The sequence below is a fragment of the Planomonospora corallina genome, assembly GCF_042650625.1.
GTDB classification, from domain to species: domain Bacteria; phylum Actinomycetota; class Actinomycetes; order Streptosporangiales; family Streptosporangiaceae; genus Planomonospora_B; species Planomonospora_B corallina.
In genome coordinates this window covers 184,699-226,251 of record NZ_JBHSBM010000016.1, presented here as the reverse complement: position 1 = coordinate 226,251, position 41,553 = coordinate 184,699, and the positions used below count along the sequence as shown (strand labels likewise).

Here is a 41,553-nt window from a genome sequence, read left to right as displayed (position 1 = left end):
CGTCCGGAGCGCGCAGCGTGCGCACCAGCCCCTGCACCTCCTCCAGCGCCCTGCGCGCGTCCGTCTCCACCTCCGACAACGTCTCGCGCAGCTCCTCCTCCCGGGCGTCCGGCAGGCTGAGGACCACTCCCGACCGCGCGAGGATCCCGCCGAGGGCGTGCCCGACCACGTCGTGGACGTCCCGCGCCACCTCCAGTTGCACCCGCATCCGCTCGGCCTCCCGCGCGGCCGCGATCCGCCTGCCGGTGGCGGTGCCGAGCAGCCAGGCCACGCCCAGCGCGGCCACCGCGAACACCACCCGCCGCCCCAGCCCGGCCGCGTCCTCCTCCGGCACGGCGGTGACCGTCGCCAGCGCCGCGGACATCCCGGCCAGCGCCCCGGCGACGCCACCAGCGGCCACGGCCCGGCGCCGGCCGTCGGCCCCGCCCAGAACACCGCCACGGCGCCGGCCGCCGCGCCGCCGTCCGCCCACGGCCGTGTCATCGCCCGCACGCTGTCATCCTCCGCGTGCCGGGCACCGTAGGCGAACCGGCCCCGGGCCGGCCGCGACGCGCTTGCTCCGGACGGGGGCCGGGGCGGGCCGGCGCCACCGCGCCCGACCGGCCGGGTGGGCGGGTGGGCGGATCACCGGGGCAGGCGGCGCATCAGATAGGTGTCCATGACCCAGCCCGACGCGTTCCTGGTCTCGGCGCGAACCCGGAGGATCTCGTCGAGGACGCGGTCGAGGCGGCCGGCGGCCAGCGACTCGTGCGGGGAGCCCAGGTTGGCGCCCCACCAGATCCACCAGGAGGAGGGAGAGGGGAGGGCGGCGCAGCGGAGGGCGCCGTCGAGCATGACGACCAGGTTGTCCGCGCCCGCCGCGGCCTCGGCGGGCAGGCGGCGGCCGGTGGCGACCGTCAGGGAGGTGCCGATGTCGTTGAGGACGAGACGGTGGCGGGCCGCCAGGAGGTGGAGGCTGCTCACCCCGGGGACGACGTCGTAGTCGAAGGCGAGCCTGCCCCGGGCCAGGACGCGTTCGACGACGCGGATGGTGGAGTCGTACAGGGACGGGTCCCCCCAGACCAGGAAGCCCACATCGCCCGGGTGGGCGGCCATCGCCTGCTCGAAGGCCGCGGCCCGGGCCTCGTGCCAGTCCTCGACGGCCTTCCGGTAGTCGGCGGGGTCGTCGCGGTCGCGCTCGGGGTCGGGGACGGTCACGATGGGGCGGGGGGACGAGAGGTGGCGGCGGCAGATCTCCTCGCGGGCGCGCAGCAGCTCGCCGGTGCCCGCGTGGCCGTCCGTCTTGTCGGGGACGAGGAAGTAGTCGACCTCGTTCATCGCCCGGACGGCCTCGACCGTCACCTGGTCGGGGTGGCCGGGGCCTATGCCGATGATGCGGACGCGTCTCACCGGCCGTCCTCCTCCAGGTCGCCCTCGACCTCGAGGTACACCCGGCGCAGCTCCTCCAGCAGCCGGGGGTCGGGAGACTCCCACAGCCCGCGCTCGGCGGCCTCGTCGAGCCTCTCGATCATGCCGCGCAGCGCCCACGGGTTGGCGCGGCGCAGGAAGCCCTGCACCTCCTCGTCCAGGACGTAGCTCTCGGCGAGGGCCTCGTACATCCAGTCGTGCACGACCCCGGCGGTCGCGTCGTAGCCGAAGAGGTAGTCGACGGTGGCGGCCAGTTCGAACGCGCCCTTGTAGCCGTGGCGGCGCATGGCCGAGATCCAGCGCGGGTTGACCACCCGGGAGCGGAACACCCGGGCGGTCTCCTCGGCCAGGGAGCGGGTCCGCACCGCGTCGGGGGCCGTGGAGTCGCCGATGTAGGCGGCGGGAGACGAACCGGTCAGCGCCCGCACGGTGGCGATCATGCCTCCGTGGTACTGGAAGTAGTCGTCGGAGTCGGCGATGTCGTGTTCCCGGGTGTCGACGTTCTTGGCCGCGACCGCGATCCGGCGGTAGTTGGCGCGCAGGTCCTCCTCGGCGGGGACGCCGTCGAGGTCCCGGCCGTAGGCGAAGCCGCCCCAGGCGGTGTAGACCTTCGCGAGGTCCCCGTCGTCGCGCCAGGTGCCGGCCTCGATCACCTGGAGGATGCCCGCGCCGTAGGAGCCCGGCCTGGAGCCGAAGATCCGGGTGGTCGCCCTCCTGGGGTCGCCGTGGCGGTCCAGGTCGAGCCGGGTGTGGGCGCGGACGTAGTTCAGCTCGTCCGGCTCGTCCAGCTCGGCGACCATCCTGATGGCGTCGTCGAGCATCGCGATGACGTGCGGGAAGGCGTCCCGGAAGAACCCCGAGATGCGGACGGTGACGTCGACGCGCGGGCGGCCCAGCTCCTCGAGCGGGACGACGGCCAGCCCGTTCACCCTGCGGGACGCCTCGTCCCAGGCGGGCCGTACGCCGATCAGGGCGAGGACCTCCGCGATGTCGTCACCGGAGGTGCGCATGGCGGAGGTGCCCCACACCGACAGGCCGACCGACCTCGGGTACTCCCCGGTGTCGGCCAGGTGCCGGGCCAGGAGGGAGTCCGCGATGCTCCGGCCCGTCTCGTAGGCCAGCGGGGAGGGCACCGCCTTCGGGTCGACGGTGTAGAAGTTCCGCCCGGTCGGCAGGACGTTCACCAGTCCCCGCAGCGGCGATCCGGACGGCCCGGCGGGGATGAATCCGCCGTCGAGCGCGTGCAGGACGGCGTCGATCTCCCCGGCGGTGGCGGCCAGGCGCGGGACGACCTGCGCGGCGGCGAACTCCAGCACCCGGGCGACCGCCTCGTCGTCCCCGCCGAGGTGCTCCCGGACGACCTCGGGGACGCGCGCGGGGTCCCAGCCGTTCTCCTCCATCCCGGCGACCAGGGCCCGCGCCGTCCGCTCGGCGGCGTCGACCTCGGCGGCCGGGGCGTCGGCCTTGAGGCCCAGCGCCGTACGGAGTCCCGGCAGCGCCCGGGTGTCGCCGCCCCAGATCTGGGTGGCGCGCAGGACGGCGAGCACCAGGTCCACCCGGGCCTGTCCCTGCGGCGCCTGGCCCAGCACGTGCAGCCCGTCGCGGATCTGCACGTCCTTGATCTCGCAGAGCCAGCCGTCGACGTGCAGCAGGAAGTCGTCGAACTCCTCGTCGCCGGGGCGCTCCTCCAGCCCCAGGTCCCGGTGGATCTGGGCGTTGCGCAGCAGGGTCCAGATCCGGGCGCGGATCGCCGGCAGCTTGGCCGGGTCCATGGACGCGATGTTGGCGTGCTCGTCCAGCAGCTGCTCCAGCTTGGCGATGTCGCCGTAGGTCTCGGCCCTGGCCATCGGCGGGATCAGGTGGTCGACGATCGTGGCGTGCGCGCGCCGTTTGGCCTGGGCGCCCTCCCCCGGGTCGTTGATGAGGAAGGGGTAGACGAGCGGCAGGTTCCCCAGGACCGCGTCGGTGGCGCACGCCGCCGACAGGGCGGCGTTCTTGCCGGGCAGCCACTCCAGGGAGCCGTGCTTGCCCAGGTGGACGACGGCGTGCGCGCCGAACCCGTGCTCCAGCCAGCGGTAGGCCGCCAGGTAGTGGTGCGAGGGCGGCAGGTCGGGGTCGTGGTAGATGGCCACCGGGTTCTCGCCGAACCCGCGCGGCGGCTGGATCATGATGACGACGTTCCCGGCCCGGAGCGTGGCCAGGACGATCTCGGAGTCGTCGTTGACGAACAGCGTGCCGGGGGCCGGTCCCCACGCCTCGGCCATCGCGGCGGCGAGCTCCGGGTGCAGGTCCGAGATCCACTCGCGGTACCGGGCCGCCGGGATGCGGACCGCGCCCTCGGCGAGCTGGGCGTCGGTCAGCCACTCCTCGTCCTGGCCGCCGGCGTCGATGAGCGCGTGGATGAGGGCGTTGCCCGCGGTGGTGTCGGGGTCCTCCCCCGCCACGGGCGGCAGCGGGTCCAGGCCGGGGATCTCCCCCGGCGCGCCGAGGTCGTAGCCGCGCTCGCGCATCGCGCGCAGGAGGCGGACGGCCGAGACCGGCGTGTCCAGGCCGACCGCGTTGCCGATCCTGCTGTGCTTGGTCGGGTAGGCCGACAGCACGACGGCCACGCGGCGCTCCCCCGGGGGGACGCGCCGCAGCCGGGCGTGGGCGACGGCGACGCGGGCGAGCCGGTCGCACCGTTCCGGGTCGGGCACGTAGCGGGGAAGGCCGTCCTCGTCGAGCTCCTTGAACGAGAAGGGCACCGTGATGATGCGCCCGTCGAACTCGGGGATGGCGATCTGGGTGGCGGAGTCCAGGGGCGAGACGCCGTCGTCGGAGGACTCCCACGCCTCGCGGGAGGAGGTCAGGCACAGGCCCTGGAGGACGGGGACGTCCAGGGCCCGCATGCGCTCGACGTCCCACGCCTCGTCGTCGCCTCCCGCGCTCGCGGTGGCCGGGGCGGTGCCGCCCGCGGCCAGCACCGTGACGATCAGCGCGTCGAAGGCGGCCAGCTCGGCGTAGAGGTCGTCGGAGGCGGCGCGGAGCGAGGAGACGTAGAGCGGGATCCCGGCGGCCTCGCCCGTCGCGTCGATCGCGTCGGCCAGGGCGTGCGCGAACGCGTTGTTGCCGCTCGTCTCGTGGGCCCGGTAGTACAGGACGCCGATCCGCGGCAGGTCGCCCGGCGGGGAGGTCCGCTCCGGGCGGCCCCAGTCGGGGATGACGGCCGGGGGCTCGAAGCCGACGCCGGTGAGCAGCACCGTGTCCGTCAGGAAGGCGTGCAGGTTCGCCAGGTTCGCCGGACCGCCCTGGGCCAGGTAGCGGTGGGCCTCGGCGGGGGCGCCGAGGCGCTCGGCCGACAGGCTCATCAGCGCGGCGTCCGGGGTCTGCTCGCCGCCGAGCACGACGAACGGCACGCCCCGGGCGGCGACCGCGTCGAGCCCGTCCTGCCAGGAGCGCGCCGTGCCGAGGATGCGCACGACCACGATCTCCGCGCCGTCGAGCAGCCCGGGCAGGTCCGCGCCGACGTCGAGGCGGGAGGGGTTGCCGAGGGCGTAGTCGGCGCCGGACGCGCGGGCCGAGAGCAGGTCGGTGTCGGACGTGGACAGCAGGGCGATGCGCGTCATGATTCTCCTCGGGGGCGAGGCGGGAGCGGGGAGCGTTCGAGCCGGTGGCGGGCGGGCGGGCGCCCGTCCAGGAGGTGACCTGTGACGATCTCGCGTACGGCCCCGGCGTCGACGCGGCCGTACCAGACGTCGCCGGGCTGCACGCTCACGACCGGCGCGTGGTTGCACGGGAACTGGCAGCCGGTGTGGGTCACCAGGACGTCGTCGTCGGTGAGGCCCGCGCCCATCAGGCCCAGGACCAGCGCCTCGGCCGTGGCGTCCGCGCCCTTGGCGGTGCAGCGCGGGCCCCGGCAGACGAACACCTGGTGGCGGTGGCCGGGGACGCGGTCCCAGGCCGCGCTCTCCAGCCCGGCCTCACCGCCGGTGACCGGTGAGGCGGAGTCCAGTGCCTCGGCCAGGATCCCCGCCGCGCGGTCCGGGTCCGGCGACCGCAGCAGGTCCGGGCCCGGCAGCAGGGACGGCGCGCCGTCCCGGCGCTGCCGCAGCCAGTGCCCGGCGATCCGCCGCAGCCACGACCCGCCCGGAGCCAGCCGATCGAAGGAGACGCCGATCATGACGATCCTGGCGCAGCCCAGGTCGGCCAGGCGGGTGAGCTCCCGGCTCAGCGAGGGGTCGGCAAGTTGCAGGAAGGCGACCGAGGCCTCCGGCAGCCCGGCCGCCAGCCGGAGCAGCTCGCTCCTGCGGGCGGCCTCCGCCGCGGACATCCCCACCAGCACGGTGGCGGTACGGCCGGCGTGGCCGCGGGACTCCCCGGTCAGCACGTGCGCCACGGCACGGCGCCCCGTCCCGGTGCGGGGACGGACCGGGCGGTGCCGGGCAGGGACGGTCGACTGCGCATTCTCACTTCCAGACCCTCGTGGAAACATGCCACGCCCCGGCCGGTCTCCTGGCTCACGCGTCGGCGCCGCACGACCGGCCTTCCCGGACCTGCTGTCCAGTGGCCCCGATGAGCGGGGCTCATCGGCGCGGGTCGTACGACTCGGCGTTCACAGTGGCGAGGGCCGCGCCGGATTCGCACCGGCTTCCCGATCACCAAGGCGGTGGCCACCCTACCAGTGCCCATTACGTCCCTTCGGCGGAGTATCTACGTCTTTGTGGCACCATGACGCCCGTGATTCGCGACCGTGCCGATCGTTGCCCCGGAGTGCTGAGACCCTGGATCGCCGAAGACGGAGCCCTCGTCAGGCTGCGTCTCGTCGGCGGCCGCGTCGACGCCGGCGCGCTGCGACGGCTCGCCCGGATCGCCGAGGAGTCCGGCGACGGCGTCCTGTACCTGACCAGCCGGGCCAACGTGCAGATCCGCGGGCTGGCGCACACCGGCGGCCGCCTCGCTCCCGAGGTGGCCGAGGCCGTGCGCGCCACCGGGCTGCTCCCCAGCCCCTCCCACGACCGCGTGCGCAACATCATGGTCTCGCCGCTGACCGGCCTGGCCGGGGGGCGCGCGGACCTGCGGCCGGTCGCCGCCGAGCTCGACCGGCTGCTCTGCGCCGACCCCGCGCTCGCCGGCCTGCCCGGCAAGTTCCTGTTCTGCCTCGACGACGGCCGGGGGGACGTGTCCTCCCGCCGTCTCGACGCCGGGCTGGTCGCGCTGGACGCCTCACACGTCCAGCTGAGGGCGGGCACCGGCCTGTGGGGACCGGTCGTCGGCCCGGACGAGGCCCCGGCGGCCCTGACGGAGCTGGCCCGGAGGTTCCTCGGCGTCCGGGGGCACGGGCCCCGGGCCGCCTGGCACGTGGACGAGCTGCCCGGGGCCGGGCGGGAGCTGCTCGGCCCCGGGCGGCCCCGCGATCCGCGGACCCGTGCCGTCACCCCGGCCCCGCCCTTCGGCTGCATCCCCCAGGACGACGGGCGCCGGGCCGAGCACCTGGCCGTCCCCGGCGGCGCGCTGTCCGCGAAGAAGGCGGCCGAGCTGGCCTCGCGCGCCTCCTGGATCACCGTCACGCCCTGGCGCAGCGTCATCCTTCCCGATCTGGAGTGATCATGAAACCGATTCGCCCGCCGAGGCGGTTCGACTACGTCACGGACGGGGCCGCGATCTACGCGGACTCGTTCGCGACCATCCGCGCCGAGAGCGACTTCTCCCACCTGCCCGCCGACGCCGAGAAGGTCGCCGTCCGCATGGTGCACGCCGCCGGGCAGGTCGATCTCGCCGCCGACCTCGTCGTGCACGACCGGCTGGTCCCGGCGGCCCGCGCCGCCCTGGAGGCGGGAGCGCCGATCATCACCGACGCGCACATGGTCGCCTCCGGGGTGACCCGCGCCCGGCTGCCCAAGGGCAACGAGGTGCTCTGCCTCCTGCGCGACCCGCGGGTCCCCGATCTCGCCCGGGAGTGGGGCACCACCCGCTCGGCCGCGGCGGTGTCCCTGTGGGCCGACCGGCTGGCGGGAGCCGTGGTCGCGATCGGGAACGCCCCGACGGCCCTGTTCCACCTGCTGGAGATGCTCCTGGACGGAGCCCCCAGGCCGGCCGCCGTCATCGGCGTGCCGGTCGGTTTCATCGGCGCCGCCGAGTCCAAGCAGGCCCTGGTCGAGCACGCCGGACCGGCCCCCGGCCTGGACCTGCCGTTCCTGACCGTCCGCGGCAGGCGGGGCGGTTCGGCCCTGGCCTCCGCCGCCCTCAACGCGCTCGCCAGGGAAGCGGAATGACGGGGAAGACGACCGGGAAGCTGTACGGGGTCGGGGTCGGGCCCGGGGACCCGGAGCTCGTCACGGTCAAGGCCGCGCGGCTGATCGCGGAGGCCGACGTCGTCGCCTACCACGCCAAGGCCGACGGGAGCTCCAACGCCCGGCGCACCGCGGCCGCCCTCATCCCGCCGGGAGCCGTCGAGGAGCAGCTCGTCTACCCGGTGACGACGGGCACGACCGGCCATCCGGGCGGTTACGCCGGGGCGATGGCCGAGTTCTACGAGCAGTGCGCGCGGCGGCTCGGCGCCCACCTGGAGGCGGGCCGCACGGTCGTCCTCCTCGCCGAGGGGGACCCGCTGTTCTACGGCTCGTACATGTACATGCACGACCGGCTCTCCCCCGAGTTCCCCACCGAGATCGTGCCCGGTGTCACCTCGCTGTCGGCCGCGACCGCGGCGGTCGCCTCCCCGCTGGTCCGCCACACCGACGTGCTGACGGTCCTGCCCGGGACGCTGCCCGTGCCCGAGCTGGCGCGCAGGCTCGCCGACACCCAGGGCGCGATCATCATGAAGCTCGGACGGACCTTCGCCGGGGTGCGCCGGGCGCTCGCCGAGGCGGGGCGGCTCGACGACGCGCTGTACGTCGAGCGGGCCTCCATGCCGCGGGAACGCTGGTGCCCGGTGCGCGACGTCGATCCGGAGTCCGTGCCGTACTTCTCGCTCATCGTGGTGCCGGGCGACAGCGTGAGCGGCGTCCGGGGCTCCAGCGCGCCCGCCGCCCACCTCGCCGGACCGGCGGGCCGGACGGACCCGGCGGGCCCGGCGCATCCGGCGGGCTCGGCGCATCCGGCGGGCTCGGCGCATCCGGCGGGCCCGGCGGACCGGGCCGCCCCGGCGGAGCCGCGGCCCGGACGCCCCGGCGGCGCCCGTCCCGCGGAGCTGCTCGTCGTCGGGCTGGGGCCCGGCCCCGAGGAGTGGCTCACCCCGGAGGCCGCCGAGGCGCTGGCGGAGGTGGAGCACGTCGTGGGGTACGCCCCCTACGTCAACCGGGTGCCGCAGCGCGCCGGGCTGCGCCGCCACGCCAGCGGCAACACCGTGGAGGTGGACCGGGCGGCGCACGCGCTGCGGCTGGCCGCCGAGGGAGAACGGGTCGCCGTGGTGTCCGGAGGCGACGCGGGCGTGTTCGGCATGGCCTCGGCGGTCTTCGAGGCCGCCGAGCGGACCGGCCTCGAAGACGTGCCCGTCCGGGTCGTGCCCGGCATGACGGCCATCCAGGCGGTCGCGGCGCGCGCGGGCGCGCCGATCGGCGGCGACTTCGCGGTGCTCAGCCTGTCGGACCGGCTCAAGCCCTGGGAGGTGATCGAACGGCGGCTGCGGGCCGTCGCCGAGGCCGATCTGGTGCTCGGCGTCTACAACCCCGCCTCCCGCTCGCGGACCACCCAGGTCGCCCGGGCCCGGCAGATCCTGCTCGAGCACCGGGACCCCGGGACGGTCGTCGTCGTGGGACGCGACGTCGGGCGCGCCGGGGAGACGCTGACCGTGACGACGCTCGGCGAGCTCCAGCCGGACTCCATCGACATGAGGTGCCTGGTCATCGTCGGCGCGCGGGCGACCCGGCGCACCCCTTCCGGGCGGGTGTGGACCGCCCGCTCAGTCCCGGCCGGCTGAGCCCTTCCGCGGCCGCCGGGGGTCGTACAGGTACGACTCCCGGCCCCGCCGCAGGTCGGCGTCCAGCGCGGGACCGACCAGGATGACGGCCGCCTGCCGCAGCCCGTGCGCCTCGACCTGGTCGGCGATGTCGGCCAGGGTCCCGGTGAGGACCAGCTCGGAGGGCTGGGAGGCGTTGGCCACCACGGCGACCGGGCAGCCGGGACCGTACTCGCCGGTCAGCTCCCGCGCCAGCTCCCGGACGCGGGTGACGGCCAGGTGCAGCACGAGGGTGGCCCGGGTCGCGGCGAACGCCGCCAGCGACTCGCTCTCCGGCATCACGCTCGACCGGGCCCGCGTGCGGGTGAGCACGACGGACTGGGCGAGCGTCGGCACCGTCAGCTCCCTGCCCAGCAGCGCGGCGGCCGCGGCGTAGGCGGGCACTCCCGGGGTCACGTCCCAGGGCACGCCGTGCTCGTCCAGGCGGCTGGTCTGCTCGGCGAGGGCCGAGTAGATCGACGGGTCCCCCGAGCAGAGCCGGACGACGTCGCGCCCGGCCTCGTGGGCCTCGACGAGGCGGCCGACGATCCGGTCGAGGTCGAGGTCCCGGGTGTCGACCAGCACGGCGTCCTCGCGGCAGTGCGAGAGCACGTGCTCGTCGATGTAGGTGCCGGGGTAGAGGCAGACGTCCGCCCGCCGCAGCATCGTCACGGCGCGCAGCGTGAGCAGGTCGGCGGCTCCGGGGCCGGCCCCGACGAAGTGAACGGTCAACTTCCATCCTTCCGCAGCGACCACTGGGTGACGGCCCGGGCCGGTCTCCATCCGTCGAACGTCCCGAGCGGCGCGGCCCGCTCCACGCTGAGCCGTACCAGCTCGCCGCCGAGCGTGCCGTACCGGGCCGCCAGCAGGGACTCCGTCTGCAGGGTGACGCCGTGCACGACCAGGCGCCCGCCGGGCCTCAGCGCCTGCCAGCACAGGTCGAGCACGCCCTCACCGGTGGCGCCGCCGCCGACGAAGACCGCGTCGGGGGCCTCCAGCCCGTGCAGCGCTCCGGGAGCGCTGCCGTGCACGACCCGCAGGCCGGGGACGCCGAGCGCCGCGGCGTTCGCCGAGATGCGCCGGGCCCGGTCCGGGTGGGACTCGATCGCGACGGCCCGGCAGGAGGCGTCGGTCCGCATCCACTCGATGGCGACCGAGCCGGCGCCCGCGCCCACGTCCCACAGCAACTGGCCGGGCGCAGGGGCGAGCCGGGCCAGCGCCGAGGCCCGCGCGTCGCGCTTGGTGAGCTGGCCGTCGTGCTCGAAGACCTCGTCGGGCAGGCCCGCCACGAGGGAGAGGCCCGCGGGAGTCCCGGCGCACTCGACCGCCACGATGTTCAGGGGCGGGAACCCGGCGGGCACCCCGTCGGCGGCCGTCGCCCGGAACGCCGCCTCCCGTTCGGTGCCCAGGTCGGACAGGACCGTCAGCTCGCTGGTGCCGAAACCCGCGGCCAGCAGGAGCTCCGCGACCCGGCGGGGGGTGGTGCCGTCTCCGGACAGGATCAATACGCGCCGGTCCGGGGCCAGCAGCCGCAGCAGCGTCCGCGGGTCCCGGCCGACGAGGCTGAGCACGCTCGCGGTCTCGGCGGGCCAGCGCATCCTGGCCCGGGCCAGCGCGACCGACGACACCGCCGGGATGATCTCCACGCGGTCCCTGCCCAGCACGTCGATCAGCGTGCTCCCCACGCCGGAGACCAGGGGGTCCCCCGAGGCCAGGGCCACGATCTCGCCCGAGCAGGAGGACAGCAGGGCGCCGAGGCCGGCGCGCAGCGGGGACGGCCAGGTCAGCCGGCGCTGCCCGGCCACGGGGGGCGCCAGCGCCAGGTGCCGGGCGCCGCCGATCAGGGTCCCGGCCCGTTCGACGAGCCTGCGGGGTCTGTCCTGGAGCGACGCCCAGCCGTCGGCTCCGATCCCGACAACGGTCACGAGGGCGGTCATGCCGCATGACCCTAGTGCCCCGCCGCCCCTGAACCCCCGCCGGTCCCGGCACCTCTCCTCCCGGCGCCTCTCCCGGTCCCGGTCCTCCCCCGGTCCCGGCACCTCTCCTCCCGGCGCCTCTCCCGGTCCCGATCCTCCCCCGGTCCCGGCGCCCCCGCGCTTCCACCGGATCAGGCGGAGGGGTAACCTTGGCGGGCACATCAGCACGAGGTGCCCCTCACGGGGAGAATCTGGGAAGCCGGTGAGAATCCGGCACAGGCCCGCTGCGGTGACTCAGGCACGACGACCTGGGAAGTCCGAAGACCGGCCTCGTGCTCTCGGACGGCGGACGAGCGGGAGCCTCACATGCCACCCCCTTTCCCTTTCAGCGCGGTCATCGGCTCCGACGACATGGCGCTCGCCCTCACCCTCACCGCGGTCTCCCCCGCCATCGGCGGCGTCCTCATCCGGGGCGAGAAGGGCACGGCCAAGTCGACCATGGTCCGGGCGCTGGCCCGGGTGCTGCCGCCCATCGAGGTGATCGCCGGGGACCGGTTCTCCAGCGACCCCCGGGAGCGCGACCCGCTCTCCCCTGACGGCCCCTTCCCGGCGGACGCCGCCGTCGAGACCAGGCCGGTCCGCCTCGTCGAGCTGCCCGTCGGCGCGACCGAGGACCGGGTGCTCGGCTCGCTGCACCTGGAGCGGGCCCTGTCCGAGGGCGTCACGGCCTACGAGCCCGGCCTGCTCGCCCGCGCCCACCGCGGCATCCTCTACGTCGACGAGGTGAACCTGCTCCACGACCACCTGGTCGACCTGCTGCTTGACGCCGCCGCGATGGGGCGGTCCACCGTCGAGCGCGACGGGGTCTCGGTCGTCCACGCCGCCCGGTTCGTCCTGGTCGGCACGATGAACCCGGAGGAGGGGGAGCTCCGGCCCCAGCTGCTCGACCGGTTCGGCCTGACCGTGGAGGCCCGCGCGCCCCGGGATCCGCGCACCCGGGTCGAGGTGGTCAGGCGCCGCCTGGCCTACGAGGAGGACCCGGAGGGCTTCGCCGCCCGCTTCGCCGGCGCGGAGGCGGACCTGACCCGCCGGATCGGCCGGGCGCGGGAGCTGCTCGGCCGGGTCGAGCTCGATGACGCGTCCCTGCTCAAGATCGCGGAGATCTGCGCGGCCTTCGAGGTCGAGGGCATGCGGGCCGACCTCGTCACGGCCCGGGCGGCGGCCGCCCACGCGGCCTGGCACGGGCGCGCCTCCGTCACCCGCGAGGACATCCGGGCCGCCGCCCGGCTGGCCCTCCCGCACCGCCGCCGCCGCAACCCGTTCGACGCCCCCGGGCTCGACGAGGAGCTGCTCGACGAGCTCCTCGGGCGGGGAGACCTCCCTCCCGACCCGCCTCCGCCCTCTGCTCCCCCGTCCGGTCCGTCCTCCCCCGGCGCGCCCGGGGAGCCGCCGGCCGACGGGCCGGGGACTGAGGCGGCCGACGGGCCGGGACCGGAGCCGGAGCAGCGTGACGGGAACGGGAACGGGAACGGGACGCCGCAGGACCGGCGGCGGGAGCGGAACGCCGACCCGCCCGGCGCCGGCGACGGATCCGGGGAAGGCGCCGCCGGCGGCGCGCCCGGGCAGGACTCCGACGGCGGCGGGCCCGGGGATGGCGCTGCCGCGGTCGTCCCGCCCGGCGTCCCCTACCGGCCCAGGACCTTCCGCGTCGCCGGCCTCGGCGCCGGCGAGACCGGCCGCCGCTCCCCCGCCCTCACCCGGACCGGACGCCGGATCGGGGCCCGCGGACCCGAGGAGGGGCCGGGCCCGGTCCACCTGCTGGAGACGCTCCGGGCCGCGGCCCCGCACCAGCGGGCGCGGGGCCGCCGGGGCGCCGGGCTGCTGGTCCGGGGGGAGGACCTGCGGATCGCCGTCACCCAGGGCCAGGAGTCGAACCTGATCCTCTTCTGCGTCGACGCCTCCGGCTCGATGGCGGCGCGCCGCCGCATGACCCAGGTCAAGACGGCGATCGTCTCCCTGCTCCTGGACGCCTACCGGCGGCGCGACAAGGTGGGGCTGGTGACGTTCCGGCAGGCCCGCGCCGAGGTCCTCCTGCCTCCGACCTCGTCGGTCGACGTCGCCGCCGCCCGGCTGGGCGAGCTGCCCGCCGGAGGCCGCACGCCGCTGGCCGAGGGCCTGCTCACCGCGGCCGAGGTGCTGCGGGTGGAGCGCCTGCGCGACCCCCTGCGCAGGGCCCTGCTCGTCGTCGTCACCGACGGCCGGGCCACCGCCGGTCCCGACCCGGTGGACCGGGCGCACCGGGCCGCCCGGTGGCTGGCGGGAACGGGCGTCGCCGCCCTGGTCATCGACTGCGAGACCGGGCGTTTCCGCATGGGGCTGGCCCGCCTGCTCAGCTCCGAGCTCCGCGCCGAGCACCTCCCGCTGGGGGAGGTCGCCGCCGGCGAACTGACCACCGCCGTCCGGGAAAGGGTCGCCTGATGCCCCAGGGCCAACCGCTGGAAGTCCCCGCCGACGGGCTCACCACCCGGCAGCGGCGCAACCGCCCGCTGCTCATGGTGCACACCGGCGACGGGAAGGGGAAGTCGACCGCCGCGTTCGGCCTGGCCATGCGCGGCTGGAACCAGGGCTGGAACATCGGGGTGTTCCAGTTCGTCAAGTCCGCCAAGTGGCGGGTGGGCGAGCAGAGCGTGCTGGAGCGGCTCGGCCGGCTGCACGCCGAGACGGGCGAGGGCGGCCCCGTCGAGTGGCACAAGATGGGCTCGGGCTGGTCGTGGTCGCGCACCCGGGGCACGGAGGCCGACCACGCGGCCGACGCCGCCGAGGGATGGGCGGAGATCAAGCGCCGGCTCGCGGCGCAGGCCCATGACCTGTACGTCCTCGACGAGTTCACCTACCCGCTGGACTGGGGCTGGGTCGACCTCGACGACGTCCTCGCGACCCTCGCCGACCGGCCCGGGCGCCAGCACGTGGTCGTGACGGGGCGGCGCGCCCATCCGCGGCTGCTGGAGGCCGCCGACCTGGTCACGGAGATGACGAAGGTCAGGCATCCGATGGACGCCGGGCAGAAGGGCCAGCGGGGCATCGAATGGTAGACCTGCCGCGCCTGGTCATCGCCGCTCCCGCCTCCGGCCACGGCAAGACCACCGTCGCGACGGGCCTCATGGCCGCCCTGCGCGCGGCCGGGCACACGGTGTCGGGGCACAAGGTCGGCCCCGACTACATCGACCCCGGATACCACGCGCTGGCGACGGGACGGCCGGGCCGCAACCTCGACGCGCACCTGGTCGGCGAGCACCTGCTGGCCCCGCTGCTGCTGGCCGGGGCGCGCGGCGCCGACCTCGCCGTCATCGAGGGGGTCATGGGACTCTACGACGGCCGGATCGGCGGGGACGGTTTCGCCTCCACCGCCCACGTCGCCGCCGTCACCGGCTCCCCGGTCGTCCTCGTGGTCGACGTCTCCCACGCCTCCCGGTCGATCGCGGCCGTCGTCCAGGGCATGGTCGCCTACGGCCCGGAGCTGGACGTCGCCGGCGTCATCCTGAACAAGGCGGGCTCGGCGCGGCACGCCGAGGAGGTGTGCCGGGCCCTCGCCCCGACGGGGGTGCCCGTGCTGGGGGTGCTCCACCGGGACGAGCGGCTCGCCGTCCCCTCCCGCCATCTCGGGCTCGTCCCCGCCGCGGAGCGGCAGGACGCCGCCGCCGGCCTGGAGCGGCTGGCGGCGCGGATCGCCGCGAAGGTCGACCTCCGGCGGATCGTCGCCCTGGCCCGCCGGGCCTCCCCGATCGGCGCCCTCCCCTGGTCGGCGGCCGAGGTCTGCCCGCCGCCCAGCGCGCTGCGGCCCGTCGTGGCGGTCGCCGGCGGCCGGGCGTTCACCTTCCGCTACAGCGAGACCGAGGAGCTGCTGCGGGCGGCCGGGTGCGAGGTCGTGCCGTTCGACCCGCTCACCGATCCCGGGCTGCCCGACGGCGTCTGCGGCGTCTATCTCGGCGGCGGCTTCCCCGAGGTGCACGCGGGCGAGCTGAGCGCCAACTCCGCGCTGCGCGAGGCGGTCGGGCACGCGGCGGGCCGCGGGGTCCCGATCGTCGCCGAGTGCGCCGGACTGCTCTACCTGAGCCGCGCCCTGGACGGCGAGCCGATGGTGGGCGTGCTGGAGAGCGAGACCCGGATGTCCCCCCGGCTGACCCTCGGGTACCGGGAGGCCGCCGCGCCGCGGGACACCCTGCTGGCCGGCGCGGGCGACCGGGTCACGGGCCACGAGTTCCACCGGACCGTGGCCGGACCGGGCGCCGGCCGGGACGCGGCCTGGGTCGTCGACGGCTCCCCGGAGGGGTTCAGCGTCCGCCCCCGCGGGGCGCCGACGGTGCACGCCTCCTACCTGCACACGCACTGGGCCGGTCATCCGGCCATGGCCCGGCGGTTCGCCGCCGCGGTGCACCGCCACGCCCTCGGCGCGCGCCACCCAGCGAACAGCACCTCTGGGGTAATTGACCAATATTCGGGTAAAATGTAAGATTTTTTTATATCGTCCGCGAGGAAGTCGGTGGAAATCCGACACAGTCGCGCTACTGTGACGCCGTTCTCCGGCGAAGTCAGACCCTCCGGGCGGGTTCCATCCAGCGGGACGCTGCATCCCTTGACGGAGGTCTCATGTCGCACGCATCCGTGGCCGGCCCTGAGCTGGACATCCCCAAGCTCCCCCTCTCCGCGCTGGCTCCGTGGGCGTTCTTCTTCACGCTCCTGGCGGCCATCGCCGTCTTCTTCGTCGGCGCCGAACAGGGCGCCCTCTCCCTCCTGGCCGGCAGCGACGTCCACGAGTGGGTGCACGACGGCCGTCACCTGCTCGGCTACCCCTGCCACTGAGGCGGCGCCCCACCGGGTGACCGGCTCGCCGCCATGCCCGGGCGCTCCAGGCGCGCCCGGGCCGCCTTCGTGCACCAGGAGCAGGACATGAGTCCTCGGACTTTTCTCATCCATGGCCTGATCGCCGGATTCGTCGCCGGAATCCTGGCCTTCGGCGCCGCCTACGTCTTCGGCGAACCCTCCATCGAGAGCGCCATCGCCCTCGAGGAGGCCGCCGCCTCCGGCCACGCGCACGGGGAAGGTGCCCGCGCGCACGGCCACGGCAACGCCCATGACCACGACGACGCCCGCGACGGCGGTCACAGTCATGGTGACGAGGGAGGCGTCAGCCGGGCGCAGCAGTCCACCGCCGGGCTCGCCACCGCGACCATCGTCATCGGTGTCGCGCTGGGCGGCGTCGTCGGGCTCGCCGCGGCCTTCGCCCTCGGACGTCTCGGCCGGCTGAGCCCCGCCGCGTCCACGGCCCTCGTCGCGGTGGCGGGTTTCGTGGCGTTCGCGCTCGCGACCTGGGCCAAGTACCCGCCGAACCCGCCCGCGACGGGCAGCGGCGACACCATCGGGGCACGCACCGCCGCCTACTTCGGCTTCCAGGCGGTCTCGGTGCTGCTCGCCGTCGGCGCGGTGGTGCTCGGCTCCCGGCTGGCCAGGCGGGGAGACGGCTGGCTCGCGTCCGTGGTCCCGGCCGTCGGCTGGCTCGTCCTCGTGACGGCCGCCGGCCTGGCGCTGCCGGCCTTCGACGAGATCCCCGGCGACTTCCCGGCCACCGTCCTGTGGAGTTTCCGGTTCTCCTCGCTGATCACCCAGATCGTGCTGTGGGGCACGCTCACCGTGGTGCTCAGCGGGCTGGTCCGGCGGACCGCCCGGGCCGCGGCGGCCCGGCGGGAGCTCATCGAGAGCGTCCGGGCCTGAAGCGGCGGGCGCGGCCCGCCGGGAGGTCCCGCCCCGGTCAGGCCAGCCCCCGCTCGGCGAGCCAGCCGCCGGCCGCGACGTGGTCACCGACCACGTCCACGCCGGCGGTCCGGCTCTCCCGCCGCACGACGACGACGGCCAGGCCCAGCTCCCCGGCCGCCAGCATCTTCGGCCAGGTGTGCCCGCCGCCCGAGTCCTTCGTGACCAGCACGTCGCACCCGTACCGGCGCAGCAGTTCCCGCTCGCCGTCCAGGGTGTACGGTCCCCGGCTCCTCAGCAGCGTCCACGGCCGGGGCAGTTCCACCTCGGGCGGATCGACGACCCGCACCACCGCCCTCGCCTCCGCCAGCGGCCCGAGGAAGCACCCGAGCGTCTGACGTCCGGTCGTCAGGAACGGCGCACGCCCGAGCCGCGCCGCGGTCGCGGCGGCCTCCTCATGGGTGCCGACCCAGTTCCAGGAGTCGCTTCCCGGCGCCGCCTCCCAGCCCGGACGCTCCAGCCGGAGCAGGGGCACCCCCTCCAGGGCGCAGGCCCGGGCGGCGTTCCGGGAGATCCCCGACGCGAACGGATGCGTCGCGTCGACGACGGCCGCGACGCCGTTCTCCCGGAGATGGCAGGCCAGCCCCTCGACGCCGCCGAACCCCCCGATCCGCACGTCGCCGACGGGCAGCCGGGGCCGGGCCACCCGCCCCGCCAGGGACGACACGAACGGGACGCCGCGGGCGGAGAGCAGGAGCGCGAGCTCACGTGCCTCCGCCGTACCGCCCAGGATCAGCACCGTCACCGTGCGGCCCCCCGCTCCGCGGGAACGGCCCGCAGTCCTCCGCCGGCGGGGCGGGGCGGGCGCGGCCCCGAGGCCGCCCCGGCCGCCGGCAGGCCCGCCCGCGGGATCTTCGACACCTTCACCCGGAGAGGATATTCCTCGCGGAACCCGCCCGGCCGGTCGCCTCCGGCGGCCACGGCACGCGGGCCGCTCCCCTCCCGGCGTTCCGCACCCGCCCGCGCCGTCTCCCGGTGACCGGCCGGCCGGCCCGCCTTCGAAGACGAGGCGTCCCGATGGCCGGCGCGGCCGGTCGGGTCAGACCCGGAAGCGGGCGACCACGTCCTGCAGCTCGCGGGCGAGGCCGGCGAGCTCGGCGACGGTACCGGAGGCCTCGGTCAGGGTCGCGGTGGTGCTCTGCGCGGCGGTCGCCACCCCGCCGATGCTGGTCGCGATGTCGGTGGTGCCCCGGGCGGCGTCGGAGACGCTGCGGGCCACCTCGCCGGTGGTGGCGGTCTGCTCCTCCACCGCCGAGGCGATGGTCAGCTGGTAGTCGTTGATCCGGCCGACGATGCGGGAGATCTCCCCGATCGCGGCGACCGCCTCGGCGGTGTCGGCCTGGATCGTCTCCACCCGCCGGGAGATGTCCTCGGTGGCCCGGGCGGTCTCCTGGGCGAGCTCCTTGACCTCGTTGGCCACCACGGCGAAGCCCTTGCCCATCTCCCCGGCCCGGGCCGCCTCGATCGTGGCGTTGAGGGCCAGCAGGTTGGTCTGCCCGGCGATCGAGGTGATCACCTTGACGACGTTGCCGATCTCGGCGCTGGACTCGCCGAGCTTGGAGACGGTGGCGTTGGTGGTCTCGGCCACGCCGACCGCCTCGGAGGCGACCCGGGCGGCGTCGTTGGCGCTCTGCGCGATCTCGCGGATCGAGGCGCCCATCTGCTCGCTGCCCGCGGCCACGGCCTGCACGTTCGTCGAGACCTCCCCGGCCGCGCTCGTCACCACGCCGGCCTGGGCCGCCGCCTCCTGCGCCGAGGCGCCGATCCGCTCGGTGGCGACGGTCAGCCGCTCGGTGCTCTGCCCGAGGGTGCGGGAGCTCGTGGTCAGCTGGCCGACCATCGTGCTCAGGCTCTCGCGGGCGGTGTTGACGGCCGCCGCCATGGCGCCCAGTTCGTCGCGGGCGCGCACCTCGGCCGGCACGGTGAGGTCGCCCTCGGCCACGGCGGCCAGCGCGGTGGAGACGCTGCCCAGCTGCCGGATGATCACCCGGGAGACGAACGAGGCCAGGCCGACGGCCAGCAGCAGGGCCACGGCCAGATAAACGATCATCTGGGCGCGGGCGCCGTCGTAGGAGTCCTGGGCCACCGCGGCCATCGCGGCGGACTCGGCGTCCTCCGCCCGCTGCAGCTCCTCGACCGACTCCTTGAGCCGCTGCTGGACCTTCGTCCACTCGGCGACGATCTGGTCGGCGGCGGGCATCCGGACCCCGGCCGCCGGCGGCTCCTGGAACAGCGCGTAGTCGCGCAGGTTCTGGAAGTAGGTGAAGGTCTCGGCCACGTCGGCGGCGGCCGCCTCCCGCCGCGGCGAGCCGGCCGACAACTTCCGGTACGCGTCCAGCGCGGTCAGGAACTCCGCGTCGGCCGCCTCGACCATCTCACGGCTGCCGGACTTGTCCGCGGCCTCCACCGACACGGCCCAGCCGAACAGGCCCTGGAAGCCGTCGCCGGCCGCGCCGCGCAGCGTGCTCAGCTGCACCAGGCTGTCGACGTGCCGGGCCTTCATCTCCTTGATGTCCTCGTTGAGGCCGCTCATCCGGTTGATCGCGAGCCCTCCGACGACGAGCGCGACCAGCGCGATGCAGATGACGGAAACGTAGATCTTGGTTCCGACGCGGAAGTCGGCCAGCCTGCCGGCCAGGCGGTTGCGGTCGGCGGTGACCTGCACCGCCGGCTTGCGTGCGTTCATGGTGATCGCGGACCTTCTCGTAAGCCCTCTTCGGGGATCCGCCGGAGTCCCGGCCCGCCCACTGGATCGACACGGCCTGCGCTCACATGAGGAATCGGGAGCCGGCGGCCGTCACCCGGGACCGCCCTCCCGCACACCGCCGAGGTGCAGGTCGAAGCCGCCGGCGGCGAGCTCGGCCAGGAAGGCGGCGGGATCCACCAGCTGCTCGATGTGCCGGACGCCCGGCGGCAGAGCCGGCAGGCGGCGGACGAGCAGCGCGGCGGCGCGCCCGGTCGCGCGGCTCTGCCGCCGTCCGCTGAAGGCGGCCCATGCCGTGCCGGAGCGGACCGCCACGGCGAACCCGTCACCGCCGAGGTGGATCCCGGCCAGTGCGCGCAGCAGCGGGCCGCGGATCGCGGGACGGCGCAGCAGGCCCGCGACGGCGGGCCTGCCGGCCGCGGCGAGCAGACCGGTGAGCAGGCGGGAGTCCAGGCAGAGCCCCGTGCTCACCGAGGTCACACCGAGGGTGGCGGGCAGGGTGTACTGGTCGGAGAAGGGGAAACGGTGGACGGTGCGCTCGCCGTACGGCGGCGGGAAGCCCATCGTCCACGAGCCGTCGAGCCGGCCCAGCCCGTCCAGGGTCCAGGCGAGCGCGGCCGGGCCGTGCCGCTCCCCCGAGCCGAGCAGCACCCCGATGCGCAGGTCCTGGCCCGGTGAGCGCTCGGCGCAGACGCGCGCCAGCAGGTTGGTGACGCCGGGTACGAGGCCCACGCTGAGGGCGGCCGTCGCGCCGCGTGCCGCGGCCAGGCCGTCGAGTTCCTGGATTCCGGCGAGCACGTGCGGCGAGGCGGAGACGTCCACGTAGCCGATGCCGCGCTCCAGGCAGGCGCGGGCGACCCGGGCGTCGCCGGTCTCGGCGCACATGAGCACGGCGCCGACGCCCTCCAGCGCCCTGTCCAGGTCCGCCGGGTCGGTGGCGTCCACGCGCATCGCGGTGGTCCCCGGAACCGGCCGGGCCCGGCCGGGGTCGCGTCCGGCCACGATCACCGTCGCCTCTCCGGCGAGTACGGCCGCCGCCTCACGGCCGACCGCGCCGTATCCGCCGAGGATGAGGACCGTGCCCGTCACCGGAGCGCTCCTGATCGCCGTACGGCGGCCGCGGGGTCCGTGAGGCGGCGGCCGGGCACGGCCGGGGCGCGGACGGCTCCGGATGCAGGGGGTGCGGGTGCAGGGGGTGCGGGTGCGGGAGGGACGGCCGGGGTGGATGGGAGCGGAGAGGCGGAGTCCCGCGACCCCCATGTTTTCGTAGTCACACTACAAGAATGTTTTTAGAGTGCTGCTACAGTCAAGTCGTGAGCGAGACACCGCCGGGCAGGGCCGTACGGAGTTCCGGGAAAGAGGACGGGCGGTCCGCACGGGCCCGGGCCACCCGCGCCCGCATCGTCGCGGCGGCCACCGAGCTGTTCACCACGGCCGGCTACACCACCACGAGCATCACCGCCATCGCGGCCAGGGCGGGCGTGAGCGAGCAGACCGTCTACTACGCCTTCGGCACCAAGCGGGCCGTCCTCACCGCCGCCCTCGATCAGGCCGTCGCGGGCGACGACGAACCCGTCCCCACACTGGAGCGCCCCTGGGTCCGCGACGCGCTCGCCGACCCCGAGCCGCTCGGGCAGATACGCCGCCAGGTCACCGGCGCCGGAGAGATCCACCTGCGCGCCGCGCCGCTCCTGGACGTCGTGCGCAGCGCCGCCGCGACCGACTCCGACCTGGCCGAGGTCTGGGCCGTCAACATCCGGCAGCGGCTGACCGTGCTGGAGGTCCTCATGGGGGCGCTCGCCCGCAAGACGCCCCTGCGCGACGGCCTCGATCCCGCCGCCGCCGCCGACATCGCCCTGGTGATCCTGTCGCCGGAGACCTACAACCTGCTGGTGAGCCGGCGGAGATGGGGGCACCTCCGCTGGCGGGAGTGGGCCGTCGACTCGCTCGCCCGCCTGCTCACGACACTGCCGCCCGCACCGGCCCCCGAGCCCGCGCCAGGACGTGGCGCCCTCACGGCCCGCGACGCCACCGCCGTCCGCCGGGGCTCCCCACCCGCCGGCCCGCCCGCACCCGCGGGCCTGGTCGTGCGGCCGATGCACGATGACGACGCCGAGCAGGTGCTGGCCATCTACCAGGCCGGACTGGACGGCGGGCAGGCCAGTCTCGAGACGGCCGCGCCGGGCTGGCAGGACTTCACCGCGGGCAGGCCCGCGCGGTTGCGCTTCGTCGCGGCGGACGCCGCGACCGGAGAGGTGACCGGCTGGGTGGCCGCCTCCGCGGTGTCGTCGCGCCGCGTGTACGCCGGGGTGGTCGAGCACAGCGTCTACGTCCACCCGCGCCATCAGGGCCGCGGCGTCGGCCGCGCGCTGCTGGAGGCGCTCATCGCCGCCTGCGAGGAGGCCGGGATCTGGACGATCCAGTCCGGCGTCTTCCCCGAGAACGCCCCCAGCCTGCGCCTGCACGAGGCGCTCGGCTTCCGGGTCGTGGGCGTGCGCGAACGCGTCGGCCGCCACCGCGGCGTCTGGCGGGACGTGGTGCTGCTGGAACGGCGCAGCACGGTCGTGGGCCGGTGAGACCCCGGACGATCCCTCACATGTTGGAGGCGTCGGGCGGCACGTCACCGGGGAGCGGCGGGGCCGGCGTGCTGCCGTCACCGGCGCCGGGGCAGGCCGCGTCGAGGGTGTAGGCGGTCATCGACAACGACCCGTAGGCGTAGCCGTCGACGAGGACCGAGGTGCCGCCGCCGTCGGCACTGGCCAGGCCGGCCAGGTACAGCAGCGGCAGGAAGTGGTCGGGGGTGGGCACCGCCCGGTCGAAGTCGCGATGGCCGTCGAGGGCGGCGGCGGAGGCGGGGTCGCCGAGCATCGTCTCCTTGGCGTGCTCGTCGAAGCGCTGCGCCCAGTCGAAGCCGGCGTCGGGCAGCGCGCCGTTCATGCCGCGCAGGTTGTGCACGACGTTGCCGCTGCCGACGACGAGCACGCCGCGCTCGCGCAGCGGCGCGAGCGCGGCGCCCAGCCGCAGGTGGTGGTCGAAGTCCTTGTCGGCGTTGATGCTCAGCTGCACGACCGGGATGTCGGCCTCGGGGAAGGCGTGCACCAGGACCGACCAGGTGCCGTGGTCGAGCCCCCAGCTGTCGAGGTCGGCGCCGACCCAGGTGGGGTGGACGGCGTCGGCCACCTCGGTGACCAGCTCCGGCAGGCCTGGAGCCGGGTAGTCCACCTCGAACAGCGGGCGGGGGAAGCCGTAGAAGTCGTGGATGGTGCGGGGGCGGGCCATGGCGGTGACGGCGGTGGCGTTGATGTACCAGTGCGCCGAGACCACGAGGATGGCGCGCGGGCGCGGGACCGCCCGGCCGAAGGCCCGCCAGGCCTGGGTGTAGCGGTTGTCCTCCAGCGCGTTCATCGGGCTGCCGTGCCCGAGGAACGCCGCCGGCATCCGGGTCGAGGTGCCGGCGGTGCCCACGTCGGTGCCCACGTCGGTGCCCATGTCGGCGCTCATGTCGGCTCCTGTGCGGCTGGCTGTGCGGCTGGCTGTGGGCCCAACCTAACCCGGGCACCGCCGATGACCGGGGAGGCAGGCGTCAAAGCCGGGCCAAGCAATGCGAACGCCCCCGCCTGGAGGCGGGAGGCGAGCACCTGGCAGGCCGGTGCCGCGCCCGTCACGACCGGGCGTGCCGCGGCGGGCACCGGGATCCGCGGCGGAGCCGGGACCGTGTGCGCTCACGCGGAGGCCGTGCTCCCGGCCCCGAGCAGCGCTCCGGTCAGCACCCCGGGATCGGCCGTGGAGGGCCGGTCGCTGACCTGGCCGTCACCCACCTCGATGACCCGCCAGGCCCCGTCGGCCCGCCGTACGAGATCGGTCGTGACGAACCGGGCGCCGAGGCTCCGCACCGCCTCGCGCACGTCGCCCAGGATCTCGGGCCGCTCGACGGCGTCCCCGGGGCTGTCGGGGTGCGGCCCGGCGGACACCACCTCCCCGTCCAGCCACCAGACCCGCACCTGCGCCCCGGTGAAGTGCTCGAAGTCCCGGATCACCAGGCCGCCGGTCAGGTCCTCGCCCTGCAGCTCGACGAAGCGCGCGGCGACCCGCTCCAGCGCGTCCGGGTCGGGCGCGTAGCACGCCTGCAGCCACTCGTGCTTACGCGACTTGACGTAGTCCTTGACCACGAAGCCCGCCTCCCCCAGCCCTTCCGCCAGCCGGGCCAGCCGCCGCCCGTGCGGCGCACGCTCACCCGGCGCCATCGGCACCACGACCGTGCGCGGCGTCAGCTCCCGGAAGCAGTGCAGCCAACCGGGCAGCTCGTGGGCGCGGCGGTAGGCTCCCGCGTCGGTGAGCAGGCGGCAGCCTCTGGCCCGCAGCGCCTCCTCCAGCGCCGCGTACTGCCCGGAGCGGAGCATCCAGCCGCGGTACCAGACCGGGCCGAACCCGTCCGGCACCCGCGCCACCGCCTCCCCGGGCCGGCCCGCCACCAGCGCGTCGTGATCGATCAGCGCCACCCGCCCGTCTCCGTCCCGTACGGCCAGCGCCTCCGGCTCGAAGTGCGGGTCGGCCCGCCGGGGCCGGAGCGGATCGGCGCAGAACAGAAAACCCATGGTCATGATCCGTGAGGATACGAGCCCTTCGCGCCGGCCTCACCTGGATATCGCTCACCCGGCACGCTCCGGTCCCGGGGCCGGGAGCCGCCGGACGCGCCGTCCCCCGCGGGCCGGAGCCGGTCCGCGCGGCTCCACCGGATGCCGGCTCCCGGACGGCCCGGCGTCCGGCCCTGCCCTCACCGACCCGGCCGGACACCGGCCGGCTCCCTTGCGCCACGGCTGTGAACCGCCCGGATACCCGGGTAGAACGACAGACGGCATCCCGTCCGACCGGCACCACGGCGGGATCGTCCACCCACCGACCAGGCGCCCCCGGGGAGAAGCAGAGCGAGGAGGGGCGATGACCTCCCTACCGTGGCCGAGCGACGAGGCCGAGCGGATCCGGGAACTGCAGGAGTCGCACGCCCTGGACGCCGCGCTGGAGGCGGACTACCGTGCCATCGCCGACGTGGCCGCCTACGTCTGCCGCGCCCCGATCGGCGTGGTCAACCTCATGGACGCCGGCTACCAGCACTTCAAGGGACGCCACGGCATCGACCTGACCGGTATCGGCCGCGGGCAGATGTCGTTCTGCTCCCACGCCATCCGCGGCCGCGACGTGCTGGAGGTCCACGACGCCCTGGCCGACGAGCGCTTCCGCCACGACCCGGCCGTCCAGGGCGAGCCGTACATGCGCTTCTACGCCGGCGCTCCCATCGTCACCAGCGGCGGCCACGCCCTGGGCGCCGTGTTCGTGGCCGACCACCGCCCCCGCCGGCTCCTCCCCGAGCAGCGCGGGATCCTGCCCACGCTGGCGGACGGCGTGGCGCACCTGGCCGAGCTGCACCGGCACAGCCGCCGCGCCCAGCTGGTCGAACACCGGTTGAAGGAACTGGAGGAGTTGAAGAACCAGTTCCTGCGCACCGTCAACCACGAGCTGCGCACCCCGCTGACCTCCATCCGCTCCTACCTGCAGCTCATCCAGGACGGCGGCCTGGATGAGACCACCGAGCAGCAGTTCCTGGCCGTCATCGACCGCAACAGCGCCCGTCTCGGCGAACTGCTGGACAGGCTGCTGCTGGTCGCCAGCCTCAACGCCCGGACCGTGCCCTTCACTCTGGCATCGGCCGACCTGGCCGACCTGGCCCGGCAGGCGGCCGCCGCCCTGGCCGAGCGGGCCCGAGCCGGGGGCCTGACCGTGACCGTGCACGCCCCCGTCCCGGTGCCGGTCCGCGCCGACGCCGCCCGCATGCGGCACGCGATCGAACAGCTCCTGGACAACGCCGTCAAGTTCACCCCGCCGGGCGGGCGCATCGACGTCATCGCGCACGTCGAACCCGCCCCGGCGGTGGAGGTGTGCGACACCGGCATCGGCATCGGCCCGGCCGAGATCGACCACGTCCGCGACGACTTCTACCGGGGCGCCCACGCCGAGGACCGCGCGATCGGCGGCAGCGGGCTCGGCCTGTCCATCGCGGAGAAGATCGCCCGCATGCACGGCGGCGGCATGCGGATCGACAGCCTGACCGGGCGCGGCACCCGGGTCCGGCTGACCCTGCCCGGCCCGGCCCCGTGCCCGTGACACCGCTCCGGCGGGAACCGCGCGGCGGGGCGCCGTCATACCCTCGGTCGCCGGTGCGGACGGCGGTCATGCCGTGTCAGTGAGGTCGGGCGGCGGCGATGACGCCGCGCACGGCCTGGTCGACGCGGCTCGCGGCGGCCTCGGGGTCGGGCCGGCCGGCGTCCAGCCAGGCGATGACCGCCTCGACGGTCAAGGTGGGGATCAGGTTCGCGGCCCAGTCCAGCCACGGCCCCGCCGGGATGGCTCTGGCCAGGTTGCGGTGGGCGACCTCGCGGGAGGCGGTGGTGATGGAGTCGGTCAGGTCGCGGAAGTCCGGCTCGCGGGCGGCGTGGCGGAACAGCAGCCGGAAACCGTCGGGATCGGCGGCGGCGGCGCGCAGCAGCGCGGGGATGGCGTCCCCGTCGAAGTCGTCGGCTCCGGTGGCCTCGGCCAGCCGCAGGCAGGCGCGGTCCAGCACGGCCCGGTACAGGTCGGCTTTGGACTCGAAGTGCCGGTACAGCATGGCCCGGGTGAGCCCGGCCTCGGCGGCGACGTCGTCCAGGCCGGTGGCGGCGTACCCGGCGCGGGCGAAGGCGCGGGTGGCGGCGTCGAGGATCTGCTCGCGGCGCTCGGTGCGGCGGAGCCGGCGTACCGGCGGCGGTCCGGCCGGTGCGAGGGCGTCGGCCCGGGGACCGCCGGGGTCGGGGGTGGTCATCTCCGCTCCTCCACTTGTAGAACAATGAGTATACAAGTAGCGTTTTATACAACGATGTATATAAAGCATGGTCTATTTGTGGAGGAGTCATGTCCGGACCCGCCCGACCGCCGTTCGAGCAGCTCCGCCCGACGCGGCCCGCCCGCTTCCCCGCGCTCGAGCTGGACCGCGCGGTGGAGGAGCCGGCCTTCGACCCGAACATGCCGACCGGCGGGCTGACCGCGCTTCCGGTCACCTGGTGACCTCCATGAGGACGAGTACCCGCAGGCCGGTCTTCGGCCGGGTCTATCCCCGGCTGGCCGCCGCCATGGACGAGGGCGGCATGGCCGAGCACCGCCGATCGCTGCTGGCGCCCCTGGCCGGGCGGGTGATCGAGGTCGGCGCGGGCCACGGGGCGAACTTCGCCCACTACCCGCCCGCCGTCACCGGCGTGCTCGCCGTCGAGCCGGAGTCCCGGTTGCGGAGGATCGCCCGCACGGCCGCCGCCGTGGCCCCGGTTCCCGTGGAGGTCACCGGGGCCGTGGCCGAGCGCCTGCCGATCGCCGACCGCAGCGCCGATGCGGTGGTGTTCTGCCTGGTGCTGTGCTCACTGCCGGAGGTCGATGCGGCGCTGGCCGAGGCGCGGCGGGTGCTCGGGCCGGGCGGGCGGCTGCGGTTCCTGGAGCACGGGCGCGCGGACTCCGTCGGCCTGGTGCGCCTGCAGCGGCTGCTGGACGCGACCGTGTGGCCGCGCCTGGCCGGCGGCTGCCACACCGGCCGCGACACCGTCGTCATGATCGAGCGGGCCGGGTTCACCATCACCGCGCTGGAGCGCTTCCTGCTGCCCGCGGCCCGCACCCCGTTCTCCTTCCACACGCGGGGAACCGCCGTGGCCGCCAACGGCCGCTGACCGGCATCCACCGCGCCGGTCCGTCGGCCAGGTGAACGCGTCAACCGGGTGGAAGGGCGGCCGGCTGCAGACTGCCGGTCCCGCTGCCGCCTGCCCCAGCCCCCAGATGGCCGGATACGAGGAGGCGGCGGCCGGAACGCCCGGGCCGGATCAGTCCCAGCGCAGCCGCTCTTCCAGCAGCGCCTGCTGGGCGGGGTTGGCGGTCAGCTCCAGCGCCCGCGCGTCCGACGTCCTGGCCTCGGCGTGGCGGCCCAGAGCCCGCAGCAGCTCGGCGCGGGTGGCGTGGAAGAGCGGATAGCGCTCCAGCGCCCCGCCGAGCCGTTCCAGCTCGGCCAGCGCCGCCCCGGGTCCGGCGGCGTAGCGCACCGCGACGGCCCGGTGCAGCCGGGTCACCGGGGACGGCGCCAGCGCCAGCAACATGTCGTACAGCACCGTGATCTGCCGCCAGTCTGTGCCGGCGAAGGTCTCGGCCTCGGCGTGGCAGGCGACGATCGCGGCCTGCAGCTGGTACGGCCCCGGCCGCCGGTGGGCGCGGGCGGTGCGGGTGAGCAGCGCGACGGCGTCCTCTACGGACGCCCGGTCCCACAGGGTGCGGTCCTGGTCGGCCAGGAGCACCAGGCGGCCCGCGGCGTCGAAACGGGCCGCGCCGCGCGCCCGGTGCAGCCGGATCAGCGCCAGCAGCCCGGCGGCCTCCGGCTCCTTCGGCATCAGGTTCACCAGCAGCGCGGCCAGCCACTCGGCGTCGGCGACCAGGTCGCGCGCCTGGGCGCGCTCGGCGGTGCTGGACAGATATCCCTCGTTGAACAGCAGGTAGACGACCGCCAGCACCTGCTCCAGCCGCCCGGGCAGCTCGTGCGCGGCCAGGACGCGGTACGGGATCCCGGCTTCGGCGATCTTCCGCTTGGCCCGGGTGATGCGCTGGGCCACCGTGGTCTCGGGCACCAGGAACGCCGCGGCGATCTGCGCGGTGCTCAGCCCGCACACCACCCGCAGGGTGAGGGCGATCTGCGCGGGGCGCGGCAGCGCCGGGTGGCAGCAGGTGAGGACCAGCCGCAGCCGGTCGTCCGGCTCGGCGGGCATCGGCCAGGTCAGCTGGGCGAGCTTGGCGCGGTGGGTCGACTCGCGGCGCAGCACGTCCAGGCCGCGCCGCCGGGCCACGGTGAACAACCAGGCGTCCGGCCGCTCCGGCACGCCCTCGACCGGCCAGCGGCGCAACGCCGTCTCGACCGCGTCCTGCACCAGGTCCTCCGCCGCGGAGAAGTCGCCCAGCAACGACATCAGGGACGCGGCCAGCCGGCCCGCGTGCTCGCGCACCACGCGGGCCAGCGCCTCGTGCGTCTGCGGCCCACCCGTGTGCCCGGGCCGCCCGGCCGTCCCACCGGTCATGAGGCGGGACGGATCTCCACCACCGGGCACGCCGGCCAGGATCTCGCCAGGGCCAGCGCCTCGTCCAGGTCGGCCACCTCGACCTCGGCGAACCCGCTGACCACCTCCTTGCCCTCCACGAACGGCCCGTCGGTGACGACCGGCTCGCCGCCGCCGTCCAGCCGCACCGTGGTGGCGGTGTGCACCGGGTACAGGTGGGTGTGGTGGGTGATCTTGTCGGCGTGCTCGGCGAACCAGCGGCCCACCGCCTCGTACGCCGCCTCCCGTTCGGCCTCGCCCATCGTCTCCAGGTCCCGGGCGAACTGCTCGGTCTCGACGAACATCAGCACGTACTTCATCCGTGGTCTCCTCTGGTCGAAGGGCTGGGACAGGGCCGGCATCAGGTGGCGGGCAGGGCTGCGTACAGGTCGATGCCGGTGCCGTCCGGACCGAGCGCGGACTCCGGCCCGCGCCGGGCGTGGAAGGCGAGGGCGGCCCGCTCACCGGCCTCACCGGCCTCACCGGAAAGACGATCGGCGACCGGGCCCACACGACACTCCGGTGAAGATCGTCGCACTCGGATCGCGCCGGGGTCCCCGGTGGTCCCGCTTGACCTTGACACAGTGACAAGGCCTTCACTGTCGCCGAGGAGGTGGTCCCGATGACCATGCGGAAACAGGACACGGACATGATCCGGCTGCTCCAGGAGCTGGAGGACGGCCGCTCGTCGGTGCGGCTGCGGGCGGCGATGGCGATCGGCACGGCCCCTGACCCGCGGTTCGTCGACAGGCTCATCGAGCGATGCGCGATCGAGCCCGAATTCTACGTGCGCGATATGCTGACGTGGGCGCTCACCCGCCACTCGGCGTCCATGACGGTCCCGGCGCTTCTCGGGGAACTCCGCTCGACGCGTGCGCAGGCACGGAGCCAGGCGCTGCACACACTGTCCAAGATCGGGGATCGGCGGGTGTGGCCGGCGATCACCTGGGCGCTGCTGTCCGACGCCGACGACGAGGTGGCACGGAGCGCCTGGCGGGCGGCGGTCGTGCTCGTGCCCGAAGGTGAGGAGCCCGGATTGGCCGCGATGTTGTCGAGACAGCTCGGGCGCGGCGGACGTGAGACGCAGCTGAGCCTCAGCCGGGCGCTGGTCGCGCTCGGCGAGGTGACCGTTCCCGTGCTGCGCGCCGCGATGACGGCTCTCGACCCGCGCGTGCGCGCGCACGCGATCGCCACGGAACGGCTGTTGCGCGACCCGGATGCCGGATTCGAGTTCGCGATCGGGGAGGCCAAGCGCGCCGTGGCCCTCGGCGGCACCGGTAAGGAGGAGTGACAGGCGGTGTTGATCGGTGAGGTGGCCCGGCGGTCCGGGGTCAGCGCCCGCATGCTCAGGCACTACGACTCGCTCGGCCTGGTACGGCCGACGGGCCGCAGCGGCGCGGGCTACCGGGAGTACTCCGGTGAGGACATCCGGCGGCTCCTCCACATCGAGAGCCTGCGGTCCCTGGGGTTGTCGCTGCGTGACGTCAAGCGCGCGCTCGATGACCCCGGATTCACGCCCTCGGAACTCGTCGACGACCTCATCCGCCGGACGCGGGAGCGCATCGCGGCCGAGACGGAGCTGCTCACGCGGCTGCGCCGGATCGACGCCGCCGAGCCCGCCGCCTGGGAGGACGTCCTGCAGACCGTCGCGCTCCTGCAGGCGCTGGGGTCGAAGAGCGCCGGCCGACGCCAGCGCGCGGCCCTGTCCTCACTCGAAGAGGCTCCGGCGCCGGTGGAGGCGCTGGTCGAGGCAGCGCTGAGCGAGACGGACCCGAACGTCGCCGGAGCCCTCCACTGGGCGCTGGCGCAGTCGGGCGAGGACGGCTCGGCGCTGCTGGCGGAGGGCCTCGGCTCGCCGGTGGCCGAGGTGCGCGAACGTGCCGTCCGGTCCATCGCCGAGATTCCGGGCGGCGAGGCGACCGCAGTGCTGCGGGACGCCCTCGCCAATCCCGACGTCGTGGTCCGCAGGTACGCGGCTCTGGCGCTCGGGGCACGTGGGGTGGCCGACACGGTCCCGACGCTCATCGACATCGTCGCCGAGGGGACGAACGACGTCGATGCCGCCGACGCCCTGGGCGTGCTGGCGAGCCGCCCCGCGCTGGCGGACCGGATCGCCGCCGGGCTCGTCGACCGCCTCGCCCACGGCGCCGTCGGACCGTCCGCACGCCTGCGGCTGACGCAGGCGCTCGCGGAGATCCCGGGAGCCACGGCGTCACGGGCCCTCGCGGAGCTCTCCCATGACGAGGACCGCGCCGTCGCGCTCACCGCGGCGTACATCCTCGGGATACGCGACGCCCGGTGACGGGTCGGGTGTCAGCCGGCCGGGTCGGGCAGCGCCTGGGGCGGTCGCCGGTGCCGGGCCCGGCGCGGCGGGTCGCCGCGGTCACGGCCGTGCTCGTGCCCGTGGTCGTGCCCGTGGTCGCGGTCATGATCGCGGTCGTGCTCATGGTCGTGGTCGGGACCGGTACGGCGGGCGCAGGCCAGCGCGGCCAGCGCGGTCGTGACCGGCACGGCCGCGATCAGCCCCAGGGTGCCCACCACACTGCGGACGATCTCCTGGGCGAGCACCGGGTTGGTCAGCACCTCGCCCAACGGCTGCTCGCCGACGCTGATCAGCAGCAGCAGCGGCAGTGACGCGCCCGCGTAGGCCAGCACGATCGTGTTGATCACCGAGGCGATGTGGGAGCGGCCGACCCGGGCCGCGGCCCGGTACAGCCGCGCGAACCCGTACCCCGGGTTGGCGCGGGCCAGTTCGGCGACGGTGGCGGCCTGGGTGACCGTGACGTCGTCCAGCACGCCCAGGGATCCGATGATGACGCTGGCCAGCAGCAGCCCTTGAGTGTTGATCCGGTGGCTGGTGTCCAGATAGAACGAGCTCTCGTCGGTGATGCCGTTCAGCTGCACCAGGCCGATGGCGGCGTAGGCCAGCACGCCGGTCAGGGTCAGGCTGGCCACGGTGCCCACGATCGCCACCGAGGTGGTGACGGTGAAACCGTGGGTGAGGTACAGCACGGCCAGCATGATCGCCGCCGCGCCGACGACGGCCACCAGCAGCGGCGGCTTGCCGGCCAGGATCGCCGGGATGACGAAGGCCAGCAGCAGCACGAAGGTGACGCCCAGGCCGATCAGGGCCATCACCCCGCGCCAGCGGCCGAACGCGACCACCGCCAGCGCGAAGGCGGCGCCGGCCAGCGCCAGCGGCGAGGAGCGGTCGTGGTCGGAGATCTGGTACGGCGGCACCTCCAGCTCGCTGTCGGGGGTGTGGATGAGCACCACGTCGTCACCGGCGGCGAAGCGCTGCGCGCCCGGGCCGCTGGGCAGCGGGGAGGTGACGCTCTGACCGGCCTGCGGGCCGCTGGTCAGCTGGACGCGGGCGTCCCCGCAGGTGGCCGGGTCCGGTGGCGGAGCCGGCTGCGTCTGCCCTTCGAGCGGCGGCTCCTCGGGGCAGGGGGTGAGGGTGACGGCGGTGATGGTCCCGTTCACCCGCTGCAGTGACGGCTGCTGCGCGGTGGAGACCTCCTCGGCCGGCCACAGCCAGACCAGCGCCGCCGCGGTGGCGACCGCCAGCGGGACGATCACCGCCAGGATCGCCCACACCGTCGCCCGAGAGGCGGCCGGGGCGGGGCCGTGCGAGCCGTGGGAATGGTTGGCGCCCATGGGCGAGGCTCTCCTTGAGCTTGTTCCGCTTCGACGGACACCTCTGATGTGACGGTCACGCCGGGAGAGCGATCCCGCTCCGCCGGTGGACGACTCAGGACACTAGCGGAGGCCGTCGCGCGTCGTGACAGGCCTGCCCCGTCCGCAGCAGGTCGCCCATCGGCTCATATCCCGGTCCCGGGTGCCGATGGAGCGGGCACAGCCCCGTGTGCTTCCGCTGCTCCCGCAGCTCACCGGTCTCGGACTGGAAAGGATCTGATCGTGACCGTACCCCCCCCGCCGACATCGCACGGCCCGTGGTGACCGTGCGCCGCGACCGCCTGCTGGGCTGGTTCGCCGACCGCCGCATGGCCACCAAGGTGTCGATCATCATGTTCCTGATGACCGCCATGGCGGGCACGATCGGCGTGTCCGGGCTGGCCCGCATGGCGGCGATGAACGACGACATGGGCAGCATGGCACAGAGCAACGACAAAGTCGCCCGGATCGGCGACGTCTGGAGCGCCATGGCCACCATGCACGAGCTGTCCACCGCGACGGCCGTGGATGGCGACCCCGAGGAGAAGAAGGAGCTCCCCTCGCAGGTGAGGCGGCTCACCGCGCAGGTGTCCGAGGCGTTCGAGGCGTACAAGGCCGTCGCGCCGGCCGACGTCACCGACGTGCAGGACAACATCGCCTCCTTCGAGGCGGCCTGACAGGAGTTCCAGGTCCTGCGGAGCTTCGGGCTGTTCGGTGAGGCGCTTCCGGCCGGCTACAGCCCCGCCGACATGAGCCGCTTCCCCGAGCTGTCCGGCCAGATCAACGCCTCCATGGCCGCCCTCAAGAAGCCGGAGCAGGACCACGCCGAGGAGACGGCCGCCGCCGGCGCCACCGGCTACGACGGCGCCCGCACCACGGTCCTGGTGCTGCTCGGCGTCGGCCTGGTGCTCTCGACGAGCCTCTCCCTGCTGATGACCAGCCAGATGACGCGCTCGCTGCGCCCGGTCCTGCGTGTGCTGGGCAGGATGGCCGAGGGCGATCTGACGCAGACCGCCGAGGTGACCTCCCGCGACGAGAACGGCCAGATGGCCGTGGCGGTCAACCGGGCCGGCGGCTCGATCCGGCAGGCCATCGAGGTGCTGGCCACCAGCGCCGACACGCTGACGGTCAGCTCCGGCGAGCTGACCGCCGTCAGCGATCGCATCGCCTCCAGCGCCGACGAGGCCTCCGCGCAGGCCGAGAACGTCGCCGCCGCTGCGAGCCAGGTCTCGCAGAACGTGCAGACGGTCGCCGCGGGCAGCGAGGAGATGGGCGCCTCCATCCGGGAGATCGCGCACAACGCCAACGAGGGGGCCAAGGTCGCCTCCCAGGCGGTGGCGGTCGCCGCCTCCACCAACGACACCGTCGCCAAGCTCGGCGCCTCCAGCGCGGAGATCGGCTCGGTCATCAAGACCATCACCTCGATCGCCGAGCAGACCAACCTGCTGGCCCTCAACGCCACCATCGAGGCGGCGCGGGCCGGGGACGCGGGCAAGGGCTTCGCGGTCGTCGCCGGGGAGGTCAAGGACCTGGCGCAGGAGACCGCCAAGGCGACCGAGGACATCTCCAAGCGGGTCGAGGCCATCCAGCTCGACACCGAGAGCGCGGTCGCGGCGATCGCCGAGATCTCCGAGATCATCGGGAAGATCAACGACTACCAGCTGACCATCGCCAGCGCGGTGGAGGAGCAGTCCGCCACCACCAACGAGATGAACCGCAACGTCGGCGAGGCCGCGCGGGGCAGCTCCGGCATCGCGGCCAACATCGCGGTGCTGGCCGACGCCGCGCAGGTGACGGCCGAGGGCGTCACCGAGAGCCGGCGGGCCGCGGCCGACCTGGCCGAGCTGTCGGACCGGCTGCACCGGCTGGTGGCCGGCTTCCGCTACTGAGGAACGAGGCTCGGCCGGCTCCCTGAACGCGTCCGGTGGCCTTCCGGCGCCGGGCGCGGCGCCGCGGTCATTCCCCCGCGGCGCCGGGGGCGGTCTCGTCCAGCACGCGCTGGGCGACGGCGAAGGCCGCGTTGGCGGCGGGTACCCCGCAGTAGACCGCGGTCTGCAGCAGCACCTCGCCGATCTCGTCGGGCGACAGGCCGTTGCGCAGCGCCGCGCGCACGTGCATGGCCAGCTCCTCCAGATGGCCGCGGGCCACCAGCGCGGTCAGCGTGACACAGCTGCGCGTCCGGCGGTCCAGGCCCGGCCGGGTCCAGATCTCACCCCACGCGTAGCGGGTGATCAGGTCCTGGAAGTCGCGGGTGAAGGCCGTGGTCCGGGCGATCGCCCGGTCCACGTGGTCGTCGCCGAGCACCTCGCGCCGGACGGCCGTCCCCTCCGGCGCGGGCAGGTGCGCGAGCAGGGCGGCGGTGACCGGCTCCGGCCGGTCGACGCCCGCCAGGTGGGCGGCTCCGGGGACCTCCACCAGGGTGGCCCCGGGGATGCCGTCGGCGAGCAGCCGGGCGTGCGCGGGCGGCGTCGCGGCGTCCTCGCGCCCGGCCAGGACCAGCGTCGGGACGGCGATCCGCGCGAGGGAGCCGCGCAGGTCGTAGCCGGCCAGGGCGTCGCAGCAGGCGGCGTACCCGGCCGGGTCGGCGGCGGCGAGGTCGTCGAGGAGCGGCTGCCGTACGGGACCGGCGAACCACCGCCGGGCGGCGGCCTCCACCAGCGGCCCCGTCCCCGCGGCGCGGACCGCCCCGGCCCGCTCCCGCCACGCCCGCGGCTCGCCGAAGCGGGCGGAGGAGCAGACCATCGCCAGGGAGCGCACCCGCCCGGGATGCCATACGGCCAGGGTCGCGCCGAGCGCACCGCCGATGGAGATCCCCGCGTAGTGGAAGGAGGTGAGGCCGCAGGCGTCGGCAGTCTCCAGCACGAGGCCGGCGAGGTCCTCCATCGTCCGCACGCCGCAGGCGCCCGGAGCGGATCCGCCGTGGCCGGGCAGGTCGAAGCGGACGACGCGGAAGCGGCGGGCCAGGGCGGGCAGCTGCGGTTCCCAGACCCGCAGCGAGGTGCCGAGCGAGGGCCCGAGGACGAGCGGCTCGCCCTGCTCGGGGCCGTCGATCCGGTGGTGCAGCGCCGTCATCCCTCCTCCTCGAGCGCCCTGCCGGCCAGGGCGGCGCCCGGACCCGCCGATCCCGCGACGCCGGGGTCATCCGAAGTCAAGGAAGACCGTCTCCTTCTCACCCTGCAGGTGGACGTCGAACCGGTACACGCCCTCGCGCTCCCGCTCGGCCAGGAGCGTGCGCCCGCGACCGGCGGGCAACGTGTCGAGGAAGGGGTCGTGCGCCAGGTAGATCCGGGTGAACAGGTGGTGCAGCAGGCCGCGGGCGAAGACGCAGACGCTGAGGTAGCCGTTTCCCGGAGGGAGCGTGCGCAGTACCCAGCGGCCGTCGGCGTCGGTGGCGACCCGGCCGAAGCCGGTGAAGTCGACCCCGTTCCTGCCGATGACCTCGCCGGTCACCGGGTCGCGGCGCAGGCTGCCCGGCGCACCCACGAGCCTCCCGGCGGGGTCGGCCTGCCAGAACTCCAGCAGCGCGTCGGGCACCGCGTCGCCCGCGCCGTCGTGCACGCGGCCGTGCACGGTGATCGCGGCCGGGTCGCCGGCCGGGGCGAGGTCGCCGCCGCCGGGGAAGGGCAGCGCGTAACCGTAGAACGGCCCGACGGTCTGCGAGGGGGTGGGACCGGTGCCGCGGCCCTCAGCGAACCGGTCACGGTTCGACGCCGACGCGGAGGATGTCATCGGCCCTCCTCCGTCCAGGTCGCGGCGGGGCCGTCCAGCACGATGTCCCAGCGGTAGCCGAGCGACCACTCCGGCACCGACAGGTCGTGCGCGTAGGCGGCGACCAGCCGCTGCCGGGCCCGGTCGTCGGTGACCGACTGCAGGATCGGGTCGTAGGGGAAGAGCGGGTCGCCCGGGAAGTACATCTGGGTGACCAGGCGCTGGGTGAAGGCCGTGCCGAACAGCGAGAAGTGGATGTGCGCGGGCCGCCACGCGTTGACGTGGTTGCGCCAGGGGTAGGCGCCCGGCTTGATCGTGGTGAAGGTGTACTCGCCGTCGTCGCCGGTCAGGCAGCGGCCGACCCCGGTGAAGTTCGGGTCCAGCGGCGCGGGGTGGTCGTCGCGCTGGTGGAGGTAGCGGCCGGAGGCGTTGGCCTGCCAGATCTCCACGAGCTGCCCGCGGACCGGGCGGCCGTGGCGGTCGGTGACCCGGCCGCGCACGGTGATGCGCTCGCCCAGCGGCTCGCCGGGGTGCTGGCGGGTCAGGTCGTTGTCCAGGGCGGTCACGTCGGTGACGCCGAAGACCGGCCCGGTCAGCTCGGCGGCCTCGGGGTCGGTCACCGCGACCAGAGGCTGCTCCGGGTGGCGCAGCAGGGTGCTGCGGTAGGGGGCGTAGTCGCGCGCGGGGTGGTCGCCGGGTGCGGCAGCGGCGTGCCGTTCGGCGATCTCCCGGTCGATGTCGGCCTGGGTGAGGGACATGGAGCGGTTACCTTTCGAGGATGACGGCCGGGCCGCGGGGGGCATGCCCGCGAGCGCCCCGCCGTACCGGCCGATCCGCCGCGCCCACCGGGCAAGCTGTTCGCCTGGTGAACTTCCGTTCGCTAACGTGGAGACGAGTATCCGTAGCGGGGACGCTCCTGTCAAAGATCTTTCGCTGGTCTCCGCTGAGCGAGGAGCACCGATGGAAGCGGCCGGAACCCTGGAGCGCGGCCTGGCCGTGCTGCGCGCGCTGTCCGCCGGGCCCCGGCGGATGCGCGCCACCGACCTGGTCCGCGCCACCGGTCTGGCCCGATCAGTGGTCGACCGCGTCGTGGCCACCCTCCTGCGCCTGGGCTACCTGCGGGCCGAGGGCCGCGACCTGCTGCCCGCCCCTCCCCTGGCGGAGCTCGGCGCGGCCTACCTGGCCTGCACCGGGCTGCCCCGGGCGCTCGATCCGCACGCCCGGCGGCTCGCCGACGAGCTGGACGAGTCGGTCTCGCTGGCCGTGCCGGACGGGGAGGACGTCCGGTTCATCGCCCAGTTCCCCCGGCGGCGCACCCTGTCGATCACCTTCCGGGTCGGGGACACGCTCCCCGCCGACCGCTGCGCCGCCGGGCTGGCCCTGCGCGACCCCGCGGCGCCGTGCGCCGAGGACGACCAGCTCGTCGAGCCGGGCCTGGTCGCGGTCGCCCTGCCGGTGCACGCCCCGGACGGCAGAGCCGTCTGCGCGGCCAGTGTGGTCAGCCACACCAGCAGGCACGACATCGCGGGCCTGCGCGAGCACGCGCTGCCCCGGCTGCGCGCGACGGTCGCGGCGATGGAGGCGACCCTGCGGCAGGGCCCGCCCGCTCCCCGCTCCACCGGAGCCGCGACCCCCTCACGGACCGTCGGCTCCTCACGGGCCGTGGACCCCTCACGGGCCGTGGACCCCTCACGGGCCGTGGACCCCTCACGGACCGTGAAGGCGGAACTGGGCGCGGAGTACCTCCAGTCGCTGGCCCGTGGCCTGGCCGTACTGGTCGCGCTCGGCTCGGCGCCCGGCGGGCTCACCCTCGCCGACGCCGCCCGGGCCACCGGCCTGCCCCGCGCCACCGTACGGCGCGCGGTCCGATCGCTGGAGCAGCAGGGATACGCGGCGGCCGAGGGCACCCGGTTCGTCCTGCTCCCCCGGGTGCTGGAGCTCGGCTACGCCCACCTGTCGGGGCTGACCTTCCAGCAGATCGTCCAGCCGCATCTGGCGGACCTGGTGGCCAGGGTCCGCGAGTCGGCCTCGGTCGCCGTGCTCTCCGGCGGCGACGTCGTCCACGTGGTGCGCGTGCCCACGGCAGGCATCATGAGCGTCGACATCACCGTCGGCACCCGCTTCCCCGCCCACGCCACCTCCACGGGCCGCGTCCTGCTGGCCGGCCTGCCCGAGGAGCGCCTGGCGGAGATCACCCCCCGGCCGCCGGCCCGCCGCGCGGCCGCCTCCCCGGCCGAACCGGCCGCGCCGGCCGACGCCGTACGGCAGGCGGCCCGCGACGGCTACGCCCTGGTCGACCAGGAGTTGGAGGAGGGTGTGCGCTCCATCGCCGTGCCCGTCCGCGACCGCACCGGCCGCACCGTCGCGGCCCTCGGCGTCGCCACCCACGCCGGCCGCGCCACCCCCGGCGACCTGGTCCGCGACGTCCTCCCCGCCCTCACCGGAACGGCCTCCCGGATCGAGGCGGACCTCCGCCACGTCCCCGCGGCCCCGTGAGGGCCGCACCCGCTCCGGCCGGGCCGCACCGCGGACCTCCCACCGGCGCCGGTACGGTTCCAGCTCGTCGGCGCCGGCCGCGGTGGTCGATGCCTTCTCAGGGACCCGGCCGCGGGCGGGGAAGGGTGAGGGGGAAGGTCGAGCCCCCACCCGGAGCGCGTCCGGGCGGACATCGTCCGCACCGCCTGGGTGACGATCTCGCCCACCGCCACCGGGGCGGGGGTGATGCTCAGCTCGCCACCGGTGGTGACCGCCGGCAGGTCCTCGACCAGCCGCTGCAGCCGCGTGGCGGTGTGGGTCATGGCACCGTCCGGCAGCGCCGGCAGCGGTGCTTCCCGTCCCCGGTCCGGCACGGTCGCCCCCGCCTCCTGACCGCCACGCACCTCGGGAGGTGACCGGCCTCCGGTGACTTCATGTTACGGACAGAGTTCAGGCTGCTCACCGGCGGCAGGGGTCATCGCAGCCGGTGTCGCAGGGCCGGAGCCAGTTCGGTGGTGGTCAGCAGGAAGGCGACGACGTAGTCGACGAGATGGTCGCGCCCGATCTCCAGGTCGCCGCGGAACCAGCTGGTCAGCAGGTCCCACAGGCCGGCGGTGACGGTCAGGGCGGTCAGGTGGAGATCGGTGGCGGACAGGGGGACCTCGTCCAGCAGTTCGTGGACCTGGGCGGTGAAGATGGCCGCCAGACTCTGGACGAGGTGGCGGCGGCGCTGCAGCAGCGGATGGGCCGAGAACTCGTGGGCCAGAATGCGGCCCCGGCGCGGGTCGGCGGACAGGAAGTCCACGATGGCCTCCACCACCGCGCGGGCGCGGGCGCGCAGGCGCGGGGGGGCGGCCGCGGCCGCGGCGAGGATCGCCGCGGTGCCCTGGGCGGCCTGGTCGTCGACGACGGCCAGCAGCAGGGCGTCCAGGTCGGTGAAGCTCTCGTAGAAGTAGCGGTCGTTCAGACCGGCCTGCCTGCACACGCCTCGCACGGTCGCGGTGGCCCAGCCGTGGCGGCCCAGCACTTCCAGGCCGGCCTCCAGCAGCGCGGCGCGGCGCCGAGCCCGGCGTTGTTCGGCCGGCATCCCGCGGTAGGGGCGCGCGGAGGGGGTCGAGGAGGTCACGGCATCCGATTGTGCCGTAGCCCTTGACACTTCCACAGAATTTGGTGATGTTTGACACCAGAATTTCTGGTGTCGTCTATCACCAGAAGCATGGTCCTCCGCCCGCGCAGGGAAAGGCGGTCACCCGTGACCACGCAAGAGCCGGCGCCCTCCTCCCCTCTCCCGTCCCTTCTCACGCTGGACGCCATCGACCTGAGCGACCTGAGGTTCTGGGCCCGGCCACCGGCCGAGCGCGCCCGGGCCTTCGCCCTGCTGCGCGCCCAGCCGCACCCGCTGTACTTCCGGTTGCCGAAGGTTCCCTTCCTGCGGCGTGATCCCGGCTACTGGGCACTGGTCCGGCACGCCGACGTGGTGGAGGCCGGCCGCCGCCCCGAGGTCTTCAGCAGCGAGCCCAGCGCCACCAGCCCCACCGACATGCCCGGCTGGATGCGCGGATACTTCACCTCGATGATCGACATGGACGACCCCCGGCACGCCAAGATCCGCCGGGTCGTCTCCCGGGCGTTCACCCCCAGGATGCTGGCCGGAGCGGAGGAGGACATCGCACGGCGGGCCGCGCGGATCGTCGACGAGCTGATCGCGGCGGGTCCCGGCGACTTCGTGGCCCAGGTGGCGACGCGACTGCCGGTCGAGGTGATCTGCGACATGCTCGGCATCCCGCCCCGCCACCGCGCGCGGGTGGTGAAGCTGACCAACATCGTGGTCGGCTACACCGATCCCGAGTACGTCGGCGCGACAGCGGATTACACCGGCGGCGAGGTGAGGGTCTCGCCACTGCGCACGATCCGCGCGCTGACCACGGTGGCGCTGGCCGGGTGGCGGCTGCACCGGCTGGCCGCCCGGCTCGGCCGCCGGCGCCGGAACGCGCCGACCGGCGACCTGACCTCCGCGCTGGTCAACGCCAACATCGACGGGGAACGGCTGAGCCCGCGCGAGTTCGCCGCGTTCTTCCTGCTGCTGGTGGTGGCCGGCAACGAGACCACCCGCACCGCGATCGCCCACGGCCTGAAGCTGTTCACCGACCACCCCGGCCAGCGGCGCCTGCTGCTGGCCGACTTCGAGGGCCGCATCCCCGGCGCCGTGGAGGAGATCGTGCGCCACAGCAGCCCCGTCATCTTCATGCGCCGCAACCTCACCCGCGACATCGAGATCAACGGCCACCGCTACCGGGCCGGGGACAAGGTGATGCTGTTCTACGCCTCCGCCAACCGCGACGAGGCCGTCTTCACCGACCCCGACGCCTTCGACATCACCCGCTCCCCCAACCCGCACGTCGGTTTCGGCGGGCCGGGACCGCACTTCTGCCTGGGCGCGCACCTGGCCCGCCGGGAGATCACCGTGATGTTCCGCGAGCTTTTCACCCGCCTGCCCGACATCACCGCCGGGGAGCCCGACCGGCTGCTGTCCAGCTTCGTCAACGGCTGCAAACGCCTGCCGTGCGCCTTCACCGTCCCGGGGACCGCCCCGGACGAGGGCTCGTCCGGTGACCGTTGACGCCCCGGCGCCGGCGCGGATCCCCGGCGCGGAACGGCACCGGATGGAGAACGACGATCACCTGGGCTTCCGGCCCGGCCCGGGAGCCGATCCGGCGCAGGCCGCGGCGCGCGCCTTCCTCCGGCGGCACATGCCGGGCGGGTGAGCACCGGCGAGGACACGCCGGGCGGGGCCGCGGG

38 protein-coding genes and 3 riboswitches (1 of these 41 only partly in view) are annotated in these 41,553 nt (G+C 75.0%); of the genes, 18 read left to right on the top strand and 20 right to left on the bottom strand.

Annotation, left to right across the window (positions count from 1 at the left end; translation table 11 throughout):
- The 4 genes from ACFOWE_RS33890 to ACFOWE_RS12165 form a co-directional block, all read right to left on the bottom strand.
- On the bottom strand, nucleotides 1–208 hold the 5' portion of the coding sequence (locus ACFOWE_RS33890) for a histidine kinase dimerization/phosphoacceptor domain-containing protein (RefSeq protein WP_449301211.1). It extends 134 nt beyond the left edge of the window; the window shows 208 of its 342 coding nt (coding positions 1–208); its start codon is at nucleotides 206–208; its stop codon lies beyond the left edge, outside the window.
- A 416-nt stretch (nucleotides 209–624) separates the two neighbouring features.
- Nucleotides 625–1,389 (bottom strand): precorrin-6A synthase (deacetylating), encoded by a 765-nt coding sequence (gene cobF, locus ACFOWE_RS12175; RefSeq protein WP_377287379.1) that lies wholly within the window; start codon nucleotides 1,387–1,389, stop codon nucleotides 625–627.
- A complete protein-coding gene (cobN, locus tag ACFOWE_RS12170; RefSeq protein ID WP_377287573.1) occupies nucleotides 1,386–5,015 on the bottom strand; it encodes a cobaltochelatase subunit CobN in 3,630 nt (1,209 codons plus the stop codon). Before cobN ends, cobF begins: the two co-directional genes overlap by 4 nt.
- A complete protein-coding gene (locus ACFOWE_RS12165) occupies nucleotides 5,009–5,782 on the bottom strand; it encodes a (2Fe-2S) ferredoxin domain-containing protein (RefSeq protein WP_377287378.1) in 774 nt (257 codons plus the stop codon). Before ACFOWE_RS12165 ends, cobN begins: the two co-directional genes overlap by 7 nt.
- A gap of 89 nt (nucleotides 5,783–5,871) precedes the next feature.
- A riboswitch (cobalamin riboswitch) is annotated at nucleotides 5,872–6,084 on the bottom strand.
- 72 nt (nucleotides 6,085–6,156) lie between these two features.
- Here ACFOWE_RS12165 and ACFOWE_RS12160 point away from each other — a divergent pair.
- Genes ACFOWE_RS12160 through ACFOWE_RS12150 form a run of 3 tightly spaced genes read left to right on the top strand, consistent with a single transcriptional unit; the run spans nucleotide 6,157 to nucleotide 9,304 of the window.
- A complete protein-coding gene (locus tag ACFOWE_RS12160; protein ID WP_377287377.1) occupies nucleotides 6,157–6,990 on the top strand; it encodes a nitrite reductase in 834 nt (277 codons plus the stop codon).
- Nucleotides 6,990–7,658 (top strand): precorrin-8X methylmutase, encoded by a 669-nt coding sequence (locus tag ACFOWE_RS12155; protein WP_377287572.1) that lies wholly within the window; start codon nucleotides 6,990–6,992, stop codon nucleotides 7,656–7,658. The genes ACFOWE_RS12160 and ACFOWE_RS12155 overlap by 1 nt, the downstream gene beginning before the upstream one ends.
- A complete protein-coding gene (locus tag ACFOWE_RS12150; RefSeq protein ID WP_377287376.1) occupies nucleotides 7,655–9,304 on the top strand; it encodes a precorrin-2 C(20)-methyltransferase in 1,650 nt (549 codons plus the stop codon). The genes ACFOWE_RS12155 and ACFOWE_RS12150 overlap by 4 nt, the downstream gene beginning before the upstream one ends.
- On the opposite strand, the gene ACFOWE_RS12145 is transcribed toward ACFOWE_RS12150, so the two are convergent.
- Entirely contained in the window at nucleotides 9,287–10,105 is an 819-nt protein-coding gene (locus ACFOWE_RS12145) for a cobalt-precorrin-4/precorrin-4 C(11)-methyltransferase (RefSeq protein WP_377287375.1), read from the bottom strand. The two genes, ACFOWE_RS12150 and ACFOWE_RS12145, sit on opposite strands and share 18 nt — an antisense overlap.
- Nucleotides 10,051–11,259, bottom strand: a complete 1,209-nt coding sequence (gene cbiE / locus ACFOWE_RS12140; RefSeq protein WP_377287374.1) for a precorrin-6y C5,15-methyltransferase (decarboxylating) subunit CbiE — start codon at nucleotides 11,257–11,259, stop codon at nucleotides 10,051–10,053. Before cbiE ends, ACFOWE_RS12145 begins: the two co-directional genes overlap by 55 nt.
- A 191-nt stretch (nucleotides 11,260–11,450) precedes the next feature.
- Nucleotides 11,451–11,585: riboswitch (cobalamin riboswitch) on the top strand.
- Nucleotides 11,586–11,604: 19 nt separating this feature from the next.
- Here cbiE and ACFOWE_RS12135 point away from each other — a divergent pair.
- The 5 genes from ACFOWE_RS12135 to ACFOWE_RS12115 all read left to right on the top strand — a co-directional run bounded on the left by ACFOWE_RS12135 (nucleotide 11,605) and on the right by ACFOWE_RS12115 (nucleotide 17,007).
- A complete protein-coding gene (locus tag ACFOWE_RS12135; protein ID WP_377287373.1) occupies nucleotides 11,605–13,716 on the top strand; it encodes a VWA domain-containing protein in 2,112 nt (703 codons plus the stop codon).
- A complete protein-coding gene (cobO, locus tag ACFOWE_RS12130) occupies nucleotides 13,716–14,330 on the top strand; it encodes a cob(I)yrinic acid a,c-diamide adenosyltransferase (protein WP_377287372.1) in 615 nt (204 codons plus the stop codon). The genes ACFOWE_RS12135 and cobO overlap by 1 nt, the downstream gene beginning before the upstream one ends.
- Nucleotides 14,324–15,748, top strand: a complete 1,425-nt coding sequence (locus ACFOWE_RS12125; RefSeq protein WP_377287371.1) for a cobyrinate a,c-diamide synthase — start codon at nucleotides 14,324–14,326, stop codon at nucleotides 15,746–15,748. Before cobO ends, ACFOWE_RS12125 begins: the two co-directional genes overlap by 7 nt.
- A gap of 1 nt (nucleotide 15,749) precedes the next feature.
- Nucleotides 15,750–15,868, top strand: a riboswitch (adenosylcobalamin (AdoCbl) riboswitch).
- 17 nt (nucleotides 15,869–15,885) lie between these two features.
- Entirely contained in the window at nucleotides 15,886–16,098 is a 213-nt protein-coding gene (locus ACFOWE_RS12120; protein ID WP_377287370.1) for a CbtB domain-containing protein, read from the top strand.
- Between the two features lie 87 nt (nucleotides 16,099–16,185).
- Entirely contained in the window at nucleotides 16,186–17,007 is an 822-nt protein-coding gene (locus ACFOWE_RS12115) for a CbtA family protein (RefSeq protein WP_377287369.1), read from the top strand.
- Nucleotides 17,008–17,044: 37 nt separating this feature from the next.
- On the opposite strand, the gene ACFOWE_RS12110 is transcribed toward ACFOWE_RS12115, so the two are convergent.
- From ACFOWE_RS12110 to ACFOWE_RS12100, 3 genes are all read right to left on the bottom strand, one after another.
- Entirely contained in the window at nucleotides 17,045–17,791 is a 747-nt protein-coding gene (locus tag ACFOWE_RS12110; protein WP_377287368.1) for a cobalt-precorrin-6A reductase, read from the bottom strand.
- 294 nt (nucleotides 17,792–18,085) lie between these two features.
- On the bottom strand, nucleotides 18,086–19,732 hold the full coding sequence (locus ACFOWE_RS12105) for a HAMP domain-containing methyl-accepting chemotaxis protein (protein ID WP_377287367.1): 1,647 nt from the start codon (nucleotides 19,730–19,732) through the stop codon (nucleotides 18,086–18,088).
- 111 nt (nucleotides 19,733–19,843) lie between these two features.
- Entirely contained in the window at nucleotides 19,844–20,839 is a 996-nt protein-coding gene (locus ACFOWE_RS12100) for a saccharopine dehydrogenase NADP-binding domain-containing protein (protein WP_377287366.1), read from the bottom strand.
- A 224-nt stretch (nucleotides 20,840–21,063) separates the two neighbouring features.
- Here ACFOWE_RS12100 and ACFOWE_RS12095 point away from each other — a divergent pair, with 224 nt between their 5' ends.
- Entirely contained in the window at nucleotides 21,064–22,326 is a 1,263-nt protein-coding gene (locus ACFOWE_RS12095; RefSeq protein WP_377287365.1) for a GNAT family N-acetyltransferase, read from the top strand.
- Nucleotides 22,327–22,342: 16 nt separating this feature from the next.
- On the opposite strand, the gene ygiD is transcribed toward ACFOWE_RS12095, so the two are convergent.
- Both ygiD and ACFOWE_RS12085 read right to left on the bottom strand, forming a co-directional pair.
- Nucleotides 22,343–23,251: a 4,5-DOPA-extradiol-dioxygenase gene (gene ygiD, locus ACFOWE_RS12090; protein ID WP_377287364.1), complete on the bottom strand. Its 909-nt coding sequence runs from the start codon at nucleotides 23,249–23,251 to the stop codon at nucleotides 22,343–22,345.
- A gap of 221 nt (nucleotides 23,252–23,472) precedes the next feature.
- The gene (locus ACFOWE_RS12085) at nucleotides 23,473–24,351 is read right to left on the bottom strand and encodes an ATP-grasp domain-containing protein (RefSeq protein ID WP_377287363.1); all 879 of its coding nucleotides are present in this window, start codon (nucleotides 24,349–24,351) and stop codon (nucleotides 23,473–23,475) included.
- Nucleotides 24,352–24,688: 337 nt separating this feature from the next.
- Here ACFOWE_RS12085 and ACFOWE_RS12080 point away from each other — a divergent pair, with 337 nt between their 5' ends.
- Nucleotides 24,689–25,909 (top strand): sensor histidine kinase, encoded by a 1,221-nt coding sequence (locus tag ACFOWE_RS12080; RefSeq protein WP_377287362.1) that lies wholly within the window; start codon nucleotides 24,689–24,691, stop codon nucleotides 25,907–25,909.
- Nucleotides 25,910–25,985: 76 nt separating this feature from the next.
- Here the strand turns inward: ACFOWE_RS12080 and ACFOWE_RS12075 are convergent, their stop codons facing one another.
- A complete protein-coding gene (locus tag ACFOWE_RS12075; protein ID WP_377287361.1) occupies nucleotides 25,986–26,603 on the bottom strand; it encodes a TetR/AcrR family transcriptional regulator in 618 nt (205 codons plus the stop codon).
- An 89-nt stretch (nucleotides 26,604–26,692) separates the two neighbouring features.
- Between ACFOWE_RS12075 and ACFOWE_RS12070 the strand changes: the two genes are divergently transcribed.
- The gene (locus tag ACFOWE_RS12070) at nucleotides 26,693–26,845 is read left to right on the top strand and encodes a hypothetical protein (protein WP_377287360.1); all 153 of its coding nucleotides are present in this window, start codon (nucleotides 26,693–26,695) and stop codon (nucleotides 26,843–26,845) included.
- A gap of 5 nt (nucleotides 26,846–26,850) precedes the next feature.
- Nucleotides 26,851–27,492: a class I SAM-dependent methyltransferase gene (locus ACFOWE_RS12065; RefSeq protein ID WP_377287359.1), complete on the top strand. Its 642-nt coding sequence runs from the start codon at nucleotides 26,851–26,853 to the stop codon at nucleotides 27,490–27,492.
- A 150-nt stretch (nucleotides 27,493–27,642) separates the two neighbouring features.
- Here ACFOWE_RS12065 and ACFOWE_RS12060 read toward each other — a convergent pair whose 3' ends face one another.
- Genes ACFOWE_RS12060 through ACFOWE_RS12050 form a run of 3 tightly spaced genes read right to left on the bottom strand, consistent with a single transcriptional unit; the run spans nucleotide 27,643 to nucleotide 29,407 of the window.
- Nucleotides 27,643–28,878 (bottom strand): RNA polymerase sigma factor, encoded by a 1,236-nt coding sequence (locus ACFOWE_RS12060; protein ID WP_377287358.1) that lies wholly within the window; start codon nucleotides 28,876–28,878, stop codon nucleotides 27,643–27,645.
- Nucleotides 28,875–29,216, bottom strand: coding sequence for a YciI family protein (locus ACFOWE_RS12055; RefSeq protein ID WP_377287357.1), 342 nt, complete (start codon nucleotides 29,214–29,216; stop codon nucleotides 28,875–28,877). The genes ACFOWE_RS12060 and ACFOWE_RS12055 overlap by 4 nt, the downstream gene beginning before the upstream one ends.
- Nucleotides 29,217–29,257: 41 nt before the next feature.
- Complete coding sequence (locus tag ACFOWE_RS12050; RefSeq protein ID WP_377287356.1) at nucleotides 29,258–29,407, bottom strand: hypothetical protein; 150 nt, start codon at nucleotides 29,405–29,407, stop codon at nucleotides 29,258–29,260.
- Between the two features lie 138 nt (nucleotides 29,408–29,545).
- On the opposite strand from ACFOWE_RS12050, the gene ACFOWE_RS12045 reads away from it, so the two are divergent.
- Together ACFOWE_RS12045 and ACFOWE_RS12040 are read left to right on the top strand one after the other, a co-directional pair.
- Nucleotides 29,546–30,187 carry a HEAT repeat domain-containing protein gene (locus tag ACFOWE_RS12045; protein ID WP_377287355.1) on the top strand — a complete coding sequence of 214 codons (642 nt, stop codon included), beginning with the start codon at nucleotides 29,546–29,548 and terminating at the stop codon, nucleotides 30,185–30,187.
- Between the two features lie 6 nt (nucleotides 30,188–30,193).
- Nucleotides 30,194–31,198 carry a MerR family transcriptional regulator gene (locus ACFOWE_RS12040; protein ID WP_377287354.1) on the top strand — a complete coding sequence of 335 codons (1,005 nt, stop codon included), beginning with the start codon at nucleotides 30,194–30,196 and terminating at the stop codon, nucleotides 31,196–31,198.
- An 11-nt stretch (nucleotides 31,199–31,209) separates the two neighbouring features.
- Here ACFOWE_RS12040 and ACFOWE_RS12035 read toward each other — a convergent pair whose 3' ends face one another.
- Nucleotides 31,210–32,553 carry a YibE/F family protein gene (locus ACFOWE_RS12035; protein ID WP_377287353.1) on the bottom strand — a complete coding sequence of 448 codons (1,344 nt, stop codon included), beginning with the start codon at nucleotides 32,551–32,553 and terminating at the stop codon, nucleotides 31,210–31,212.
- A 296-nt stretch (nucleotides 32,554–32,849) separates the two neighbouring features.
- On the opposite strand from ACFOWE_RS12035, the gene ACFOWE_RS12030 reads away from it, so the two are divergent.
- The gene (locus tag ACFOWE_RS12030) at nucleotides 32,850–33,248 is read left to right on the top strand and encodes a Tar ligand binding domain-containing protein (protein ID WP_377287352.1); all 399 of its coding nucleotides are present in this window, start codon (nucleotides 32,850–32,852) and stop codon (nucleotides 33,246–33,248) included.
- A gap of 72 nt (nucleotides 33,249–33,320) precedes the next feature.
- Nucleotides 33,321–34,460, top strand: coding sequence for a methyl-accepting chemotaxis protein (locus ACFOWE_RS12025; protein ID WP_377287351.1), 1,140 nt, complete (start codon nucleotides 33,321–33,323; stop codon nucleotides 34,458–34,460).
- Nucleotides 34,461–34,527: 67 nt separating this feature from the next.
- Here ACFOWE_RS12025 and pcaDC read toward each other — a convergent pair whose 3' ends face one another.
- From pcaDC to pcaH, 3 genes are all read right to left on the bottom strand, one after another.
- Entirely contained in the window at nucleotides 34,528–35,643 is a 1,116-nt protein-coding gene (pcaDC, locus tag ACFOWE_RS12020; RefSeq protein WP_377287350.1) for a bifunctional 3-oxoadipate enol-lactonase/4-carboxymuconolactone decarboxylase PcaDC, read from the bottom strand.
- A gap of 66 nt (nucleotides 35,644–35,709) precedes the next feature.
- The gene (gene pcaG, locus ACFOWE_RS12015) at nucleotides 35,710–36,300 is read right to left on the bottom strand and encodes a protocatechuate 3,4-dioxygenase subunit alpha (RefSeq protein WP_377287349.1); all 591 of its coding nucleotides are present in this window, start codon (nucleotides 36,298–36,300) and stop codon (nucleotides 35,710–35,712) included.
- Nucleotides 36,297–37,037, bottom strand: a complete 741-nt coding sequence (gene pcaH / locus ACFOWE_RS12010; RefSeq protein WP_377287348.1) for a protocatechuate 3,4-dioxygenase subunit beta — start codon at nucleotides 37,035–37,037, stop codon at nucleotides 36,297–36,299. The genes pcaG and pcaH overlap by 4 nt, the downstream gene beginning before the upstream one ends.
- Nucleotides 37,038–37,239: 202 nt before the next feature.
- Between pcaH and ACFOWE_RS12005 the strand changes: the two genes are divergently transcribed.
- The gene (locus ACFOWE_RS12005; RefSeq protein ID WP_377287347.1) at nucleotides 37,240–38,775 is read left to right on the top strand and encodes an IclR family transcriptional regulator domain-containing protein; all 1,536 of its coding nucleotides are present in this window, start codon (nucleotides 37,240–37,242) and stop codon (nucleotides 38,773–38,775) included.
- Nucleotides 38,776–39,229: 454 nt separating this feature from the next.
- Here the strand turns inward: ACFOWE_RS12005 and ACFOWE_RS12000 are convergent, their stop codons facing one another.
- A complete protein-coding gene (locus tag ACFOWE_RS12000) occupies nucleotides 39,230–39,880 on the bottom strand; it encodes a TetR/AcrR family transcriptional regulator (RefSeq protein ID WP_377287346.1) in 651 nt (216 codons plus the stop codon).
- Nucleotides 39,881–40,006: 126 nt separating this feature from the next.
- Between ACFOWE_RS12000 and ACFOWE_RS11995 the strand changes: the two genes are divergently transcribed.
- On the top strand, nucleotides 40,007–41,374 hold the full coding sequence (locus ACFOWE_RS11995) for a cytochrome P450 (protein ID WP_377287345.1): 1,368 nt from the start codon (nucleotides 40,007–40,009) through the stop codon (nucleotides 41,372–41,374).
- The last annotated feature ends 179 nt before the right edge of the window (nucleotides 41,375–41,553 follow it).

Bases quoted from the DNA above. Each gene is read 5' to 3' on its own strand.
- ACFOWE_RS12150 (WP_377287376.1), top strand. From the start codon at position 7,655: ATGACGGGGAAGACGACCGGGAAGCTGTACGGGGTCGGGGTCGGGCCC.
- ACFOWE_RS12145 (WP_377287375.1), bottom strand. From the start codon at position 10,105: ATGGAGACCGGCCCGGGCCGTCACCCAGTGGTCGCTGCGGAAGGATGG.
- cbiE (WP_377287374.1), bottom strand. From the start codon at position 11,259: ATGACCGCCCTCGTGACCGTTGTCGGGATCGGAGCCGACGGCTGGGCG.
- ACFOWE_RS12135 (WP_377287373.1), top strand. From the start codon at position 11,605: ATGCCACCCCCTTTCCCTTTCAGCGCGGTCATCGGCTCCGACGACATG.
- cobO (WP_377287372.1), top strand. From the start codon at position 13,716: ATGCCCCAGGGCCAACCGCTGGAAGTCCCCGCCGACGGGCTCACCACC.
- ACFOWE_RS12125 (WP_377287371.1), top strand. From the start codon at position 14,324: ATGGTAGACCTGCCGCGCCTGGTCATCGCCGCTCCCGCCTCCGGCCAC.
- ACFOWE_RS12120 (WP_377287370.1), top strand. From the start codon at position 15,886: ATGTCGCACGCATCCGTGGCCGGCCCTGAGCTGGACATCCCCAAGCTC.
- ACFOWE_RS12115 (WP_377287369.1), top strand. From the start codon at position 16,186: ATGAGTCCTCGGACTTTTCTCATCCATGGCCTGATCGCCGGATTCGTC.
- ACFOWE_RS12105 (WP_377287367.1), bottom strand. From the start codon at position 19,732: ATGAACGCACGCAAGCCGGCGGTGCAGGTCACCGCCGACCGCAACCGC.
- ygiD (WP_377287364.1), bottom strand. From the start codon at position 23,251: ATGAGCGCCGACATGGGCACCGACGTGGGCACCGACGTGGGCACCGCC.
- ACFOWE_RS12085 (WP_377287363.1), bottom strand. From the start codon at position 24,351: ATGACCATGGGTTTTCTGTTCTGCGCCGATCCGCTCCGGCCCCGGCGG.
- ACFOWE_RS12080 (WP_377287362.1), top strand. From the start codon at position 24,689: ATGACCTCCCTACCGTGGCCGAGCGACGAGGCCGAGCGGATCCGGGAA.
- ACFOWE_RS12075 (WP_377287361.1), bottom strand. From the start codon at position 26,603: ATGACCACCCCCGACCCCGGCGGTCCCCGGGCCGACGCCCTCGCACCG.
- ACFOWE_RS12070 (WP_377287360.1), top strand. From the start codon at position 26,693: ATGTCCGGACCCGCCCGACCGCCGTTCGAGCAGCTCCGCCCGACGCGG.
- ACFOWE_RS12065 (WP_377287359.1), top strand. From the start codon at position 26,851: ATGAGGACGAGTACCCGCAGGCCGGTCTTCGGCCGGGTCTATCCCCGG.
- ACFOWE_RS12060 (WP_377287358.1), bottom strand. From the start codon at position 28,878: ATGACCGGTGGGACGGCCGGGCGGCCCGGGCACACGGGTGGGCCGCAG.
- ACFOWE_RS12055 (WP_377287357.1), bottom strand. From the start codon at position 29,216: ATGAAGTACGTGCTGATGTTCGTCGAGACCGAGCAGTTCGCCCGGGAC.
- ACFOWE_RS12045 (WP_377287355.1), top strand. From the start codon at position 29,546: ATGATCCGGCTGCTCCAGGAGCTGGAGGACGGCCGCTCGTCGGTGCGG.
- ACFOWE_RS12035 (WP_377287353.1), bottom strand. From the start codon at position 32,553: ATGGGCGCCAACCATTCCCACGGCTCGCACGGCCCCGCCCCGGCCGCC.
- ACFOWE_RS12025 (WP_377287351.1), top strand. From the start codon at position 33,321: ATGAGCCGCTTCCCCGAGCTGTCCGGCCAGATCAACGCCTCCATGGCC.
- pcaDC (WP_377287350.1), bottom strand. From the start codon at position 35,643: ATGACGGCGCTGCACCACCGGATCGACGGCCCCGAGCAGGGCGAGCCG.
- pcaG (WP_377287349.1), bottom strand. From the start codon at position 36,300: ATGACATCCTCCGCGTCGGCGTCGAACCGTGACCGGTTCGCTGAGGGC.
- pcaH (WP_377287348.1), bottom strand. From the start codon at position 37,037: ATGTCCCTCACCCAGGCCGACATCGACCGGGAGATCGCCGAACGGCAC.
- ACFOWE_RS12005 (WP_377287347.1), top strand. From the start codon at position 37,240: ATGGAAGCGGCCGGAACCCTGGAGCGCGGCCTGGCCGTGCTGCGCGCG.